Raw genomic sequence first — 50,613 nt, forward strand, 5'->3', positions numbered from 1 at the left:
CCAACCGGGTCTCGTACCTGCTGGACCTCAACGGCGCCAGCCTCACCGTCGACACCATGTGCTCCTCCTCGCTGACCGCGCTGCACCTGGCGGTGAAGGAACTCCGCAGCGGGGACTGCGAGTTGGCCATCGCCGGTGGGATCAACCTCTCGCTGCACCCGAACAAGTTCATCCAGCAGCGCGAGATGCAGCTGACCTCCTCCAGCCTGCGCTGCCGCAGTTTCGGGCTGGGCGGCGACGGCTTCGTCCCGTCCGAGGGCGTCGGCGTGGTGCTGCTGAAGCCGCTGGCCCGGGCACTGGCGGACGGCGACCGGGTGCACGCCGTGGTGCGCGGTACCGGCGTGGTGCACGCCGGCCGGACGAACGGGTACATCGTGCCGAGTCCGGTCGCCCAGGCCGAGGTGGTGCGCCGGGCCCTCGACGACGCGGGGGTCGAGCCGTCCTCGATCGGGTACCTGGAGGCACACGGCGCGGGCACCGCGCTCGGCGACCCGGTGGAGATCAACGGGCTGCAGCGGGTGTTCGGGTCGCCGGACCGGCCCGTCGGCTCCCTGCCGATCGGTTCGGTGAAGTCGGTCGTCGGTCATGTCGAGGCGGCCGCCGGTATCGCCGGGCTGACCAAGGTGGTGCTCCAGCTGAAGCACCACCGGTTCGCTCCCTCGCTGCACGCGGAGGAGCTCAACCCGAACGTCGCCTGGGACGAGGTGCCGTTCCGGGTCCAGCGCGAGGCCGCCGAATGGCCCGCGCCCGAACCGTCCGCCGATGGCCGACGGGCACCCCGCCGGGCCGGGATCAGCTCCTTCGGCGCCGGCGGGACGATCACCCATGTGGTGCTGGAGGAGGCGCCCGAGCCGCCGCAGCCGTCGGTGCAACGACCCGGCCGCCCCGAGCTGGTGGTGCTCTCCGGCCATGACGGCCGTGCACTGCGCGAGCTGGCCGGACGCCTGGTGGACCGGTTGCGTCCGGTCCCCGGGGCAGCGGCGGACCGGTCCGCGCAGCCCGCCGCCGACACCGGCCCCGACACTGGCGGCCTGCTGGCCGAACTCGCCCGGATCGCCGCCGACGGCACCGGCTCCGCAGCGACGGCCGGGGAGCTCGCCGCCCGGCTGGTGCGGACGTTCGGCGGTACCCCGGCAGCGCCCCCGGCCGGGCCGGCGCTCCGCGACCTCGCCTACAGTCTCGCGGTCGGCCGGGAGCCGCTGCGTGAACGCGCCGCGATGGTCGTCCGCGACCACGCCGAACTCCTCGCGCAGCTCGACGCGTTGGCCGAAGGGCGGACGGGCGCGGCGGTGCTCGGCCGGGTGCCGGCGGGTGCGCGCGCCGAGGCTGCCGAGCCACAGGACGCCGCCCGGGAAGACCAGGCCGACCTCGCCGCGCTGGCCCGGCACTGGGTCGAGGGCGGTCGGATCGACTGGCAGCGGCTGTACCGGGACGATATGGACGGGCTGCCCCGGATCGTCTCGCTGCCGACCTACCCCTTCGCGCGGATGCGCTGCTGGGTGCCGGAGACGGCGGGACCGGTGCCAACCGCCTTCTCCGGGGCGGCAGTTGCGCCGCAGCCGACGGTCTCCGCGCCCGAGTCGGAGCGAGAGTCGGTGCCGGTGGTGACCGCAGGGCCGGAGACCCCGCTGCTCCGCCGTACCTGGGTAGAGGCGCCGTCTGCGCCTGCCGGCGTCCCCGCGACCGTCAGCGGGGGACCGGCCGGTGGAGTGGTGCTCTGCCTGTGCCACGAGGCCGGGGAACCGCTCGCCAGGGCGCTGGCCGAGTCCGGGCCGCACCGCGTCCTGGTGGTCCGGGCCGGCGCGGACCGGGGCGACGGGGTGCCGGGCTACCGGGACGGTGCGGAGGCGGCCGCCGTCGCCCGCCGTCTGCTGGAGCAGCACCCCGATCTGTGCGGCTGGATCGACCTGACCGCGCTCCGGCCGCCGGCGGGGGGCACCCCGGACCGGACGGCCGGGCTGCGCGTCGTGCAGACCCTGCTGGCGGGCCGCCCGACGGCAGCCTGGCGCGGGCTTCAGGTCGTCCGGGGCCTACAGGCGCTGCCGGAGCCCGACCCGGTGCCCGCCGACCTCTCGGGAGCCAGGACGGCGGGCTTCCTGCGGGTGCTCGGCGCCGAGTACCCGCGGCTCGACGCGACCGTGCTCGACACCGACCTGACGGACGGGCGGGAGCGCGAACTGGCCGCCGCGGTCTGGGCCGAGTGGCAGCGCCCGGAGCCGCAGGCGGAGGTCGTCCACCGGGCCGGCCGGCGCCTGCTGCCGGTCCTGGCGGAGCTGGCGGCACCGCACCGGCCGCTGCGGCTGCGCCCGGACGCCGCGTACGTGGTCACCGGGGGCACCCGGGGGATCGGCGCCAGGGTGGCCCGCCACCTGGCGGACCGCGGCGCCCGGCGGATCGCGATCACCGGTCTGCGGCCGCTGCCCGACCGGGCCCGCTGGCAGGACGGCACGGTCCTCGAACCGGTGGCCGCCGAGGCCGTCCGCGCCGTCCTGGAGCTGGAGCGCGCGGGCGTCGAAGTCGACTGGCACACCGGCCCGCTGACCGACCGTCCGGCGGTCAGCGCGTTCCTCGACCGGGTACGGGCACGGTTCGGGCCGATCGCCGGGGTGGTGCACTGCGCCGGGGCGGTCGGTGCCGGAAACCCCGCCTTCGCCTACAAGTCGCCCGCCGACATCGCGGCCACCTTCGAGCCGAAGGCGGACGGGGCGCAGGTGCTGGCCGGGCTCTGCGACCGGGACCGGCCGGACTTCTTCGTGCTCTTCTCCTCGGTCTGCGCCGCCGTGCCGCAGCTGGCCACCGGGGTCACCGACTACGCCGCCGCCAACGCCTGCCTCGACTTCGTGGCGGCCGAGCGGCTGAAGTCCGGCCAGGGCTGGTACCGCTCGGTGAACTGGCCGATGTGGCGGGAGAGCGGCTCGGGCAAGGGCGGCCGCAACGTCTGCGAACCGGCCGGCCTCGCCGCCCTCGGCGACGACGAGGCGCTGCGCATCCTGGAGCGCGTCATCGCCCTGCCGTCCGGCGGCACCGTCCTGCCCGCGCCCCCGCTGGCGGGCCCGGTCGACCCTGCCGTGCTGCCGCTCGCCAAGCTGCCCGGCAGGGCGCAGCCGGCGCCGGCCCTCGCGGTACCGGAAGCACCGGAAGCACCGGAAGCACCGGAAGCACCGGAGGCACCGGAGGCACCGGGGGAGCCGAGTGCGGCGTGGTTGGCCGGGGTGTTCTCGGGGGTGTTGGGGATTCCGGTGGGGGAGCTCGATGCGGGGGTGGAGTTCGGGGATCTGGGTGTGGAGTCGGTGATGCTGGGTGAGTTGTTGCTGCGGGTGGAGGAGGGGGTGGGCCGGCGGTTGCCGCCGTCACTGTTGTTGGACTTCCCGACCTTGGACGAGCTGGCCGCGGAGCTGGCCGCCCAGGGCCACCGCGTGCCGCAGGCCCCTGCCCCTGTCCCCGCCACCGGCTCCGGCCCGGCACCCGCCCCGGACCCCGTCGCGGCTCCGCTCGCCGCTCCCGCTCCCACCCCTGCTCCCGGCTCGCCTCCGGGCTCGGCCGACACCCGGATCGCGATCATCGGCATGGCCTGCCGCTTCCCCGGCGCGCCGGACCTGGCCGCGTACTGGGATCTGCTCACCGCCGGCCGGTGCGCCGTGGGCGAGGTGCCCGTCGCCCGCTGGGACCCCGCAGAGTGGTACCGGCCGGTGCACGAGCTCGGCCGGACGGTCAGCAAGTGGGGCGGATTCCTGGACGGCGTCGAGGAGTTCGACCCGGAACCGTTCGGTCTGGGTGACGAGGAGGCCACCCACCTCGATCCCGCGATCCGGCTGTTCCTGGAGACGACCGCGGGCTGCCTCGCGGATGCGGGGTACGGACCGAAGGGCCTCCGGGGCCGCGACGTGGCGGTGTTCGTAGGCGGCCGGATCTCCTCCTACGGCCGCCGGGCCGACTGGCGGGCCGGTGTGCTGCAGTCCGACCAGAACTTCATCGCGGCCCAGGTCGCCCACCGCTTCGACTTCCGTGGGCCCAACCTCCTGGTGGACAGCGCCTGTTCGTCCTCGCTGGTGGCTGTCCAGCTGGCCTGCCGCAGTCTGCTGGCCGGGGACGCCGAGGTCGCGCTGGCCGGCGGCGTCGAGGTGCTGCTGGACGAGCAGCCGTACCTGGAGTTCAGCGCGGCGCGCGCGGTGTCGCCCACCGGCCGGTGCTGGACCTTCGACGAGCGGGCCGACGGCTTCGTCCCCGGCGAGGGGGTCGGCGCGGTGCTGCTGAAGCCGCTCGCCGCCGCGCTCGCCGACGGTGACCGGGTGCACGCGGTGATCGAGGGCGTCGCGGTCAACAACGACGGCCACACCATGGGACTGACGACGCCGAGCCCGCAGGCGCAGGCCGCGGTCGTCCGGCGGGCGCTCGCCGCCGCTGGCCGCAGCGCCGGTGAGGTCGGGCTGGTGGAGGCACACGGCACCGGCACCATGATCGGCGATCCGATGGAGCTGCAGGCGCTCACCGAGGTGTTCCGGGAGAGCACCGACCAGGTCGGCGGCTGCGCGATCGGCAGCGTCAAGTCGAACCTGGGGCATCTGCTCAGTGCGGCCGGGATGGCGGGTCTGATCAAGGTCGCGCTCTGCCTGGAGCACGGCGTGGTGCCGCCCACGCTCTTCTGCGAACGGCCCAATCCGCGTTTCGAGTTCGGAAGTTCGCCGTTCCGCCCGGCGGCCGGGGCCGCCGCGTGGCCCGCGGACGGACGGCGGCGGGTGGCCGGGCTGAGCTCGTTCGGACTCGGCGGCACCAACGCCCACCTGATCGCCACCGACCTGGACACCCGGCTGCGCCCGCCCGGAGTACCGGTGCGCGAGTCGCTGCCCGCCCCGGTGTTCCGCCGCCGCCGGCTCTGGTTGGAGCGAGGCCCGGCGCAATCGGGTGATTCTGCTGTACGGTCAAGTGCCTTTCAAGAAACCGACGTTCAAGTCTCCTCGATCCTCGAACTGGACTTTGTCCCGGGCCTGCCCCTGGCGACACCGGAAGGACCGCGATGAGCACTACCGAACCCGGCCAGTCGGCCACCGAACCCGCAGCGCCCGCTCCGGCCACCCTGACGCAGAGTCAGGTCAGGCTGGCCATCGGCGGCGTGATGGTCGGCATGCTCCTCTCCGCCCTGGACCAGACCGTGGTGGGCACGGCGCTCCCGCGCATCGTCAGCGACCTGGGCGGCCTCGACAAGCTGCCCTGGGTGGTGACGGCCTACCTGCTGACCTCGATGGCGGTCACCCCGCTCTGGGGCAAGCTCTCCGACCTGTATGGCCGCCGGCCGGCCTTCCAGGCCGCCGTGGTCATCTTCCTGCTCGGCTCGGTGCTGTGCGGGGTGGCCCAGAGCCTCGGCCAGCTGGTCGTCTTCCGCGCACTCCAGGGCGTGGGCGGCGGCGGCCTGTTCGTGCTCGCCCTGAGCGTGATCGGCGACGTCGTCCCGCCGCAGGAGCGCGGACGCTACCAGGGCCTGTTCGGCGCCGTGTTCGGGCTGGCGAGCGTCGGCGGACCGCTGGCGGGCGGCTGGTTCACCGACGGCCCCGGCTGGCGCTGGGTGTTCTACGTCAACGTCCCGGTCGGCCTGGCCGCCCTGGTGGTGACCTCGCTCGGGCTGCGCCTGCCGATCGCGCGCCGGAGCCACCGGATCGACTACGCGGGCGCGGGCCTGGTGGTGGCGGCCGTGACCTCCCTGCTGCTCTACCTCAACTGGGCCGGGACACAGTATGGTTGGGGCGCACCCGGCCCGCTCGCGCTGGTCGCCGGGTTCGTCCTGCTCACCGTCGCCTTCGTGCTGGTGGAGCAGCGGGCGGCCGAACCGGTGCTGCCGATGAGCCTGTTCCGCAACGGCGTCTTCAGCATCGGAGCGCTGTTCGGATTCGCCACCGGAGCCGCGATGTTCGGCGGGATCGTCTTCCTCCCGGTCTACCTCCAGGTGGTCCAGGGCATGTCGCCGACGCGCTCCGGACTGGCCATGCTGCCCGCCATGTTCGGGCTCATCGCCACCTCCATGTACTCCGGCCAGATGATCAGCAAGACCGGCAAGTACAAGATCTTCCCGATCTGCGGCGCGGTGGCGCTGGTGGTGGCCATGCCGCTGCTCTCCTCCGTCGGCGTGGACACCCCGTACGGGCTGGTCGCGCTCTACTCGGCGCTGTTCGGTGCGGGTGTCGGCCTGACCATGCAGACCATCGTGACCGCCGTGCAGAACAGCGTGCCGCTGAAGGACATGGGCGCCGCCACCAGTGCGGCCAACTTCGCCCAGCGGCTCGGCGCGGCCGTCGGCACCGCGGTGCTCGGGGCCGTCCTCGCCTCCCGGCTCGCCACCCACCTGGCCGAGCAGGTGCCTGCCGACGCGATGCCGGCCGCCGGCTCGGGGGCCCGGCTGGGCGCGAACGTGGAGGCGGTGCACGCCCTGGCGGAACCGCTCAGGCACCAGGTGCTGACCGCGTTCTCCGACGCGCTCTCCGACGTCTTCCTGACCTGCGTGCCGATGGTGCTGGTGGCCCTGGTGATCTCCTTCTTCCTGCGCGAGAGCACCCCCAGGCCCCAGCCCGCGGCCCCCGCCGCCGACCAGGCCGGAGCCGCAGGCCAGGCCGGGGCGGCCGGCCGGGGCTGAACCGGCGGACTGCTCAAATCTGCACAGACGCCGCAGCGGGGCGCGCCTAACGTCCATGGAGGACGTCAACACGGCGCGCCCCGTTGCCTGTTGCGGCAGATCTGCCGCGTGCCGGGCGCCCGGAGGACCATGACCTCACCCCAGGAAGGGCATCGCCCATGACCGACCAGCCGCGCCCGCACACCGCCACCGGAGCCGCGCCGCTCCCGGCCTCGCACCAGAGCTCGGTGCCGGCGGACAAGCTGCTGCACTCGGGCAACGCCGGGTTCATCATCGCCCGCAGCGCCCAGCTCAAGTACGAGCACCGCGAGGACGGCCGGAAGCTCTTCGCCGACGTCATCGGCTACATGAACCAGGCCGACGTGAACGGCGCCTCGTTCTTCTTCTACGAGGAGGCGTTCGGGGTGCAGGACCGCATCCACTGGCTGATCCACTGGAAGTCGCCGAACGACTACGCGCTCAGCCTGCACATGGTCGACCACGACGAGAAGATGATCGACCTGCTGGAGTCCGACCGGGTGGTGGACGACGACGGCAGCGGCGCCTGGGGGCGCGCCGTGGTCGAGGGCACCGTCGAGGAGCGCATCCTGGTGCCGCAGCACGGCCTGGTGCACGACGAGGGCGGCCACGCCGGGGACACCTGGGTCGACCCGGCCTCGCACCAGACCTCGGTGGCCGACGAGCTGCTGCTCAACTCGGCGAACGCCGGGCTGACCGTGCACCGGACCGGCCAGGCCCGGCACGAATTCCGCAAGGAGGCCCGCTACTACGCCTTCGCCTGGCAGAACTACGTCAACGAGCGGCTCGCCGGCGCGGTGACCTCGTACCTCTACGAGGAGACCTTCGGCGTGATGGACAAGCTGCACTGGCTGATCCACCTGCGCTCGTTCGCCGACTACCAGGCCCTGCTGGACCTCGAACGGCATGATCCGGACTTCCGCCGGCTGTTCGAGAAGGAGTTCATCACCGCCTCCAAGGGCGGTGGCAGTTGGGGCCGCACCTTCCTGGACGGCAGCATCGCGGACACCCTGCTGCTGCCCTACCAGATGCCGACGTCGGCCTGACCGGCGCCCAAGAACTCGACGGCCCAGGAACTCGACGGGAGAGGGGCGCGCCATGGAGGCGTGGGTGTTCACCGGTCAGGGCTCGCAGCGCAAGGGCATGGGGGCGGGACTCCTGGAGCGGTACCCGGAGCACTGCGCCACGGCCGACCGGGTGCTCGGCCGTTCCGTCCGGGAGCTGTGCCTCCAGGACCCGGACGGCCTGCTGGGGCTCACCCGGTACGCCCAGCCCGCGCTGTTCGTGGTCAACGCGCTCGGCTGCCTCGCCGCCCGGGAGGAGGGCGCCGCGCCGGACTTCCTGGCGGGCCATAGCCTCGGCGAGTACGTGGCGCTGTTCGCGGCGGGCTGCTTCGACTTCGAGACCGGTGTGCGACTGGTCGCGCGGCGGGGCGAGTTGATGGGCGAGGCGGGCGGCGGCGGCATGGCGGCCGTCGTCGGTCTGGCCGCCGAGCAGGTCGCCGCGCTGCTGGCCGACGGCGGTCTCACCGAGGTCGACATCGCCAACCACAACTCGGCGACCCAGGTGGTGGTCGCCGGTCCGGCCGAGGCGATCCCGGCGGTGCGGGAGCTGGTCCGCCGGCACGGCACCGGCCGGTGCGTCCCGCTCAACGTCGGCACGGCCTTCCACTCCCGGCACATGGCGGACGCCGCCCGCCGCTTCGCCCGGTTCCTGGTCGGCTTCCGGCTGGCGGACCCGCAGCTGCCGGTGATCTCCAACGTCACCGCCGAGCCGTACCGACCGGGCACGGTGGCCGAGTTGCTCGGCCGGCAGATCGACAGCCCGGTGCGGTGGCGCGAGAGCATGCACGAACTGCTCCGGCAGGGCGTGTCCGAGCTGCGCGAGATCGGACCGGCGCCGGTGCTCACCGCGTTCTGGGAGACGGCCCGCAACGAACCGCGCCTCCCGGCCCGCTCCGCCGCACCCCCGCCGCCCGCCGCTTCGGCACCGCTGCGGTCGCCTGCGGTACCGGACCGGGGGGCGGCGGATCCGGACCCGGGTGCCGCAGCCCTCGGCAGCGCCGAGTTCCGCCGGGACTACGGCCTGCGCTACGCCTACCTGGCCGGCGGGATGTTCCGCGGGGTCGCCTCGACCGCGCTGGTGGTCCGGCTGGCCAGGGCCGGGCTGATGGGCTACTTCGGGGCCGGCGGGCTCGCCGCGCCGGACGTCCGCCGGGGCCTGGGGACCATCCGTGCGGAGCTGGGCGCCGACGGCGCGTTCGGGGTGAACGTGCTGCACAGCATCGACGAACCGGGGCCGGAGGAGCGGCTGGTCGACCTCTGTCTGGAGTACGGCGTGCGGTTCGTGGAGGCCGCCGCCTTCACCGGTGTCACCCCGGCCCTGGTGCGGTTCCGCTTCACGGGCGCGCACCGCGACGCCGACGGCCGTCCGACGGCGGTCCGGCACGTGCTGGCCAAGGTCTCCCGGCCCGAGGTCGCCGCGGAGTTCCTGGCGCCCGCGCCGGAGGCCGTGGTGGCCCGGCTGGTGGCCGCCGGCGGGCTGACCCGCGAGGAGGGCGAGGTCGCCCGGCTGCTGCCGGTCAGCGCGGACCTGTGCGTGGAGGCCGACTCCGGCGGCCACACCGACGGCGGCGTCGCGCTCACCCTGGTCCCGTCGCTCGGCCGGCTGCGCGACGAACTCGCCGCACGGTACGGCTACCCCGAGCGGGTACGGGTCGGCGCGGCCGGCGGCCTCGGCAGCCCGGAGGCGGTGGCGGCGGCCTTCATGCTCGGCGCGGACTTCGTGGTCACCGGCTCGGTCAACCAGTGCACGCCCGAGGCCGACACGTCCGACGCGGTGAAGGACCTGCTCGCCACGCTGGACGTCCAGGACACCGCCTACGCGCCCGCCGGAGACCTCTTCGAACTCGGGGCCAGGGTCCAGGTGGTGCGGAAGGGTACCCTCTTCGCCGCCCGGGCCAACCGCCTCCACCAGCTGTACCGGCAGCACGGCTCGCTCGCGGAGCTGGACGAGGCCACCAGACGGAGCCTGGAGCGCACCTGCTTCCGCCGGCCCCTGGAGCAGGTCTGGAAGGAGACCCGCGAGTACTTCCTCGGCATCGGCCGCACGGACCAGGTGGAGCGGGCCGAGCGCGACCCCAAGCACCTGATGGCGCTGGTGTTCCGTTCCTACTTCGCCCGGAGCAACAGTGCGGCCCGGGCCGGCGATCCGGCCGAGCGGGCCAACTACCAGATCCACAGCGGGCCGGCCATCGGCGCGTTCAACCGCCTCGTCCACGGCACCGAGCTGGCCGACTGGCGGGCCCGGCACGTCGACGCCGTCGCCGAGCTGCTGATGCGCGGCGCCGCACGGACCGTCCGTGAGCGGTTCGCCGCACTCGCGCGGGACTGAGACCGACCGGCACACGGGGGCGCCGTCCCCTGTCCAGTACCTCCACCGACGCACCTTTGAGGGAGAGACCATGACTGCCTCGGGCACTTTCGTCCCGTCCGCCCTGCACCAGGCCGGCCTGCCGGTCGAGAGCGTGCTGCACTCGGCCAGCGCCGGCGTCATCGTCGAGCGGGTCGGCCAGATCGCGCCCGGACGTGCCGACGCCGCCCGGGCGGTGGCCCGCGAGCTGGCCGAGTACATCAACACCAAGCACGGGCAACTGGCCACCGCCTTCGTCTACGAGGAGACCTTCGGCACCAAGGACCGCCTGCACTGGCTGCTGCACTTCCGCTCGCTGACGGACTACGAGGCGCTGCTGCACCTGGGCGGCCCCACCGACCTGCGCAACGGCGTCTTCGGCGGCGCGGTCGCCGAACGCCACGGCGACGCCTGGAACGAGGCGTTCGTACCCGGCAGCGTGCAGGAGACGGTGCTGCTGCCGCACCGGTGGGGGATCTTCGGCACGGCGACCGAGGCGATGGCGCAGGATCCGGCGATGAGCCCGATCAGCGACGGCACTCCGCCGAGGTTCCTGGTGCAGCCGGCCCAGCAGCAGACCTCGACGCCCCCCGAGCGCACGCTGAACACGGCGACGGCCGGTGTGATCATGCGGCGCACGGTGGACTTCAACTACGCCTTCCGCGCCGAGGCCCGGGTCTTCGCGCGGACCATCGCCGAGACCGTCAACCTGAACGCGGACGGGCAGGCCACCGTGCTGCTCTTCGAGGAGCCCTTCGGCCCGATGGACCGGGTGCACTTCCTGATCCACATGAAGTCGCTCGGCTCGCTCTACACGCTGATGGGACTGGACGCCCGGACGGACCCGCAGGCGCCGCGCGCGGGCTACATCCAGGACTGGATCTCGGCGGACAAGGGCGGCGGCTCCTGGGACCGGATCATCGTCCAGGGCAGCACCCGGGACAGCGCGCTGACGCCCCAGCTCTGGCGCTGAGCGACGTCCGCTGAACTGCGTCCGCCGAGTTGCGTCCGCCGAACGGAGTGTGCCGCCGACCGGTCCGGTCGGCGGCACACCCGCAGCGGGGCCGGGATCAGTCGGCCTGCGCCACCTCGACCTCGTGGCCGGCCGCGTCCGGCTCGGCGAACTCCAGCAGCCGTCGGCCCTCCGCCTGCACCGCGGCCAGGTCCGCCGGGCCGAGGCCGCCGAAGGTCTCGACGGCCAGCACCGCGCCGGACCTGCGCTCCTTCCGGATCTTCCACACGCCCGCGACGAAGCCGTCCACCAGCAGCGTGGGCAGCACACGGGCGCCCGGCCGGTAGACCCGGGTGCGGTGCTCGTCGGCGATGACCCGGCTGCGGTCGGCGTGTGCCAGCAGGAGGTTGTCCCACTCGGGCAGGAAGCGCGGCGGCGCGGTGGTGCCGGCGTCCGGCAGCGGGCCGTCCGGCACGTCGAACAGCTCGGTGCCCTGGTCGTCGCGGAACACCCGCAGTTCGGGGCGCAGCCGCTTGAGCACCGGGCCCAGCCCGGTCAGCCCGGACCAGGACTGGACGTCCTTCGCGCTCGCGGGCCCGAACGCCGTCAGGTAGCGCAGCACCAGCCCGTCCGGCTCGGCGGCGGGGGAGGGCTCCTTGCCGAGCCACTCGTCGGCGTTGGCGTACGTCGCGTTCGCGCCCGAGCCCCAGGTGCCGCCGGGCGGTACCTGCACGACCGGCAGATGGGTGCGCAGGGTGATGTAGGCGAGCGCCGAAGCGTCCCGGTCGGGCCGGGACGCCAGCAGCTCGGCGCCCAACTCGCCGTAGCTGCGGGGACGCTCGCCGACCAGTGCGCGTGCCTCGGCGGTCAGCGCGGCGATGTCGAGGCCCTCGGCGCGCTTGCCCATGAAGCCCCGCATGGCCTTGGTCAGCGCCGGCTGGACCGGTGTGCGGAAGTCCAGGAAGTCCCGCGCGGACATCACCTGCAGGGTGGCGCGCAGCATGGTCGCCCGCACCACCTGGCGGCTCTCCATCAGCTCGGTGAGGTGCTCGCGGCGGAAGTCCGCCAGCCGGCTCCACAGGCCCAGGTAGGGCGGGTTGGGGACCTGCGCCTGGAGCGCGACGACCTGTTCGACCGCGTCCAGCACCGGCAGTGCGGCTCGCTCCAGGAGCAGCTGTCTGGCCAGCGTGGCCCGGTTGAGCCGGGCCCGGTCGAGGACCTCTCCCGTCGCCGCTGATCCGCTCATGGCACTCCTTCCTCGGCTGCCGCCCGGCAGCGCCGGACACGGCCGCGGGTGCGGTGCCCGGCCGTGTACCCGGCACCGGCACCGCACCCGCAGACTCGGGCGTCAGGAGAAGACGGTAATACAGAACTGGTGCCCCGCAGGGTCGTTGAGGACCAGCCACTTCTCGCCGCCCGGCTGGAACTCCGGCTTGGTCGCGCCGAGGGCCAGCAGCTCCCGCTCGGCCTCGTCCAGGCTGTCGACCTTGAAGTCCAGGTGGAACTGCTTGGCGGAGTCCGGCCACTGCGGCGCGGTGTGGTCGGTGACCCGCTGGAAGGCGAGCCGCGGCGTGCCGGCCGGGCCGACGTAGGTGAAGTCGTCGCTGCTGAACAGGACGTCCCAGCCGGTCACCTTGCAGTAGAACTCGGCCAGCTCCTTCGGCTCGCGGGCATCCAGCGTGATCGCGGCGAGTTCGCCAATGGGCATGGTGCTTTCCTTCCAGGAGAGGGCTCCGCGTGCGGCGGACCCGTCTGCAGTTCGTGGCAGAACTGCGGCCCCCGCACGCCCCGGCCGGTGCCGGGCAGGGGCACGGCCATCGGCGGAGGGCCGCGCACCCGTCCACGAGCTTAGGCCCAGTCGGCTGCCAGGTGAGCGATATGGCGGAGCGTCACCCGAACGTGAGATCCAATTCGACGTCGGAGTGGCCGTCCGGGCCCGGGTTCTCGCAGACGTACCGGCCGCCGCCCGCGACGCCCGCCAGCTCGCCGGTGCCGGAGCCCGGGACCACGGTCAGCGCGGCCTCGGCCCGCCCGGCCGCCGTCGCGCCCTCGATGCGCAGTACGAAGCTGCCCTTCCGGTCGCCGATCCGGCCCTCCACCCGCTCCAGCCCGGTGAAGCCGCTGGTGCCGTCCGTCCCGATGCTGATCAGGCACTCCAGGGTGCCCCGGCCGTCGACGTCGCCCCGGTAGTGGTTGACCACGCTGCCCCGGAACAGCGCCGGTCCGCCCTCGGCCTCACTGAACGGCTGGGGGGCCCACGCGTCCCAGGTCATCACGCTGGTCGCCGATGTCTCCATGTCTGTTCCTCTCCGCTGCCAAGTCGTGTCCGCCGCCAGGTCGTGTCCGGTGCCAGGTCGTGCTGCGGCCGAGGGCATCCTGTCGCCGCCCGCCGCCCCGGGCTGCTCAATACTGAGCGTTTTCCGAAATGGCGGGCAGTGATTTCCGGAAATGCTCGCACGGATTGGCTGCGGACTTCCCGGGGATTCCGCCGGATGCTATTTTCCGGTCCATGACGGATGAATTGCAGGCCATGCCCGAGGACTGGACCAGGGCACTCGCGGTCGTCGCGCACCCGGACGACATGGAATTCGGCGCGGCCGGGGCGGTCGCCGCCTGGACCGCCGCCGGCAAGTCGGTCTCCTACCTGCTGGCCACCCGTGGTGAGGCGGGTATCGCCGGGATGGAGCCGGAGCGCGCGGCGGCGGTCCGCGAGGACGAGCAGCGGGCGAGCGCGGCGATCGTCGGTGTGGAGCAGGTCGAGTTCCTCGACCACCGCGACGGCGTGGTCGAGGGCGGCCTGGCGCTGCGGCGCGACTTCACCGCCGCGATCCGGCGGCACCGGCCGGAGCTGGTGATCGGGTTCAACCACCACGACCGTTTCGTCAGCGGCCGCTGGAACACCCCCGACCACCGGGAGACCGGGCGGGCCCTGCTGGACGCGGTCGGTGACGCGGGCAACCGCTGGATCTTCCCCGAGCCGGGCCTGGAACCCTGGGGCGGGGTGCGCTACGTGGCGATGTCCAACTCGCCGCACGCCACCCACGCCGTCGACATCACCGCCGCCGTCGACAAGGCGGTCGCCTCGCTGGAGGCGCACGCCGCCTACCTGGCGGCGCTGGTGCCCCCGGTCTCCGACGTCCGGGGCCCGCTGGTCGGGCTCGCCCGCAGTGTCGGGGAGCGCTTCGGCGGCACCCTGGCGATCTCGTTCGAGCTGGTCCCCCGCTGAGCCGCTGACTCGCCGACCTGCTGACCTGCCGGCCCGGGGTCCCGTTCTCCCGGCTCCGGCCCCCCGCGCGGGTGCGGGGGGCCGGAGCCGGGCCGGTCACGGCTTCGCCAGCACCGTCCGGTGCATCCGCCAGACCTGCGGTCGCGGCCGGTCCGGGTCGGGCAGTGCGAGCAGTTCCGCCAGGACCGGCTCCACCACCGTCCGCCAGGTCTCCCCGTCCACGTCCCACAGGTAGGGCGGCAGCCGCCGGGCGAGGCTGTCGTGCAGCTCCCGCGGGCTGGTCGCCCGCTCGTACTCGGGCTCGTACTCCTGCCGGAGCAGCTTGAGCCCGGCGCCGCCGCCGGTCGCCGCCAGCCCGGCGGCCGTGTCCGGGCGCGGCGGTTGGAGGACGGCCAGCCGGTCCAGGGCGGCGGTCAGTTCGTCCGGCCCGGCGCCGGGCATGCCGTGCACCGCGACCAGCCGCCCGCCGGGCCGCAGCACCCGGGCCGCCTCCCGCACCGCGGCGTCCATGTCGCCCACCAGGTGCAGCACATGGACGAAGACGGTGTTCGCGAAGGAGGCGTCCGGGAACGGCAGGTCGCGGGCGTCCGCCTGGTGGACCCGGTCGCCGAGCCGCTCCCTGGCCCGGGCCAGCATCGGCGCGGACACGTCAACCCCCGATACCTCCCAGCCCAGCTCCTGCAGGCCCACCGCGACCACCCCGGTGCCCACCCCGACCTCCAGCACCGGGCCGGGCACCAGGTCGCGGTGGAGCGAGGCGGCCGACTGCCGTCCGCGCTCCAGACCGCCGCGCATCCGGTCGTAGTCGTCGGCCACCCGGTCGAAGGCCATCGATTCGGTCATGCTTCGCTCCCTTGTCCAGTGCTGTCGGAAGTCCGGTGTCGCCCGTCCGGTGGAGTCGGAAGTCCCGCGGTGCCGGGCGGGCCTCATCGCTCCCAGCGGAGCTCCTCGCCGTCAGCGCCGGGACACCCCGGCTCCCGGACGAACCCCCCGATCAGCCGCGCCACCAGGTCGGCGCGGTCGTGGAGGCAGTAGTGGGTGGCGCCGAGCAGCTCGACATGCCGGGCGTGCGGGTAGTGGACCAGTGCGGCCCGCGCCCGCTCGGGCGAGGCGACCTCGTCGTGCTCGGCGGTCACGAAGAGCACCGGCACGTCCACGCCCGCCGCGTCCGGCGCGCTGTCGTACGCCCAGAAGTCCAGCAGCTGGCCGGCGTACCTGATCAGGGAGTCCCGGTCCAGGAACGGCCGCCGGACGGACTCGCGCAGCGCCGGGGACACCGCCGTCAGCGCCTCCCACGGCCCCGGCGGGCCGTCCGTCCCCTCGGCGGCCGACGGACCGAACAGCTGGAGCAGCCGCCCGGCACGGGCCGGGTTGCGGATGACCCCGCGGCAGACCGCGTCGAGATTGCTCTCGTACGGGGTGTCCTGCTCCTGGCCGGGCCCGTCCAGCCGGAAGGACGGGTTCAGGAAGACCAGCGAGGCCACCGCCGCCGGCTCGCGCCGCTGGAAGGCCGTGGCGACCTTGGCGCCCGTGCACCAGCCGACCAGGTGGACGGGCGTGCCCGCCGCCACCCCGGCCAGCCGGAGCGTGCCCGCCAGGTCGTCCAGCTGATCGTCGAGGGTGAACGGACGCGGGACCGGGCCGGTGCCGCGGACGTCCCAGGCCACCACCCGGTGTCCGGCCGCCAGCAGCGCCGTCAGCCGGTCCCAGGGCGTGCGCTCCTGACCCAGCGCGTTGATCAGCACCAGTACCGGCCCGTCGGCCGGCCCGCTGCTGCGCACCACCAGCTCGGCGCCGCCCACCTCGGCCGAGCACACCGACTCGGGCGGTGCCGGCTGCCGGGCAGCGCCGGTCAGCCCGAGGTGGACCGCTCGGAGTAGTCTGCGGTGCGCGCCGGGCGGCGGCTGGGCGGGCAGCGGCTCGACGGAGGATGCGGCGGTGCACGCGGCGGCGAACGCCCGGAAGGGGGTGAGCCGCCGGTGCAGGGCTAATTCCACGGCGTCCAGCTCCCGTTCGCTCCCGGCCGGCTCCAGTCGCAGCCCGTACGCCGCGCCGAGCTCCGGCAGCAGGCCGACGATCCCGACGAGTGGCGCGTCCAGCGCCCGGAACGGGCCGCCGCCGGGCTCCTCGGCCAGGTTCCGGAGCCGCTCGGCGGCCCGGTCCGACGACAGCAGCGGGACGGCCGCGCCGCTCGGTACCACCAGGCGGAAGGCCCGTCCGGACGGATAGCCGGGGCAGCGCTCCTCCAGGTCGGCCTGCCAGGCGTGCAGGGCGTCCAGCAGCAGGTGCGGGCCGCCCGCCGGGATGCCCCGGGCAACCGCCTCGGGAGCCACCGGCACCGGGGTCCGCATCGCCAGCCAGGGCACACCAGCGGCCAGGGCGGCCGCTGCGGCCTCGCGCAGCAGCAGCCGGTCGGCGCCGGGCGGGCCGGTCGAACCGGTCGAACCGGTCGGGCTGGTCGGGCTGGTCGGGCCGGTCGGGCCGGTCGGGCCCACGGTGACCACCCGCAGCGCCCGCGCGCCGAGTGCGGACAGTGCCGCGAACAGCGCCCGGCCCGCCGCCAGGTCGGCAGGCCCCGGTTCACCGGGAGCCACCCACCAGACCTCTGCCGCCCGCAGCTGCGCCAGCGCGGCCGGAAACCCGCCGGGCGCCACGGCTCGTCCCGCCATGGCCGGTTCCGCCGAAGCCGGTACGGTCGGGACGGTCGTCAGCAGGGCGGCCGGGACGGGCGCGGCGGCGGCCAGCGCGCCCGCCAGCACCGCGGAGGCGCCGCCGGTGCCGGCCACGAGCACGGAGTGGGCCATGGTCCTCTCATCCTGGTCGTCCTGGATGCGGCAAGACGCTCCAGGATTGACTGCGGGATGCCGCGCCTCTGCTCACAAGTGAGCATTCCGACCGGCCCGGAGACGTCATTATCGACCCGCCGGTGAAACCCGCCGCGCGCAATCGGGACGACGTCCGGAGCGGCCCCTCGGGAAATCGGGGAAATGATCCGGCGGATCGGCTTTCCGTACTGCGTTCCGTACTGCGTTCCGCACTGCGCGGGGGCCTTGCCGCGCCCGTGGGCACCGCCGAGGCACGAAGGGGGACGGTCGAGATGGCTGTGCAGTGGAATCCGGCCTACGAGCACGCGGTCCGGTCGGCGCTGCGCGGCCTGCCGGACCACGCGCCGCTCGACCCGGACGCGCCGCTGCCGGCGTTCGGACTGGACTCCCTCGGCATGGTGGCCCTGGCCGGCGTCCTGGAGGACGAGTTCGCCATCACTCTCCCCGACGAGGCCATGGTGCCCGCCACCTTCGCCACCGCAGGCAGACTGTGGGGCGTCGTGGCCGGCCTGCGCGACTGACGTTCCGTCGGGGCCGAGCCAATTCGTCGGGGCCGAACCAAGGAGACCCCGATGACCAGCACCACCCTGCTGCACGAGTGGTTCCGAACGGGCCTGCGCCGCAATCCCGACGGACCCGCCCTCGCCGTGGCCGGCGAGCAGATCGCCTACCGCACGCTGGACCTGCGCGCCCGGGCCTGGGCCGCGGCCCTCCTGGCAGCGCCTGCGGGTGCGCCGACCCGGGTCGGCATCCTGGCGGCCAAGAGCCCGGAGGCGTACACCGGTCTGCTCGCCACGCTCTACGCCGGTGCGGCGGCCGTACCGCTCGGGCCGGAGAACCCCGTCGCCCGCAACCTGGCCGTCGCCGAGGCCGCCGGGGTGGACGCCCTGATCGTCGATCCGGCGGGGGCGGCCCAGGTCCGGCCGCTCGCGGAGCTGCTGCCGCTGCGGACCGTCCTGGCCCCGCGCGGACCGGGCGGCGCGATCCCGGACGGCCTGGCCGAGGAGTACCGCGAGCCCACCGGGCGCAGCGTCGCGGACCTCGCCTACATCCTCTTCACCTCCGGGTCGACCGGCAGCCCCAAGGGGGTGCCGATCAGCCACGGGAACGTCGGCGCCTTCCTGCGGGCGGCGCTGCCCAGGTACTCCTTCGGCCCGGCCGACCGTTTCAGTCAGATCTACGAACTCACCTTCGACCTGGCGATGTTCGACCTCTTCATGGCCTGGGCGAGCGGCGCCTGCGTCCACTCGCTCTCCCGCCTCCAGGCCCTCGACCCGGCACGCTGCGTCCGGGCCCACGGGCTGACGGTCTGGCACACCACCCCCAGCCTGGCGCGCGCCCTGCAGAGCCGGGGCCTGCTGGGGGCGGACAGCATGCCAGGACTGCGGCACACCGTCTTCTGCGGCGAGCCGCTGCCCGAGGACACCGCACTCGCCTGGCACCGGGCCGCGCCCCGCAGCACCGTCGACAACATCTACGGGCCCACCGAGCTCACCATCGCCTGCACCGCCCACCGTTGGGAGCCACCCGGGCCGGTCGGGTCCGCCGTCGGGCCCGACGGGGACGCTGCGTCGAGGACGGCGGGCGGCGGGACGGTGCCGATCGGGGTGCCGAACGAGGGTATGGAGTACTTCCTGCTGTCCTCGCCCAGCAGCGCGGACGCCTTCGTCGGCGAGCTGTGCATGACCGGCCCGCAGATGTTCGGCGGCTACCTGGACCCGGCCAACGACAGGGGACGGTTCGTGACGCACGCGGGCCGCCGCTGGTACCGCACCGGCGACCGGGTGCGGCTCGACGACACCGTCGGCCTGATCCACCTGGGCCGGAACGACACCCAGGTGAAGGTCAACGGCTACCGGGTCGAGCCGAGCGAAGTGGCGGCCCAGATACGGGCGCTGACCGGTTCCGACGCCGTGGCCTTCGCGGCCGCCACGCCGGACGGGACCGTCCTGGCCGCGTACGTGCTCGGCGGTCCCGCCCCCGATCTCGTCGCGCTGGCCCGCCGGCTCGCCGAGCGACTGCCCGCCTACATGCTCCCCGGCCACCTGTGGTGGCTGCCCGTCGCACCGCTGAACGGCAACGGGAAGACGGACCTCGCGCTGTTGAAGGCCGAGGCGGTCGACCGGATCGCCGAACTCGCGGGCGGCGGCCCGGACCTCGCCGAGTGAGCCGGACCGTGTCCCGTCGCCGCGGCGGCCGCCCGAGGCTTTACCGCCGCGTGGCCGCTCGCGCGGACCGGCGGTGCGCGCTCAATTCTGAGCAGGCCGGGCCCGCCGCCGTCGCTAGGGTCACCCTTGAGCCCGACTCCCGTGACCGCCGGGGAGGTTGCGGGCAGGAGTCCCGCCGCAGGGTGACCCGGTGCAGGGCGACCCGGTGCCGCGGCCACTCGCCGGACAGCCGAGGGGATGTGCAGCCATGCCCACCAGTGAGATCGAATGTCGACTGACGCTTCGGCACAGCGACTTCATCATGCAGAACCACCGGGTGCACGGTGTCTCGGTGATGCCCGGGGCGGTGTTCCTCGACGTCGTCCTGCGCATCCTCGACGCGCGCGGCCTGGACTGGCGCCGGGCGGTCCTGCGCGACATCCTCTTCTCCGCCCCGATGGCGACTGCGGACGGCCGCGACCTGGAGGTGCGGCTGCGCATCGCCGAGGAACGGGACGGGGTCCGCCGGGTCACCGCGCTGAGCCGGCCCGTCGGAGATCGGCCCGGTGAACATCGGCCCGGCGAAGATCGGCTTGGCGGCGGTCAACCGGCTGACTGGCAGCCGCACTTCACGGCCGACCTGGCCTGGGACGACGCCCCCCTGCCGGCGGATCTGGAGGTGGCGGCGCTCAAGGCGTCCGCGACCAGGGTGCGGGACATGGCGGAGCTGTACGCGCAGGCCCGGGCCGAACGGATCGAGCACGGCGCGCCGATGAAGTGCTTCGGCACCCTCTACCAGGGCGGCGGCCGGCTGCTCGCCGAACTCGACCTGGACCCGCAGAGTGCCCCGGGCGAGGAGCGCTTCCATCTCCACCCCGCCAAACTGGACGCGGCCACCATCGTCGCCTTCGGCCAACTCCAGCCCCCCGGCGACCCGTTCATCCCGGTGCACATCGCCGAGTTCCGCGCACCCCGGCGGGCGACCGGGCGCTGCTACGTCCACATCCCGCAGCCGGAGGTGCTGGCGCCCTCCGGCGACGTCCAGTACAGCGACTGTCTGATCCACGACGAACACGGGCGCTTCGTCGCCGGGTTCAGCAAGCTCAGCTGCAAGCGCATCCGCAGCGCCGGGCTGATCACCCGCCTGCTGGCGGAGCCGGAGCGGGCCCTCGCCACGGCCGTCACAGCCGTGACACCGGTCCCGCCGGCGGCGGTCTCCGGAGCAGTGGCCGGACAGGCCGGAGCTGCGGTCGACGCGCGGCGAGCGGGCGGGGACTCCGTACAACCCGCCACCGCAGGCGAGTTGGCCGAGTACCTGCGCGGCATGGTCGGACGAATACTGGGCCGCCCGGCCGAGTCCGTCCGCACCGGCACCGGTTTCTACGACCTGGGGCTGGACTCGCTCGCGATGCTGACCATGAGCGGCGAGCTGGAGGGACTCGTCGGCACGCGGCTGTACCCCACCCTGCTCTTCGAGTTCAGCGACATCGACGGCCTGGCCCGGCACCTGACCGCGAAGCACACGGTCCGGCTGCCGTCCGCGCAGGCGGCGGCGAGTACGGCCGTTCCGTCGGTGCCGCGCGCGGAGTCCGGCCCGCACGCGGGGTCGGTCGGCATCGGCTGCTACCGGCCGGTGTGGATCGAACAGCCGGTCGCAGCCGGTCCGGACGGTGGTGGTGACGGGCCGTTGGTGGTGCTGTCCGCAGACGTTGCGCTGCCGGCCGCGCTGCGCGCCCGCCTGGCCGGTTCCGGGCGCCGGGTCGTCCACGTCCGTCCGGGCTCCCCGGCTGCCCCGGCAGCGTCGGAGGGGCCGGACGAGATCACCGCCGACCCCACCGACCGGGCGCGGTGCGCCGAACTGGTCGCCCGCCTGGCGGACGCCTCGGCCTTCGTCCTGCTGGACGGCCCGGGCCCGGAGGCCGGCTCGGACACCGCCCCGGACAGCGGCTCGGGGAGTGGCCCGGACAGCGACCCGCTCACCGGCTACACCCGGCTGTGGACGCTCGCCGCAGCCCTCGTCGACAGCCGCCGGGCGACCCCCTGCACGCTGCTGCACGTCCACGCGGTACCGGAGGGCCAGGACAGCCGCCCCGAGCAGGAGGCACTGGCCGCGCTCGCCCGTACCGTCTCGGCGGAGACACCCGTGCTCGACTGCCGCACCACGGCGGTGCTCGGCGGCCCCCCGGCCGACCGCATCGCCGCCGCCGTCCTCGCCGAGCTGGCCGATCCGGCCGCCGAACGGCAGACCCGGCACGAGGCCGGCCGCCGGTCCGTACGCCGTCATGTGCCGGTCCCACTGCCGGTGGCCGGGCCCGGCGCGGGCGGTGGCGCACCGGCCCTGGTCGCCGGCGGCGTCTACCTGGTCACCGGTGGAGCGGGCGGCATCGGCGCCGCCGTCGCCCGGGACCTGGCCGAGCGGTACGGCGCCCGGCTGGTGCTCTGCGGCCGCAGCCCGCTCGGCCCGGAGATCTCCGCGCTGCTCGACGGTCTGCGCCGGGCGGGCGGCGAGGCCCACTACGTGCGCGCCGACGTGGCCACCGCCGCCGGCGCACGGGCCGCCGTGGACGGGGCGCGGGAGATCCACGGCCGCCTCGACGGGATCTTCCACTGCGCCGGTGCGGTGCACGACGCCGTTTTCTTCCGCAAGCAGCCGGATCGGGTCGCGCAGGTGCTGGCCCCCAAGGTGGCCGGCACGCTCCACCTGGACGAGGCCACGGCCGACCAGGAGTTGGGCGTGTTCGTGCTGTTCTCGTCGATCGCCGGCACCCTCGCCAATCCGGGCCAGTGCGACTACGCCTTCGCCAACGCCTTCCAGGACGCCTTCGCGGCCCGCCGCGCCGCCCGCTCCGACCGCACCGGCCGGACGCTCTCGGTGGCCTGGCCCTACTGGGCCGAAGGCGGCATGCGGGCCGGGTCCGCCGAGCCCGCGCGGGCCGACTCCGGACTCGCCGCGCTGTCCACGGCCGACGGGCTCCGGCTGCTGCGGCAGTGCCTGGCCGGTACGGAGCCACGGGTGGTCGCCGTGCACGGCGACCTCGATCTGTTGAGCCGTCAACTCGCGGTGACGGAGCAGTCGGAGGGCCTGCGACTCGCGGCGGTCGAGCGTGCGGAGGGTCGTCAACCCGCAGCGACGGAGCAGGAGGAGAGCCGTCAACCCGCAGAGACGGAGCGTGCGGAGAGGCGCGAGCCCGAGCCCACGGCGGCCCCGATGGACATCGCCGTCATCGGCCTTGCCGGGCGCTACCCGCTCGCCCCCGACCTGGACGCCTTCTGGGCCAACCTCGCCGAGGGCCGCGACTGCATCTCCGAGGTACCGGCCGACCGCTGGGACCACGCGGCCGTCTACCACCCGGAACGCGGCCGGACCGGCCGGACGTACGGCCGGTGGGGCGGTTTCATGGCCGGCGTCGACCGTTTCGACCCAGCCTTCTTCGGGATCTCCCGACGCGACGCCGAACGGATGGACCCGCAGGAGCGGCTCTTCCTCACGACCTGCTGGCAGGCGCTGGAGGACGCCGGGCACCCGCCCACCGCGCTGACCGGGGAGACGGTCGGGGTCTTCGTCGGCGTGATGTGGAACCACTACCAGCTGGTGGACACCGCCGAGGACGGCGTGGCACCGGTCGCGATGCACGCCTCGGTCGCCAACCGGGTGTCGTTCACCTTCGACCTGCACGGCCCGAGCATGGCCGTCGACACCGCCTGCTCCTCCTCGCTGACGGCCCTGCACCTCGCGGTCGAGAGCATCCGGCGCGGCGAGTCGACCCTCGCGCTGGCCGGCGGCGTCAACGCGATCGTCCACCCGCAGAAGTACCTCCAGCTGGCCCAGGGCCAGTGGCTGTCCACCGACGGGCGGTGCCGGGCCTTCGGCGCGGGCGGCACCGGCTACGTGCCCGGCGAGGGGGTCGGCGCGGTACTGCTCAAACCGCTGGCCCGCGCCCTCGCGGACGGAGACCACGTCCACGGCGTCATCAAGGGCAGCGCCCTCGGCCACAGCGGGCGGACCAGCGGGTTCACCGTGCCCAGCCCGGCCGCGCAGGCCGAGGTGATCTCCCGGGCCGTCGAGGGCTCCGGCGTCGCACCGGACACCATCGGCTACATCGAGGCGCACGGCACCGGAACCTCGCTCGGCGACCCGATCGAACTGGAGGGCCTGCGCCGGGCGTTCGCCGACGCCACGGACGCGCCCGGCAGCTGCGCGATCGGCTCGGTGAAGTCCAACATCGGCCACCTGGAGAGCGCCGCCGGGATCGCCGGCCTGACCAAGGTGCTCCTCCAGTTCCGGCACGGCCTACTGGCGCCCAGCCTGCACACTGAGCGGCTCAACCCCGAACTCGACCTCGGCGACGGGCCGTTCCGGGTGCAGACCGCCGTCCAGCCGTGGCCGCGCCCGGCGCACGGGCCGCGCCGGGCCGGCCTCAGCGCCTTCGGCGCGGGCGGCTCCAACGTCCACGTCGTCCTGGAGGCCCACGAACCGAGTGACGACCGCCCCGTAGCGACCGGCCCGCAGCTCTACGTGCTCTCCGCGCGCGACGACCGGGCGCTGCGCGAACGTGCCGCGGCCCTGCTGGCCCACCTGGACCCGGACGGCACCGGCGGGGCAGCCACCGCCGCGCTCGCCGAGCAGCGGCGGCACGCCGCCCGGGGGCGGCTGCACGGCGCCGTCGCCGACCTGCTCGGAGTGCCTGCCGCGGCCCTCGACGGCGGCGAGACCCTGGACGACCTCGGGGTCGACGCAGCCGGGCTGGCCCGGCTCTGCACCCTGTCCGGCGCCCCCGACGACCTGGCGCACCTCGCCCCGGACGGCACGCTCGCGGAGCTGGCCGACGTGTTCGCGGCCTCGGCGGCGCCGACCGACGGCCCCGCCCGTCCGGAGGACCTCGCGCACACCCTCCAGGTCGGCCGGGCACCGATGAAGGAACGCTGGGCGGCGGTCACCGACGGACTGCCCGCGCTGCGCGCGGCGCTCCGGCGGCTGGTGGGCGGCGAACCGCCCGAGGACGGCGAGTACCGGGGCAGCGCCGCCCGGCAGGACGGCCCCGCCGACGACCCGGCGGCCCTGCACCGGGCCGGTGAACTGGACAAGCTGGCGGCCCACTGGGTCGCCGGTGCGGAGGTCGACTGGCACGCCTGCCGGGCGGCCGGGGCCCCGGCCGCCCGGCGGGTGGCGCTGCCCGGCTACCCGTTCCACGAGGAGCGCTACTGGGTGGGCGAGTGGCACCGGTCCGGCCCGGCCGCCGCACCCGAGGCGCCTGCCGGCACCCGCCCCGCTGCCGTGGGCGGCCCGGCCACAGCGACGGCCCCGGCCACCGTCAGCACTCCCGTCGGGACCACTGCCCCCGCCACCGGCCACGACGCCGACGAGACCGCCCTGCCCGGAACGGTCACCGCGACGGACGGCGAGGCGGAACTGCGCGTCCTCGGGCAGGGCGTGGCGATGGTCGTCCTCGGCGGCACGATGTTCACCGACCGGCTGCTCGGCTCACTGCGCGCGGTCTTCGCCGAGATCGAGACCAGGAACGACGTCCGGGCGGTGGTGCTCACCGGCAGCGGCAGCGTGTTCAGCATGGGCGCCACCCCCGAGGCGCTGGAGGCGCTCTCCGTCGGCCGGGGGAGCTTCACCGACGAGTCCTTCCTGTACGAGGGGCTGCTGCGCTGCAGCCGGCCGGTGGTGACGGCCGTCCAGGGCCACGCGTCCGGCGGCGGACTGGCCTTCGGCCTGTACGGCGATCTGGTGGTGATGGCCGAGGAGGGCCTCTACAGCGCCAACTTCGTGAGCTACGGCTTCACACCCGGCATGGGCGCCACGTACATCCTGGAGCAGCGGTTCGGACGGACGACGGCGGCCGAGATGCTGTTCACCGGCTCGGCGTTCACCGGAGAGGAGCTGCGGCGGCGCGGGGCCGCGATGGCCGTCCGCCCGCGTGAGCAGGTGCTGGCCGCCGCACTCGACCTGGCGCGGACCGTCGCCGCCAAGCCCGCCTCCGTGATCGCCACCCTGAAGGCCGAGTTGGCGGGACGGACGCTGGGCGTCCTGCCGGAGGTCATCTCGGGTGAGGTGCGGATGCACGAGGCGGTACTCGGCGAACAGTCGCTGGAGCTGGTCCGCCGGCACTTCGAGAAGGTACGGACGTTCCGCCAGGGCGATCCGGCAACCCCCGCCCCGGTCCAGGGCCCGGCCGTTGCCACGGCTGCTGTCGGCGTACCCGTTCAGGAGGCTGACCCCGTTCCGGAGCCGGAGGCCGTGCCCGCGATCGATCCGGCGGAGGTCCGGTCGGCCGTGGAGAGCTCCCTGGGCGCCGTCCTCTACCTGGACCGGACGGAGATCGACCCCGAACTCACCTTCAGCGAGCTCGGCCTGGACTCGATCGGTGCGGTGGAGATCGTCCGGGATCTGGGTGAACGGTTCGGCGTCCAGCTCGACGCGGTGACCGTCTACGACCACCCCACCATCGGGGCGTTGACCGAGGCCGTCCTGCTGGCGGCCGCCCGTTCGCGCTCGCTGCACGCCGAGGCCCTGCGCCCGCAGGCCCGGCCACGGCCGGAGCCGCAGTCCGGCGGCGGAGAGCAGCGCGGGCCCGCACCGGAGCCGCCGCCACACGCCGACGAGCCCGCGCTGCTCTCCGTGGCCGCGCCGCCCGCCGCTCCGTTCTCCCTCGCCCCGCTGTCCCTGGCCACACCCGCCGCCCGGCCCGCCGCCGCCCAGGCCCTACTCGGCGCGGCCCCCCGCATCACGCTGCGCCCGGTACCCGTCGCGCAGGCCCCCGAGCCCGAGCCCGAGCCCGAGGCGGACGCCGAAGCCGACGCCGCAGGGCCCCGCCGGGTCGGCGACATCGCCGTGATCGGGATGGCGGGCCGCTTCCCGGACGCCCCGGACCTGGACGCCTTCTGGCGGAACCTGCGGTCCGGCCGCAGTAGCATCGCCGAGATCCCGCCCGAGCGCTGGGACGTCGACCGCTGGTACGACGCGGACCGGACTGTGCCCGACCGCACCTACAGCCGCTGGGCGGCCCTGCTGGACGACATCGACCGCTTCGATCCGGCGTTCTTCAACCTCTCGCCGCTGGAGGCGGAGGCCATGGACCCGCAGCAGCGGATCTTCCTCCAGGAGGCATGGAAGGGCCTGGCGGACGCCGGCTACGCGGCCGGGCCCGGCAGCGGGCTTCGCTGCGGAGTGTTCGTCGGCTGCGGCGCCGGCGACTACCAGAAGCTGCTCGACGAAGCCGGGCAGTCGGACACCGGGCACGCCTTCCTCGGTACGTCCCCCTCCATCCTCGCCGCCCGGATCGGTTACTTCCTCGACCTCACCGGCCCGACCATGGCCGTGGACACCGCCTGCTCCTCCTCGCTGACCGCGGTGCAGCTGGCCTGCGAGAGCATCCGGTCGGGCGGCTGCGAGCTGGCGCTGGCCGGCGGCGTGGCGCTGATGGTGACCCCGCAGATGCACATCCGCACCAGCAACACCGGCATGCTCTCGCCGACCGGGCGGAGCGCGCCGTTCGACGCCTCCGCCGACGGGATCGTGCTCGGCGAGGGCGTCGGGGTGGTCGTGCTCAAGAGCCTGGATCGGGCGCTCGCCGACGGCGATCACATCCACGGCGTGATCCGCGCGGTCGGCGTCAACGGCGACGGGAAGACCAACGGCATCACCGCGCCGAGTGCCAACTCCCAGGCCGACCTGCTGCGACGGGTGCACCGGATGGCGGGGGTCTCGCCCGACGAGATCGGCTACGTCGAGGCGCACGGCACCGGCACCGAACTCGGCGACCCGATCGAGGTCAAGGCCCTCCACGAGGTGTTCCGGGCCGGTACCGGCCGGACCGGCTTCTGCGGCCTGGGCTCGGTGAAGGGCAACATCGGCCACACCACGATGGCCGCCGGCATCGCCGGCCTGCTCAAGGTGCTGCTGGCCCTGCGCCACCGCGAGCTGCCGCCCACGGCCGGGTTCGAGACCCCGAACCCGAAGATCGACCTCGCGGAGAGCCCGTTCTACGTGGTGACCCGACCGACCGACTGGCGGCCAGGACCGGGCGGTCGCCGCATCGCCGCCGTCAGCAGCTTCGGCTTCAGCGGCACCAACTGCCATCTGGTCGTGGCCGAGGCGCCGGCCCGACCGGAGCGGCCGAGCGGCCCCCGGGCCGAGCGGGTGGTGGTGCCCGTCTCGGCACGCACCGAGGACGGCCTGGTGCGTCAACTGGCCGACCTTTCCCGGGCATTGGGGCATAGGCCGGACATTCGCGACGTCGCCCTGACGCTGGCGCTCGGCCGCCGCCACCTGCCCGTCCGGGCCGCCGTCGTGGCGGCCGACAGCGCCGAACTGCGTGCGGGCCTGGAGATTCTGCTGGCCGGCGGGCACGGCCCGCACTGCCGGCGCAGCTCGGCGCCGCAGCCGGTGGCGGCCGATGCGGCCGACGCGGACGGAGCGGAGCGGACCGCCGCCGCGTACGTCGCGGGAGCCGTCTGTGACTGGAAGGGCCGCACCGAGGGCAGCGGTGGCCGGCGGATTCCGCTGCCGACCTACCGCTTCGCCGCCGACCGCCACTGGATCGCGCCCGCCGTGTCCCCCGAACCCCCTCCCGCGACGGCGCTGGAGGGCGTCATCCGGCCCGACGGCTGGCCGGTGGCCGAGCACGCCGTCGCGGGTACGCCGGTGCTGCCCGGCACCGCGGCCCTGGAACTGGCCGCCGCAGCCGCCGCCCGCCGGTTCGGCAGCCGACGCCTCCGGCTGTCCGCAGTCCGCTGGCTCCGCCCGTTCGAGGTGTACGGCCCGGTCCGGCCGCTACTGCGCCTGACGGGACCGGACACCGCCTGCACCTTCGCCCTGACTGCCGACGGGCCCGCCGCGCCGCACTGTGCCGAGGGCGCCGTCGCCCCGCTTCCCGCCCCGCTTCCCGCCCCGCTCGCCGACCCGCTCGCCGCCTCGGCGGAGTCTGCGCGGATCGATCCGGAGACGATCGCGGCCGGGCTTGCGCACCGCCGCTCGGCCGACGAGCTGTACGCGGCGTTCTCCGCCGCCGGGATCGGCTACGGGCCGTCGTTCCGCCTGCTCCGCGAGGTGCGCCACGGGCGCGACGAAGCCCTGGGCGAGCTGCTCGCCCCGGACGGCGCCGGCGCCGACGGCTTCCTGCTGCACCCGGCCCTGCTGGACGCCGCACTGCAGACCGCCGCAGTGCTGGCCGACACCCCCGCCGGCGTGCCCGCGCTCCCGTTCGCCCTGGAACGACTCGACCTCCTCGCCCCGCTCACCGGCCCCGGTTGGGCGCACGCCGTCCGGCGCGGACCGCGCACCTTCGACCTCACGGTGACGGACCGTCAGGGAGCGGTGTGTGTAAGGGTGGAGGGATTCGCGGTGCGACCGGCGCCGGACGCGCTGCGGGGCATGCTGTTCGTCCCGCAGTGGCTGGCCGCCGAGCCGCCGCAGCCCCGGAGCGCCGGCACCGGCCGCCGGGCGCTTGTCCTGCACACCGCCGACACCGAGCCGCTCGCGCGGGCGCTCCTGGCGGCCAGGGCGGCCGCCGACCCGGCCGGGGAGGTCCGGACCGTGCGGCTGGACGGCGACGGCACACCGGCCGAACCGCTCGGCCCGGCCCCGGACCTGCTGTACTTCCTCGTCGGCCGCGCCACAGCGGGGCTGCCCGATGCCGCACCCGGGTCGCCCGAGAGCGCAGTTGGGTTGCCCGACACCACGGCTGGGCTGCCCGACGACGCGCCGACCCGGTTCACCCTCGCCCTGCTCCGGGTGCTGCGGCCACTGATCGAGCGGGGCTCCGGTGACGGCCCGGAGATCCGGATCGTCACGGAGGGCTGCCTGGGGGCGGATCCCGGGGACGTCCTCGACCCCTACGGCGCAGCCCTGTTCGGGCTGGCGGGCGCGGTGGCTGCGGAGTATCCGCGCTGGTCGGTCTGCTGCCTGGACGTCGAGCCGGGCGCGGAGCCGGGTCCGACCGCCCGTCGGATCCTCGCCGAGGACGGCACCGAACGCCTGGTCGCCCTGCGCGGCGGACGCCGGCTGCGCCGCGGCTTCCGCGAACTGCGGCTCCCCGAGGGCCGGACGGCCGAGGTGTTCCGCCCCGGCGGCGTGTACGTGATCGCGGGCGGCGCCGGCGGCATCGGTACCGCGCTCACCCGCCACCTCTGCCGGACGGTGGGCGCGAGCGTCGCCTGGCTCGGCCGCAGTCCGGAGACCCCCGAGCTGCGCGCCAGAATCGCCGAAGTGTCCGAACTCGGCGGCCAGGTAAGGTACTTCACCGCAGACCTGGCCCAACCCGACGCGGTCGCCGGTGCGCTGGCCCGGGTCAGGGCCGAACTCGGGCCGGTCAACGGTGCGTTCCACGCCGGCCTCGTCCTGCGCGACCGCTCGCTCGTGAACCTCGACGAGACGGACGTCACCGAGGTGCACCGCGCGAAGGTGGCGGGGGCCCGTGCCTTCCACCGTGCGCTGGCCGGTGAACCGCTCGACTTCCTGGTGTTCTTCTCCTCGGCCGCCAGCTTCGTGGACAGTGCCGGGCAGGCCAACTACGCCTCCGCCAGTACCTGGGAGGACGCCTACGCGCTCTGGCTGCGCGGTCGCGGCGTACCCGCCTCGGTGGTCAACTGGGGCTACTGGGGCGGAATCGGCGCCGTCGCCGACCAGATGCACCGGGAGCGCCTGGCCGCCCTCGGGGTCGGCTCGGTGGAGGAGCCCGAGGGCATCGCCGCTCTGACCCGGCTCCTTGCCGCGGACGTCCCACAGGCGCTGGTGGTCCGGGCCTCGGCAGCCTGGCTGGCGGGCATCGGCGTCGAATCCGCAGCCCCCGTCCCGGCGCGGACCGGCGCCCGACAGACCGAGTCTGCGGCTGAGGCCGTCCTGGGGTCCGAGTCCGAGCCCCTCGCAGTACGGCCCGTCCCGGCCGGCCACGCTCCCGAGGGCCTCGACGGCACCCAGGACAGCCCCGTCCGCCGGGCCCGCCGCGCCTTCGCCGAACTCGACGCGGCCGCCCGCCACTCGGCCGCCGCGCTGGCGGAGGGCTGGGACCTGCTGCACCCGCCCGGCCTGCCGGTCCGGGTCGCCGACCTGCGTGCCGACCTCGGGGTCCTGGACCGGCACCGGCCGCTGTTCGACGCACTGCTGCGCCTGCTCGACCGGGCCGGTGCGGTGCTGCTCGACGGTGACACCGTCACCCTGCGGCCGGACCGTCCCGCTCCTGCGGCCGACCCGGCAGGTCTCACCGATCGGTACCCGGAGATGGCCCCGCACACGGCGCTGCTCTCGGCCTGCACGGCTGCCCTCGGGGACGTCCTGGCCGGTCGCCGCAGGGCGACGGAGGTGCTGTTCCCGGGCGGCTCGATGAGCCTCGTGGAGGGCGTCTACCGAGGCCAGCCGATCGTCGACCACTTCAACGCGCTGCTCGCGGAGCGGACGGCCGAGGCGGTGCGCCGCGCCTGTGCGGACCGTCCGGTGGTCCGGGTGCTGGAGATCGGCGCGGGCACCGGCGGCAGTTCGGCGGCCGTCCTCGCGGCCTGCGCCCGGACCGGCACGACCCTGGAGTACGACTACACCGACGTCTCCCCGGCCTTCCTGGCGCACGGCCGCGAGGCGTTCGGCGCCGACCACCCCTTCGCCCGCTTCCGGCTGCTCGACATCGAACGGGACCCGCTCGGTCAGGGCTTCGCCCCCGGCGGCTACGACGTGGTGCTGGCGACCAACGTGCTGCACGCCACCGAGTCGATCGCCCACACGCTCGGGCACACCCGCGCCCTGCTCCGGCCGGACGGGCTGCTGCTGGTGAACGAGGTCACCCGGGCCTCCGACTTCCTCACGCTCACCTTCGGCCTGACCGGCGGCTGGTGGCGCTTCGCCGATCCGCAGCAGCGGCTCACCGACGCCCCGCTGCTCGGCCCCGCCCAGTGGCGGGCCGCCCTGTCGGCCGCCGGCCTGCGCACCGAGGAGGTCCTGGGCACCCCGGGGAGCGAAGGCGACGACAGCGAGCAGTGCGTGATCCTCGCCCGCCCCCTGACCGGAGCGACGGCCCCGGCCGACCGCCCCGGCGGAGCGGACGTGCGACGGTACGTGCGGCAGGTCTTCGCGGAGGTGCTGAAGCACCGCGAGGCGGACCTGGACGCCGCCGCCACCTTCGAGACCTTCGGAGTGGACTCCCTGGTGAGCCTGCAGATCGTCGGCCGGTTCGAGCGGGACCTGGGCAGCCTGCCCGCCACCCTGCTCTTCGAGCACCTGACGATCGGACAGCTGGCCGACCACCTCTCGGCCGAACACGGCGCACGACTCGCCACGCTGCTCGCTCCGGCCGTTGCCCCCGCAGCCCAGGCTGCTCCCGTCTCTCCTGTCTCCTCTGCCCCTTCTGTCACCCCTGTCACCCACGGCACCCCGGGCGCCGCTCTCGTCCTGGCCGACGCCGCCGACGCCGTGGACCCGCTTGCCGACGCGATCGCGGTCGTCGGCGTCACCGGGCGCTACCCGGGTGCCCGCGACCTCGACGCCTTCTGGCAGAACCTGGCGGCGGGCGTCAGTTCCGTCACCGAGGTGCCCGCCGAACGCTGGGACTGGCGGCCGACCTATGACCCCAGGCGCGGACGCCCCCAGCGCACCAACTCCCGTTGGGGCGGCTTCCTGGAGGAGGTCGACCGGTTCGACCCCGCCTTCTTCGGCATCCTCGCCCGGGACGCGGCCGACATCGACCCGCAGGAGCGCCTCTTCCTGGAGACTGCCTGGAACCTGCTGGAGGAGACCGGCTATCTCGGCGAGCACACGCACGAACAGTCCACCGGCGTGTTCGTCGGAACCATGTACGGGACATACGGCCAACTCGGCGCCACCGCCTGGGAACACGGCCGGCTCGCGGGTGCGCACTCCGCGTACTGGTCGCTGGCCAACCGGGTCTCGTACTTCTTCGACTTCCACGGCCCCAGCTTCGCCGTCGACTCGGCGTGCTCGTCCTCGCTCACGGCGGTGCACCTGGCCTGCGAGAGCCTCCGGCGCGGCGAGTGCCGGATGGCCGTCGCGGGCGGGGTGAACCTCATCCTGCACCCGTCCCACCACGTGGCCCTCAGCGCGATGAACATGCTCTCCGGCGATGGCGCCTGCAAGGTCTTCGACGCCTCGGCGGACGGCATCGTGCCGGGCGAGGGCGTGGGCGCCGTCCTGCTGAAACCGCTCGGCAGGGCGGTCGCCGACGGCGACCGGATCTGGGCGGTGATCCGCGGCGGTGCCATGAACGCCGGTGGGAAGACCGGCGGTTACACCGTTCCCAACCCCAACGCCCAGGCCGCGCTCGTCGCCGACGCGCTGCGCCGCGCGGGGGTCGCGCCGGACACGATCGGCTACGTCGAGGCGCACGGCACCGGAACCGAGCTCGGCGACCCGATCGAGATCGCCGCCCTCGGCCGCGCCCTGCGCGACGGCGCCTCCCCGGGGCGGGAGCGCTGCACGGTCGGCTCGGTGAAGGCCAACATCGGCCACCTGGAAGGCGCGGCGGGCATCGCCGGCCTCACCAAGGTGCTGCTGCAACTGCGGCACGGCAGACTCGCCCCCGCCGTCGGCCTCAGCACCCCCAACCCGAAGATCGACTTCGCCGGGAACGGGCTCGCCCCCGTCCCCGGCCCGGCCGACTGGGTCCCGCTGCGGCGGACCGGAGCCGACGGGCTGCCGGTCACCCTGCTCCGCCGAGCCGGGGTCAGCTCCTTCGGGGCCGGTGGCGCCAACGTCCACCTCGTCGTCGAGGAGTACCTCCCGCAGCCCGATGCGGCAGCCGCAGCCGATGCCGGTGTCGTGAACCGGGGGGAGCAGCTCGTCCTGCTCTCGGCCCGCACCCAGGGCCAACTCGTCGACATGGCAACCCGGTTCGCGGATTTCCTGGAGGACCGCCCCGCCACCGACCCGACCGACCCGACCTACTTGGCCGACCTGGCCAGGACCACCCAGCTCGGCCGCCGGGCGATGGCCGAACGCCTCGCCGTCCGCGTTCCGGCCGGGGACGGCGCCGAGGGGCTGGCCGCCCTGCTGCGCGCCTTCGCGGCCGGATCGCAGGACCCTCGGGTGTACACCGGGAGCGCCAGGCCCGCAGGACAGGCGCAGGCACAGGAACAGGCGTCGGCACGGGACGTCGCCGGACGGGCGGACCACCCCGACCTGGACGCCCTGGCAGCCGCCTGGACGTCGGGCGCCCGGGTCGACTGGCGCCGGCTCTGGCCGGGCGCGCCGCGCCGGGCCGTGCAGCTGCCCACCTACCCCTTCGAGCGCAGGAGCTTTTGGATCGAGACGCCCGCCCCCGAGCCCCGGCCCGCCGCTGTGCCGGAGACCACGGAGACCAGCGTGCCCCCGGCGCGGGTCGCCGAACGGCCGCCGGTCACCGAACGGCCGCCGGTCACCGAACCGCAGCCGACCCCCGAGGCCGAGAAGGCGGCCGAGCCGGAACGGGTCGGCACGTTGCGGCTGCTCCGGCCCGCCTGGCGGCCGCAACCCGCTGACGAATCGTCACTCCAGGGCCGCACCGTCCTGCTGCTGCACGCCGACGACACCCTCGACGGCACCGTTCTCGCCGAGGAACTCGTCCGGCGCGGCGCGAACCGCGTCGTCACCGCCGCACCGGGAGCCGCCTTCGCGGAGAGCGGTCCCGACCGGTACACCCTCGAGTGGCAGGACCACAACCAGTACGAGCGGCTGCTCGCCGTGCTCGCGCGGCAGCGTCGGCTGCCCGATCTGGTCATGCAGACCTGCCCGGACGCGCCGCTCTCCCCGGCCGCGTCCCTGTCCCCGGCGTCCCCGGCCGGGCAGTCGCTGAGCGGCCTGTTCCGGACGCTGACCGCTCTGCTGCGCCGCAACCGCACCAGGCCGCTGCACGCCGTGGTGGTGCACGGACCGGCGGCCGAGCAGCCGCAGCACGCCGCGCTGGGCGCACTGCTCAGGACGCTCGCCCTGGAGCACAGCACCTTCTCGGCCACCAGGGTGGAGCTGGAGTCCACGGAAGGCGACCCGCGCGCCAGGGCGGCACTGCTCGCCGCAGAGGCCGGACGCGGCGCGGGCCGGGGGGTCGCCGAGCTGCGACTGTGCGGAACGGAACGGCTGGTCCGGGAGCTCGACGAGGAGATACCAGAGCCGGTACCCGGGCATGGGTCCGGTCCGCGTCCGGAGCTGCGTCCCGGAGGCTGCTACCTGGTCACCGGCGGCGCCGGCGCGCTCGGCCTGATCTTCGCCGGCTTCCTCGCCGCGCAGGCGCCGGTCAACCTCGTGCTGGTCGGCCGCTCCGCGCTGGACGAGGAGACGGCCGAACGGGTCCGCGCGCTCGGCCGCGACGGCAGCACCGTCTGGTACCGCCGCGCCGACCTCGGCTCGTCCGAGGCCACCCGGGAGTTGATCGACGAGATCCACCGCCGGTACGGAGACCTGCACGGTGTCGTGCACGCGGCCGGGGTCCACCGGGACGCGCGGGCGGTCCGCAAGACCGACTCCGAGATCGCCGAGGTGCTCGCACCCAAGGTGGACGGCACGCTCCACCTGGACCGGGCCACGGCCGGCGACCCGCTCGACTTCTTCGTGCTGTTCTCCTCGGTGACCGCCGAGACCGGGAACCTGGGCCAGGCCGACTACGCGTACGCCAACGCCTTCCTCAACCACTTCGCCGCGACCCGCGAGCGCTGGCGCTCGGCAGGGCTGCGCTTCGGGCGGAGCGTGGCGATCGGCTGGCCGCTGTGGCAGGACGGCGGTATGACGGTGGACCAGGCCACCCTGCGGCTGTTCGCCCGACGCTGGTCGATGGTCCCGATGCGGACCGAGACCGGACTCGCGGTCTTCCACCGGGCACTCACGGGAACGGAGACGGTGGTCACGGCCGTCGAGGGGCTCCCGGTCGGGGAGCCGTCCGCAGCCGCACCGCCTTCGGCCTCCGCATCGGTCCCCGTACCGGAGGCGGCGCCCGTACCGACGGACGACCGGCTGGCCGAGGCCGTCGAGCTCGAACTGTGCGGTATGGCAGCCGAATTCCTGCTGGTGGACATCGACGAGATCGACACCCGGATCGAGCTGCTGGAGCTGGGCTTCGACTCGATCTCGCTCACCGAGCTCGTCGAGCGCATCAACGAACGCTACGGGCTGGAGCTGCTTCCCACCGTCCTCTTCGAGGCGCCGAGCCTGCACGACGCGGCCCGCTACCTGGTGAGCCGCCACCCCGCAGCGGTTGCCGCGGCCCTGGGCGGCCGGTCCGAGGCACCCACGGCGGCCGTCGAAGCACCGACGTCCGTCGAGCCGCCAGCCGTCCTGGCCACCCTCGCGTCCCCGAACTCCCCGGCCTCCGAGGGTCGCCGGATCGCGGTCGTCGGCATGGCCGGCGTCTTCCCCAAGTCGCCGGACCTGGAGGTCTTCTGGACCAATCTCCGGGACGCCGTCGACCTCACCGGGCCCGTCCCGGCCGACCGTGCCGAGCTGCTGGCCGATCCGGGTACCCGCGAGGTCCGTGGCGGATTCCTGGCGGACGTGGCCGACTTCGACGCCGCGTTCTTCGGCATCTCGCCGCGCGAGGCCGAGCTGATGGACCCACAGCACCGGCTGTTCCTCCAGGTGGTGTGGCGGGCACTGGAGGATGCCGGGCAGCGGCCCTCCGACCTGGCCGGCAGCGCGACGGGCGTGTTCGCGGGCATCGCGACCGGCGACTACGGCGAGCTGATGGCCCGGCACGGACTCGACGTCCAGGCGCACATGGCGACCGGGATCGCGCGCTCGGTGCTGTGCAACCGGATCTCGCACCAACTGGACCTGCACGGGCCGAGCGAGACCGTCGACACGGCGTGCTCGAGCTCGCTGGTCGCCGTGCACCGGGCGATCCGCGCGCTGTCGGACGGCGAGTGCGAGCTCGCCGTCGCGGGCGGCGTGGGCCTGGCGCTGAGCCCCGGGCTGTTCACCTCGTTCAGCCGGGCCGGGATGCTCAGCCCCGGCGGCCGGTGCCGGACCTTCGACAAGGACGCCGACGGCTACGCGCGCGGCGAGGGTGTCGGCGCGCTGGTGCTCAAACGGCTCGACCGGGCCGAGGCGGACGGCGACCACATCCATGCCGTGCTGCGCGGCAGTGCCGTGAACCACGGCGGCAAGGCGCCGTCGCTGACCGCCCCCAATCCGGAGGCCCAGGCCCAAGTGATCGTCCAGGCCCACCGGGACGCCGGGGTGCACCCGGCCACCGTCGGCTACCTGGAGGCCCACGGCACCGGGACGAGGCTCGGCGACCCGGTCGAGATCGAGGGCGTTCGGCAGGCCCTCGCCAGGCTCGCCGAGGAGTTCGGCACCCGGTTGTCCGAACTGCCGGACATCACGATCGGCTCGGTGAAGACCAACCTCGGGCACGCGGAGGCCGCAGCGGGTATGGCGGGCCTGCTGAAGGTCCTACTCGCGCTCCGGCACCGCACCCGGCCGGCCCACCTGCACCTCGCCGAGCCCAACCCGTACCTGCGGCTGGACGACGGCCCGCTGCGGATCAACACCGAGACCGAGCCGTGGGAGCCCCGGAAGGACGAGGACGGCCGGGACACCTGGCGGGCCGGGGTCAGCTCGTTCGGGTTCGGCGGGGTCAACGCCCATGTGGTGGTGGAGTCCTACCGGACGCCGGACGACACAGGGTCGGACCACCGAGCGCTGGAGAACCGAGCGCTGGACGGCCGGGAACCTGCGCGATCCGGGGCCGAGCCGCAGGTGCTGCCGCTGTCCGCGCGTGACCCGGGCTCGCTGCTCCGCTCCGCCGATCGGCTCGCCGCGTACCTGGAGGCCGGGTCCGACACCGACCTGCGCCGGGTCGCCTGGACCCTGCAGAGCGGCCGGGAGGAGCTCACCGAGCGGCTGGCCCTGGTCGCCGCCGACGTGCGGCAGGCGGCGGCGCTGCTGCGGGCTGCGGCCGCCGGTGCGACCGGCCTCGACGGCGCCCACCGGGGCACCGTCCGCAGGGCAGCGGGCCGGGCCCCGGCACCCGCGCCGGGAAACAAGCCCGGCGACCTGGCCCGAGCCTGGGCCGGGGGCACCGAGGTGGACTGGGCCGCGCAGCACCCGGACGGGCCCCCTCGGCGGCTGCCGCTGCCCGGAGTGGTGTTCACACCGACCCGCCACTGGTTCACCCTGCCCGACAGCCCACCCGTGCCCGACGCCTCGCACGTGCCCGATGCCCCGCCCGTGTCCGCTGCCCGAGTGATGACGGAGCCCGAGGTGCCCCAGCAGACCCGACCGGCCGACGAGCCGGTTCCCGCCCCGGCCCCCGCCGGTCCCTCCGGCGGCCCGACCACGCGCCGCCGCCGTCCCACGGTCCGGCTCGCCGCTCTGCCCGCGCCAGGCACACCGGCCGTCCGTACAGCCGAGGTTCCGGCGCCCGCGCCCGCGTCCGCGCCCAAGCTCGCCAACTCCGAACCCGGGTCCCGCGTACCCGAAGCTGCGCCCGAGGCTGAGTCCGCGCCGCCCGGACAGGTGGCCGTGCCCGCAGCGCCGCCGCAGGGCGACCCGGTTGCGGTCATCCGGGCCGCCGTTGCCGATCTGCTGGGACTGACGACTGATCAGGTGGAACCCGACCGGCCCTTCACCGAGCTCGGACTCGACTCGATCTTCCGGATGGACCTCGCCACCGCACTCGGCGCCGCCTACGGGGTCGAACTGAAGGCGGCCGACCTGTACGAGCACGACTCCGCCACCGCGCTGGCCGGCCACCTCGCCGGAACCCCGGCCGGACCGGCCCGGACCGCGCAGGCCACCCCCGGGACACCGCCGGCACAGCCGACCGAGCCGGACAGCGACTCGCCCGATAGCCCCGACGACGGCCCCGAGCAGGCGCTCGCCGCCGTCCTCACCGAGGTGACCGGCCGGGCGCTCGACCGGTCCCTGACCTTCGCCGACAACGGCTTCACCTCCTTCGACATGCTGCGCTCCGTCAGTGCCCTGGAGAACCGATTCGGCGCGCTGCGCAAGACACTGCTCTTCGACCGTCCCACGCTCGCCGAGCTGGCAGCCGAACTGACCGCCGTCCACGGAGCCGAGGCCGTCCGGGCCGTCCGCGAACCGTCCGCTGATACGCCGCAGGACGACGCGCCGGTGGTCCCGGGACCAACCACTGCGCCCGCCGCCGTGCCCCTCGGCTCACCCGTGCACGGCCGCGACGGCGGGCCGACCGTGGTCCGCAAGGCCGGTCCGGGCGGTGATCCCGCGTTGCGCCGCCTGTTGGCGGAGCTGGAGCAGACGCACGGCCGGGAGAGCGGCCTGGCCGGCCGGGACATCGCGCCGTACGCCTTCCTCGGTGCGGAGCGCCGGGGCTACCTGAACTTCTCGCAGCGCGGCCGGGCGCTGCTCGCCTGGAGCTACGTCGGGCCCGACGACCACTTCGAGCAGCTTGCCGAGGAGTGGTTCGAGTACGCCCGGCGGACGGGAGGCCAGGCCAACCTGCTCTCGCTGGTCCGACTGGAGAGGGTGGCCGGGGTCGCGGTGCACGCGACACCGTTCGGAGCGGTGCAGCGGCTGGCGGACCTCGGCTCCTTCACCCTCTCCGGCGGCCGGATGAGCAGGCTGCGCTACATGGTCCAGCGGTTCGAGAAGGCCGGGGACGCGCGGACGGCGGAGTACAGGTCCGGCAGCGACCCCGCGACGGACGCCCGGATCGCCTCGCTGGTCGACAGCTGGGCGGACGGCAAGCAGATGGTCAACCCGTACGTGCGGACCGTGCGGGCGGAGATCACCTCCGGGCGGCTGCCCGAGCGCCACCGGGTCTTTCTGACCCACCTGGGCGAGACGCTGGCCAACGCGATCGTGGTGACCAGGATTCCGTCCGAGCCGGGCTACCTGCTCGACGTGGAGTTCTATCCGAGGGACATGCCGCTGGGCGGCCTGGAGTTCGCCATCGTGCGGATCATCCAGCAGCTCGTCGCCGAGGGGGCCACGGTCTTCAGCTTCGGGGCGAGCTTCGGCGGCAAGGTCTGCGACTCGCCCAACGCCTCGCCCGCCGCCGAGAAGGCGCTGGCCGAGCTCCGCTCGGCGGGGATCTTCGGCCGCGGGAACCTCCAGTTCAAGAACAAGTTCCGCCCGGACAACCTGCCGATCTACCTCTGCACCCCGGCCGAGGGGGAGTCCACCGACGTGGCGGACGTGATCCTCATGATCGCCTCGCCGGAGCTGCTCGCGCCCGACCTGCCTGACACCGACCTGCCGGACACCACCCTGCCCCTGCCGGACGCCGACGGGCGAGAGAACGCCGCAGCCCCGGCGGCGCGGACGCCGCGACCGGCCCCGGACGACAGTCAAGTACCGCTCCGCGCAGCACAGTTGGCAGCGAACGGGCACAATCCGGTGCGCCTGGACCACACCGAGGTGGAGCTCGACCTGCTGACCGACTCGTGGGCCGAGCGCTCCGACGCGCAGGTGCTCGCGCGGATGGCGGACCTGCGTGGGCGGTCTGCCCTTCGTACCGTGCCGGACACCAGTCCGGCCGCCGTGCCGTGGCTGCCGTTCGAGCAGAGCTGGCTCACCTCCTCCGGGCGCTCGGCCGAGGCCCTGCTGTGCCGGTCCTGGCCCGGACGGCGCGGCACCGTCCTGCACAACTCGCTCTTCCCGACCTGGCTGTTCAACCTCGCCGAGTACGGCTTCGCGCCCGCCCCGCCGCTGCCCTCGGCCGGTGACACCGGCGCCCCCTGCGCGGGCGACGTCGACCTCGCGGCACTGGAAGGTGCCCTGTCCGGGAGCTCGGCGGCGGTCTCCTTCGTCTGCCTCGAACCGGCGGCCAACTCCGGTGGCGGCCGTCCGATGTCGCTGAGCAACCTCCGGGGCGCGGCCGAACTGTGCCGGCGGTACGGCGTGCCGCTGGTGCTGGACGCGACCCGACTGGTCGACAACGCCGTCCTCCTCGCGGCACACGGGACCGGTACGACCGGGGCCGAGCACACCTCGACCGCCTCGACCACCTCAGACACCTCAGACACCTCAGACACCTCAGACACCTCGGACGTCCCGGAGGTCTGGGACATCGTCCGCGAGATGCTCGGCCTTGCCGACGCCGTCACCGTCAGTCTCTCCAAGGACTTCGGCCTCGACCAGGGCGGCCTCGTGGCCACCCGGCTGCCCGAGGTCGCCGCCCGGCTGGCCGAGCGCGTCTCGGTGCGCGGTCCGGAGCTCAACCTGGCGGCCCGGCGCGCGGTCGCCCTGGCACTGGCGGACACCGCGGGGGTCGCCGCCCTGGTCCGGGAGCGGACGGCGAACGCCGCGCTGCTGCGCACCCGGCTGGAGGAGGCGGGCGTGCCCCTGGTGCCGGGACCGTCCGCCCACGGTGTGGTGCTGGACGTGGCCCGGGTGCCGCGCTTCGACGGGTTCCGCCACCCCGTGGCGGCCTGTCTCGCCTGGATCTACCGGCACACCGGGATCCGTGGCGGCCCGCAGCTGGCGGGCGGCGCCGACCGGATGCGCTGCTGCATCCGGCTGGCCGTGCCGGTGGGTATGGCGCGCCACCGGGTGGCGGAGGCGGCCGACCGGCTCGTCGCGCTCTTCGACGGGCCCGTCCCGCCGGCCGACCTGGTGTCCGTCACCGGGCCGGACGGTGCGAGCGCGGCGGCACTCGACGCGGCACTCGCCGAGTACCAGCCGGCCGAGGCGGTGCCCGAGGACGTCCGGGAGCTCCTGGACGAGGGGTACCTGCCGCCCGACGAGAACTTCGCCCTGCTCCGCGAGCACGCGCCGGGCACCGAGCGCCGGCTGGTCCACGCAGCCGGCGGCCGGGTCGAGGTCTTCCTGCGCGGCAGCGGGCCGACCGTGCTGCTGATGCACCCGTTCAACATCGGCGCCGGGATGTTCGCGCACCAGTTCGCCGCCCTGGCGGACCGGCACCGCGTGGTCGTCGTCCACCACCCCGGGGTCGGTGCCACCGACGCGGCGGAGGACCTCACGCTGCCCGGCCTGGCCCGCCTCTACCGGGGCGTGCTGGCCGAACTCGGGCTGCTGGAGCGGCCGGTGCACGTGGTGGGCGCGTCGTTCGGCGGGCTGCTCGCGCAGAACTTCGCCCTGGCCAACCCGGCCGACACCGCCTCGCTGACCCTGATCTGCAGCTCCTTCAAGTACGCCAACCGCACGGGGGAGGTCAACCGGCTCGAACGGATCGTCGCCGAGGACTTCGACCGGATCACGGCCGGCGGCGCCGACCGGGTGGCCGCCCGGCGGGACGAGCTGACCGCGCACCTGCTCCGCTGCGAGAGCATGGACCCGTACCTGGGCCTGCGCTATCTCGACCTGTTCGCCGCCGAGCCCGACCTGCTCGGCCGCCTGCCGGAGATCGGCGCGCCGACGCTGATCCTGCAAGGCCGGCACGACTGCGTGGTGCCGCTGAAGACGGCCCACCTGCTGCACGGCCTGATCCCGGACGCCCGGTTCGAGGAGATCGCCGACGCGGGCCACTTCCCGAGCGTGACCAGCCCCGAGGCCGTGAACCGGGCCCTGTCGGACTTCCTCGGCCGGATCGGCACCGGCGGCGAGCCCGCGCGGTGAACGGAACCACACACGAACCACGAACCACGAACCACGAACCACGAACCACGAACCACCGACACGACGAGGAGGAGGCCCGGATGAGGCCGATCGGCATCGAAGCACTCGACGTCCACCCGGGGCTGCTGCAGATCGCGGCGTCCGACGTCTTCGCCGGCCGGGGCCTGGACGCCGGGCGGTTCGGGAACCTGACCATGAGCCGGCGTTCCGTCGCCCTGCCGTTCGAGGACCCGGTCACCAACGCGGTGAACGCCGCCGCCCCGCTGCTCGACCGGCTCGGGCCCGACGTCCGGGACCGCATCGAACTCCTCGTCACCACCAGCGAATCCGGCATCGACTACAGCAAGTCGATCGCCTCCTACGTCCACCGGTACCTCGGTCTCGGCCGCAACTGCCGGCTGGTCGAGATGAAGCAGGCCTGCTACTCGGCCACCGCCGCTCTCCAACTCGCGCTCGCCCAGACGGCCTCCGGTTTCTCCGAGGGGGCCAAGGCACTGGTCGTCGCGACCGACGTCTCGCTGGCCGACGCACGGGCCGAGTACGCCGAACCGGCCACCGGTACGGGCGCGGTGGCGATGCTCGTCGGGGACGAGCCGCGGGTGCTGACGGTCGACCAGGGGGCCTTCGGCACCTACAGCTTCGAGACCCTGGACTCGGCCCGGCCCGCCCCCGACCTGGACATCGCCGACGTCGACCGCTCGCTGCTCGCCTACCTGGAGTGCCTCGGCGGGAGCTTCGCCGACTACTGCTCCCGCGTCGAGGGGGCCGACTTCGTCCGGACCTTCGACCACCTGGCGATGCACACCCCCTTCGCGGGCATGGTGAAGGCCGGCCACCGCCGCATGATGCGCGAACTCGGCGCCGCCGCAGGCCCGGAGGTGGAGGCCGACTTCGCCCGGCGGGTAGCGCCGTCCCTGGTGTACCCGGGCGAGGTCGGCAACCTCTTCTCCGGCTCGCTCTACCTCGCCCTGGCCGCGCTGATCGACCAGGTGCGGCCCGCCGACCCGGCCCGGGTCGGCCTGTTCTCGTACGGCTCCGGCTGCTCCTCGGAGTTCTTCAGCGGAGTGATCGGCGCGGACTCCACCGCCGCCCTGGCCGAGACCCGGATCGCCGAGCGCATCGCCGGCCGGGGCCGCCTGGACTTCGCGGAGTACGACGCCCTGCTCGACGAGACCCGCGGCTGTCTGCGCCCCGACCGCCACCGCCGGGTCGACCACGAACCCCACCTGGCCCTGCTGGACCGCGTCGTGGACCGCCCGAAGATCCTCGCCTTGGCGGCGATCGAGGACTACCACCGCCGCTACGAATGGATCTGACGAACCATCGGATCAGATATGTGTCGCCGAACACCGCCGGCCGGCCCCGGACCGGCCCGAGAGGAGTACCCGTGAGCGACCTCACCCGCACCCAGGTCTTCGACACCCTGCGGCGCAACGCCCTGGACGTGGTGCCCGAACTCGACCCGGCCGCCTTCGCCGCCGAACGCACCCTCTCGGAACTCGGCTGCAACAGCATCGACCGGGCCGAGATCGTGACCCTCACCATGGAGGAGCTCGGCATCGTGGTACCCGTGCACGAGTTCCAGCAGGGGTACGACATCGCGACCCTGGTGGACGTCATGCTGAAGCACGCGTGAACGGCCGGCCACCGGCCCCGGCCGGGATCACCGGCCTCGGCATCGTCTGCTCGGTGGCCCAGGACGTCGACGGCTTCGCGGCCGCCCTGGCGGCGGGCGCAAGCGGGCTGCGCCCGACCGGTACGGCGGACGGGCCCGCCCTCACCGCCGACGTCGACGGCTTCTCGCTGGAGCGCGCCCTCGCCGCCCGCCGTCTCCCGGCGCACCTCCTGGGCACGGCGGCCCGGGCGGCCGGGCGGTCCCCGTGGCCGCTGCGGGCCGCCGCGGCCGCGGCCCTCGAAGCCTGGGAGGCGGCGGGCCTGCACGAGGCCCCGGCCGACCCGGACCGGATCGGGCTGGTCGTCGCGGGCAACAACCTGACCGAGCAGCACACCGAGCAGCAGCGCCCCCGCTACCAGCGGGACCCCGCCTACCTGCCCGCCCGGTACGCGCTGCACCACCAGGACACCGACCACGTCGGCACCCTCAGCCACATCCTCGGCATCACCGGCGAGGGGTGCACCGTCGGCGGCGCCTCCGCCAGCGGCAACCTCGGCGTCATCACCGGCGCCCGGCTGGTCGAGGCCGGCGCGGTGGACGTCTGCCTGGTGGTGGGCGCCCTCGTCGAGCTCTCCCTGCTGCAGACCCGGGGCTATCTGACGCTCGGCGCTATGGCCGCCGCCGGACCGCCCGGCACCCCGCCGCCCGGCGCACCGTTCGACGCGGACCACCGCGGCTTCAGCCCCGGCCAGGCCGCGGCCGTGGTCGTACTGGAATCCGCCGCCTCCGCGCGGACCAGGGGCCGGGCGGCGAGCGCGGTGCTGCGCGGCCACGGGAGCGCGCTGGACGGAAACCAGCTTGCCGACCCCTCGGCCGCCGGCGAGGCCCGCGCGATGCGGACGGCCCTGCGGCGCGCGGGCCTCGCCGCCCGCGAGATCGGCTACGTCAACACGCACGGCACCGCCTCGCCGCTCGGCGACCGGACCGAGCTCGCGGCGCTGCGGCTGGCCCTCGGTGACGAGGCGGGCACACCCTGGATCAACTCCACCAAGGCCGTCACCGGCCACTGCCTGGCGTCGGCGGGCGTGGTGGAGGCGGTGGCAACCGTCCTCCAGCTGGAGCGCGGCTTCGTGCACCCCACCCCCGGGCTGCGCCGCCCGATCGACCCGGGGTACCGCTTCGCGGGCACCGCCGCCGAGGACGCCCGGCCCGGGTTCGCGCTGTCGAACGGCTTCGGCTTCGGCGGCTTCAACACCAGCCTGCTGCTGGCCCGTCCGGACGCCTGAGCCGGCCGGCGGGAGGCCCGGGCGCGTGCGGTCCGGTCCGTCCGGGGCGTGTGTGCTGCCCATACGGCAGGCGCCAGTGCTCAGTTGTGAACAGACGCGGCGGCCCGGCCCGGCTAGCGTGCGCCGCATCGGCAGCAGCTCCTCCGCAGATCGTCGACGGAAGGCGGGACCCATGGCAGACGAGACCCAGGCGGCGGCTCACCAGGAGGCTCACCGGGAGGCTCAGGCGGTTCAGGCTGCCGACCGCGAGCCCACCTTCCCCCGCGAGCGGACCTGCCCGTTCGCGCCGCCCGCCGAGTACGCCCGCTGGCAGGCCGAGCAGCCGGTCGCCGAGGTCGTCCTGCCCAGCGGGCAGGACGCCTGGCTGCTGACCCGGCACCAGGACGTCCGCGCGATGCTCGACGACCCCCGGTTCAGCGCGGACAGCGCCCACCCGGGCTTCCCCCGGATGTACCGGCAGGCCGTCCCGCAGGTGCTCAAGGGCACCTTCCTGCGGATGGACGGCGCCGACCACCTCCGCTACCGCCGCATGCTCGGCAAGGAGTTCACCGCCAAGGGCGCCAAGGAGATGCGCCCGCTGGTCGAGCGCACCGTCGACGGCCTGCTGGACCGGATGGCCGAGCAGGGCTCGCCCGCCGACCTGGTCACGGCACTGGCCTACCCCGTCCCCTCGACCACCATCTGCGGGGTCCTGGGCGTCCCGTACGAGGACCGGGCCCGCTTCGAGGACAGCACCCGGGTGATGATCAGCGGGCGCAGCACCCCGGAGGAGGTCGTGCGTGCCAAGGAGGAGATCCTCGGCTATCTGACGGGCCTGGTGGCCGCCAAGGAGCGCGAGCCCGGGGACGACCTCATCAGCAGGCTGCTGGAGGAGCAGGTGGCCACCGGGGAACTGGACCGGGACGAGGTGCCGGTGCTCGCCTGGCTGCTGCTCGCCGCCGGGCACGACACCACCGCCAGCATGATCGGGCTCGGCGCGCTGCTGCTCATGGAGCATGCCGACCAACTCGCGGCGCTCCGCAGCGATCCCGGGCTCGTCGCGGGCGCCGTCGAGGAACTGCTGCGCCACCAGACCATCATGCAGATCGGGATGAACCGGGTCGCCCTGGAGGACGTCCGGATCGGCGACCGCACGGTGCGGGCGGGGGAGGGCGTGGTCGCCCAGCTGATGGCCGCCAACCGGGACCCGGAGGTCTTCGCCGACCCTGACCGCTTCGACATCACCCGCTCCGCCCGCGGGCACGTCGCCTTCGGCTACGGGCCGCACCAGTGCCTGGGGCAGATGCTCGCCCGGGTCGAGCTCCAGGTGACGCTGGCCCGGCTGTTCGAGCGGTTCCCGAAGCTGCGCACCGTCCGTCCGGTGGCCGAAATCCCGTTCCGGCACCACATGTTCGGCCTCTACGGGGTCACGGAGCTGATGGTCGAATGGTGATCGGCGTCCGGGTCGACGCGGAGCGCTGCTGCGGCTCGGGGAACTGCGCGTTCACGCTGCCGGAGGTGTTCGACCAGGACCCCTCCGACGGGCGGGTGGTGCTGCTGCAGAACCGGCCGCACTCCGGGGTCCTCGACCTCGTGCGGGAGGCGGCCGATCTCTGCCCGTCCGGGGCGATCGAACTGACGGAGTGACGGCCGCGGCCGTCGGCCGCGGTGCACCGTCCGGCGCGGGCGCTACTCCGACTCGACGTACTCGGCCAGACCGCGCTCGTCCACCCAGAGGTGGGCCCCCGAGCCCCGCTGCACCAGGCCGGCGTCGGTGAACCGCTTGAGGAAGTAGCCGATCCGGGAGCGGGTCGTCCCGACCATGCCGGAGAGCTCGTCCTGGGTGATCCGTTCCTTGATCACCAGCGTCTCGGGGGGCCTGCGCTCGCCGAACTTGCGGCCGAGCGTCAGCAGCAGGGCGGCCAGGCGCTTCTCGCTGTCCATGGTCACCAGGTTGGCGATGGTCTGCTGCTGCTCGGAGAGCCGCGCGGTGAGGTGGGTCATGAACGCCTCGCGGATGCCGTGGTCCTGGCAGCCCGTCACCCAGATGGTGGGGATGCGGATCAGCGTGGTCCGGCGCATCGCGGTGGCGGTCTCGGCGCGGGCGCCGGAGAGAAGGCAGAGTTCGCCGAAAACATCGTTCTGCCCGTAGATCGAGAGAACGCACCGCTTGCCCTCGCGGGAATGCGTGACGGTCTTCACCTGGCCGCTCTCGACCACGTAGAGATGACTGTCTTCCTCGCCGCAGTTGTAAATATGGCTGTTTTTGGGGAAGGTGAGCCTGGTGGCACTCGCCTGGCCGGCGAGCGCGGCGGTGTGCAATCGTATGCCAAAACAGTTGCCGCTGTTCTCGGAGTTCATGTTTCCCCCCGGTTCTTCATGCAGGTCTTGCACGGTTTCACAGTGGTGTCCGGGCACGTCCAGGCAGGTCGGGCGGGGCGTGAGGGTGCAGATCGGGGAGGCCCGGGATGTGTGCTGTGCCAACCTGCAACGCCCTCAGGGACTACGCGAGACCACCCCCCTGTCCAAAGGTCGTCGGCGCGGCCGCGATCGCGGCACGCACGCGAAATCTCACTGCCGTGGCATTGCGGGTGCCCACGTCGCGGAATTCACGGCGCATCGACGGGGCAATAGCGAGGCGCTTGTCAGGGTCATGAAATGATCACCCCCTCCGCGATGCGGAAAGCGTACCAATGGAAATCGCGAAGTGAAAGTATGATCGACATACCGATCATTGATCTCTTTGATTGCCGCGAATATGGCCGAAATGATTCGCTCGCTCGTGACTCCCCGGTGACGACCGGCACGGTCGTAGCCATGGCGGAACCGGTCGCGACGGCACTGCGACCCCGGTCGTCCCACACTGTGGGACGACCGGAACCAGGTGCGGAGCAGACGCCGTCGCCGCACGTCAGGACGGTCGGACGGTGACCGGTACCGGTCGGTGACGCCTCGACGGGACGGGCGCGCAGAAGCCGGCCCACCTTCGTGATCGCGCCCCCGGCGGCCTGCTGCCGGAGCCGGGCGGTGGCTGATTGCCTGCGGTTGGGGCCGCTGAGCGCTGTGGCGCAACTGGAGTCGGCCAGGGTTTATCGGGCGTGAACATCCCCGGGTCGCCGAGTGGGCAGTTCGGTGTCCTCCTCCGACGGGTCGACAGATCTCCGCCGACCGTACGACCGCGCGACCGTGCGGCTCGGGACGGGTGTGCGCGAAGCCGGGAGTCTCCTCCGGCCGACCCGTCCGGGACCGTACGGGCGGCGGGTAGGCTGCCGACGATCGTCGATTCGACAGCCGACCGGGAGAGGACGGGGAACCCGTGGCGGCAGGAGCAACGGTGCGGCCGTCCGGTGGCGGCGGGAGCGGCCTGTGGGACGCCGCCTCGCTGAGCCTGCGGTTGGCGGCCATGACGGAACAGGACCCCGAGCTCAAGCGGTTCGGCGCCGACTACCACGGATATCGGCTGCGGCCTCCGCTGGCGGACCGGACGATCCGTTCCTTCGAGCGGGAGTCCGGGGTGCGGCTGCCCGAGTCCTACCGCCGTTTCCTCGCGGAAGTGGCGGACGGGGGAGCCGGTCCGTACTACGGCGTGCTCGGTCTCACCGAGCAGTTGGACGACGAGGACGCGGTCCACGACCTTCGGGAGGAGTGCCTGGCGCCCGGGTTCCTGGCCACGCCCTTTCCGTACACCCGGGCAATTCCGGGCCCCGGCAAGGGGAGTAGGGCCCGCTACGAGCTGAGCGGGACTCTGGTCATCGCAGAAGCCGGATGCGGAATGTTCGCCCGGCTCGTCGTCACCGGGAAGAGCGCCGGGCAGGTCTGGTTCGACGACCCCGACTGGGGCGGCCTGGCTCCGGGGCCGGACTTCCGCACCTGGTACACGGACTGGCTGGAGTCGACGGGCTGACCTCGTGATCGACGGGACGGGTCCTCGGAACCCGAGCACAGCCACCCGGCGGGTCCCTGTCAGCGCCTGCTGCAAGACAGTCCGGGAACCGGTGGCTCCGACCCGCGGTCGGCCGGGCCCGTAGGTCTCCGGCAGCACCGCGATCCCACCGTGCGCGCCACGGCGATCCCGTACCTGCCCTGGTGGCAGGGGGTCGGGCGGGCGACCCGCTGCCTCGGCCGTCCGGTCGTCCCCGGCTGCACCCGCGCCCTCCGTGCCGCACGCTCGACCCATGACCGAGGAACCCCCGCTCACCCCCGCCGCCCGCGACCTCGCCGACTGCTACGCCCGCCTGCTCGACCTGGTCGAGCGCTGCACCCGGGCCGTCCGGGACGGCGACTGGGTGTACCTCAACGACGAGGCGGGCGAGCTCAGCGTCGTGTCGGACGAGGTGTCGGCAGCCGCTGCGGCCCTCACCCGGGACGAGACCGCCACGAATCCGGCCGTGGTCCTGGCGCTGATCGACCGGAGCCGGGAACGGAACACCGACTGATCACCCGCGCCCCCGCGCCCCCAGGCTTCGGCCATCGGCGAAGTAGCTTATCCCGCAGCGTAGTCAGTCGACGGTCCACGAACCCGCCGTGCTCCTCGTCCGGGCAGATCACCGCTCTCCGGTAGCGGCGTTCACATATTTCCCAACGCGGCACGGTGCAGGGCCGTTCCCGTATTCCGTGTGACTCTTCGCGCGTCGTCCGAGCCTTCTCAGTGCGCCGATCGGGACCCCATACTCCGAGGTCGGCAGCGGCAAGCGCGCCAAGAACCGTAAGGAACACCTCGATCATGACCTCTGAGACGGTAACCGCAGCGGCTGCGGGCACCTGGAAGCTCGGCGACCTGGAAGTCAACCGCCTCGGCTTCGGCACGATGCGCCTGACGGGCAACGGGGTGCGGGGGAACTCCGACGGTGCCCCGATCGACCGCAGCCGCGCGATCGCGATCCTGCGCCGCGCGGTCGAACTCGGCGTGAACCACATCGACACCGCCTCGTTCTACTTCTCACCGCTGCGTTCCGCCAACGAGCTGATCAACAGTGCGCTGGCGCCGTACCCCGACGACCTGGTCATCGTCACCAAGGTCGGACCGGGACGCGACCCGTCGGGAGAGTGGCAGGGCATGGCCCGCCCCGAGCAACTGCGCGGCCAGGTCGAGGAGAACCTGCGGCAGCTCGGGCGCGACCACCTCGACGTCGTCAATCTGCGCAGGAACGGCGTGGACTCGATCGCCGACCACTTCGGTGCCCTGGCCGACCTCCGCGACGCCGGGCTCATCCGCCACCTGGGCATCTCCAGCGTCAGGCCCGAGCATCTGGCCGAGGCCCAGGCCATCGCGCCGGTGGTCTGCGTCCAGAACTACTACGGCCTCGACCGCCGAGCCTCGGATGCCGACGGCCTGGTGGACGGCTGCGGTGAACAGGGCATCGCCTTCGTACCGTACTTCGCGATCTCCGGGAACCGGCTCGAAGCGAGCGCGGCCGACACGCACGACGACGAGGTGCTCGCCATCGCACGTGCACACGGCGCGACTCCGGCGCAGGTCCGCCTGGCCTGGACGCTGCACCGTGGACCGCACGTGCTGGCCATCCCGGGCACCAGCAACCCCGACCACCTGGTCGAGAACATCACTGCCGGTGAACTGCGGCTCTCGCCGGACGAATTGGCGCGCCTCCAGCTCCTCGGTTCGGAGCAAAGCGTGAACTGACATATTGTCCGGCTCCCCGGGGCAGCCCGCATTTGCTTCAGATCGCTGCCACCTGCCGACAATCGCAGAGAGGGCACCGCGTGGTCCGCGGTGCCCTCTGCGCGACTGGTGGGATCAGGCGCGCACGGTGAGCCAAGCGCCGAGGCCGCTGCACCCGGTCGCGTTGTACGTGGTGCTCCGGTAGCCGGCCGGAATGGGCGAGTAGGGGCAGGTCCAGATGCCGTTGCGCACCAGCTGGTGGTACCAGGAGCCGATGCCGCTGCAGCCGCTGGTGTTGTGGTTGGTGATGACGTATCCGGAGACGATCGGCGAGCCCGAGCAGGTCCAGATGCCGTCGCGGGCGCGCTGGTGGTACCAGGAGCCGATGCCGCTGCAGCCGCTGGTGTTGTGGTTGGTGATGACGTATCCGGAGACGAT

General features: G+C 74.0%; 24 protein-coding genes (1 of these 24 cut by a window edge). 17 read left to right on the forward strand and 7 right to left on the reverse strand.

What is annotated here, in order from left to right; all coding sequences use genetic code 11:
* From UK12_RS05780 to UK12_RS05800, 5 genes are all read left to right on the forward strand, one after another.
* Window positions 1-5,018, forward strand: partial view of an SDR family NAD(P)-dependent oxidoreductase gene (locus tag UK12_RS05780; protein ID WP_156178558.1) — the 3' portion only. 1,318 nt of this gene lie to the left of the window's left edge; the window shows 5,018 of its 6,336 coding nt (coding positions 1,319-6,336); the start codon falls outside the window, past its left edge; it ends in the stop codon at window positions 5,016-5,018.
* Window positions 5,015-6,622: an MDR family MFS transporter gene (locus UK12_RS05785; protein WP_197084597.1), complete on the forward strand. Its 1,608-nt coding sequence runs from the start codon at window positions 5,015-5,017 to the stop codon at window positions 6,620-6,622. The genes UK12_RS05780 and UK12_RS05785 overlap by 4 nt, the downstream gene beginning before the upstream one ends.
* Window positions 6,623-6,780: 158 nt before the next feature.
* A complete protein-coding gene (locus tag UK12_RS05790; protein WP_045300252.1) occupies window positions 6,781-7,686 on the forward strand; it encodes a DUF6039 family protein in 906 nt (301 codons plus the stop codon).
* A gap of 64 nt (window positions 7,687-7,750) precedes the next feature.
* The gene (fabD, locus tag UK12_RS05795) at window positions 7,751-10,033 is read left to right on the forward strand and encodes an ACP S-malonyltransferase (protein WP_231591056.1); all 2,283 of its coding nucleotides are present in this window, start codon (window positions 7,751-7,753) and stop codon (window positions 10,031-10,033) included.
* Between the two features lie 70 nt (window positions 10,034-10,103).
* Window positions 10,104-11,024: a DUF6039 family protein gene (locus UK12_RS05800; RefSeq protein WP_045300257.1), complete on the forward strand. Its 921-nt coding sequence runs from the start codon at window positions 10,104-10,106 to the stop codon at window positions 11,022-11,024.
* Window positions 11,025-11,121: 97 nt separating this feature from the next.
* Here UK12_RS05800 and UK12_RS05805 read toward each other — a convergent pair whose 3' ends face one another.
* The 3 genes from UK12_RS05805 to UK12_RS05815 form a co-directional block, all read right to left on the reverse strand.
* Window positions 11,122-12,249 carry a winged helix DNA-binding domain-containing protein gene (locus UK12_RS05805; protein ID WP_045300259.1) on the reverse strand — a complete coding sequence of 376 codons (1,128 nt, stop codon included), beginning with the start codon at window positions 12,247-12,249 and terminating at the stop codon, window positions 11,122-11,124.
* Between the two features lie 102 nt (window positions 12,250-12,351).
* On the reverse strand, window positions 12,352-12,711 hold the full coding sequence (locus tag UK12_RS05810; protein WP_045300261.1) for a VOC family protein: 360 nt from the start codon (window positions 12,709-12,711) through the stop codon (window positions 12,352-12,354).
* 181 nt (window positions 12,712-12,892) lie between these two features.
* A complete protein-coding gene (locus tag UK12_RS05815; RefSeq protein WP_045300263.1) occupies window positions 12,893-13,300 on the reverse strand; it encodes a DUF3224 domain-containing protein in 408 nt (135 codons plus the stop codon).
* A gap of 212 nt (window positions 13,301-13,512) precedes the next feature.
* Here UK12_RS05815 and UK12_RS05820 point away from each other — a divergent pair, with 212 nt between their 5' ends.
* On the forward strand, window positions 13,513-14,229 hold the full coding sequence (locus UK12_RS05820) for a PIG-L deacetylase family protein (RefSeq protein WP_045300265.1): 717 nt from the start codon (window positions 13,513-13,515) through the stop codon (window positions 14,227-14,229).
* 96 nt (window positions 14,230-14,325) lie between these two features.
* On the opposite strand, the gene UK12_RS05825 is transcribed toward UK12_RS05820, so the two are convergent.
* Window positions 14,326-15,072, reverse strand: coding sequence for a class I SAM-dependent methyltransferase (locus tag UK12_RS05825; RefSeq protein WP_045300267.1), 747 nt, complete (start codon window positions 15,070-15,072; stop codon window positions 14,326-14,328).
* A gap of 83 nt (window positions 15,073-15,155) precedes the next feature.
* Entirely contained in the window at window positions 15,156-17,033 is a 1,878-nt protein-coding gene (locus UK12_RS05830; protein ID WP_052681606.1) for an alpha/beta fold hydrolase, read from the reverse strand.
* Window positions 17,034-17,326: 293 nt separating this feature from the next.
* Between UK12_RS05830 and UK12_RS05840 the strand changes: the two genes are divergently transcribed.
* The 8 genes from UK12_RS05840 (at window position 17,327) to UK12_RS05875 (ending at window position 46,202) form a co-directional block, all read left to right on the forward strand.
* Entirely contained in the window at window positions 17,327-17,575 is a 249-nt protein-coding gene (locus UK12_RS05840; protein ID WP_045300272.1) for an acyl carrier protein, read from the forward strand.
* 51 nt (window positions 17,576-17,626) lie between these two features.
* On the forward strand, window positions 17,627-19,222 hold the full coding sequence (locus tag UK12_RS05845) for an AMP-binding protein (RefSeq protein ID WP_045300274.1): 1,596 nt from the start codon (window positions 17,627-17,629) through the stop codon (window positions 19,220-19,222).
* Window positions 19,223-19,469: 247 nt separating this feature from the next.
* Window positions 19,470-41,675: an SDR family NAD(P)-dependent oxidoreductase gene (locus UK12_RS39440; RefSeq protein ID WP_045300276.1), complete on the forward strand. Its 22,206-nt coding sequence runs from the start codon at window positions 19,470-19,472 to the stop codon at window positions 41,673-41,675.
* 80 nt (window positions 41,676-41,755) lie between these two features.
* On the forward strand, window positions 41,756-42,991 hold the full coding sequence (locus UK12_RS05855; RefSeq protein ID WP_045300278.1) for a hydroxymethylglutaryl-CoA synthase family protein: 1,236 nt from the start codon (window positions 41,756-41,758) through the stop codon (window positions 42,989-42,991).
* Window positions 42,992-43,062: 71 nt separating this feature from the next.
* Window positions 43,063-43,311, forward strand: coding sequence for a phosphopantetheine-binding protein (locus UK12_RS05860; RefSeq protein ID WP_045300280.1), 249 nt, complete (start codon window positions 43,063-43,065; stop codon window positions 43,309-43,311).
* Window positions 43,308-44,576 carry a beta-ketoacyl synthase N-terminal-like domain-containing protein gene (locus UK12_RS05865; protein ID WP_197084598.1) on the forward strand — a complete coding sequence of 423 codons (1,269 nt, stop codon included), beginning with the start codon at window positions 43,308-43,310 and terminating at the stop codon, window positions 44,574-44,576. Before UK12_RS05860 ends, UK12_RS05865 begins: the two co-directional genes overlap by 4 nt.
* 172 nt (window positions 44,577-44,748) lie before the next feature.
* A complete protein-coding gene (locus UK12_RS05870) occupies window positions 44,749-46,008 on the forward strand; it encodes a cytochrome P450 (protein WP_045300282.1) in 1,260 nt (419 codons plus the stop codon).
* Window positions 46,002-46,202 (forward strand): ferredoxin, encoded by a 201-nt coding sequence (locus tag UK12_RS05875; RefSeq protein ID WP_331386635.1) that lies wholly within the window; start codon window positions 46,002-46,004, stop codon window positions 46,200-46,202. Before UK12_RS05870 ends, UK12_RS05875 begins: the two co-directional genes overlap by 7 nt.
* Before the next feature lie 42 nt (window positions 46,203-46,244).
* Here UK12_RS05875 and UK12_RS05880 read toward each other — a convergent pair whose 3' ends face one another.
* Window positions 46,245-46,916 (reverse strand): Crp/Fnr family transcriptional regulator, encoded by a 672-nt coding sequence (locus tag UK12_RS05880; protein ID WP_082119341.1) that lies wholly within the window; start codon window positions 46,914-46,916, stop codon window positions 46,245-46,247.
* A gap of 955 nt (window positions 46,917-47,871) precedes the next feature.
* Here UK12_RS05880 and UK12_RS05885 point away from each other — a divergent pair.
* From UK12_RS05885 to UK12_RS05895, 3 genes are all read left to right on the forward strand, one after another.
* Window positions 47,872-48,459, forward strand: coding sequence for an SMI1/KNR4 family protein (locus UK12_RS05885; RefSeq protein WP_197084599.1), 588 nt, complete (start codon window positions 47,872-47,874; stop codon window positions 48,457-48,459).
* Between the two features lie 271 nt (window positions 48,460-48,730).
* Entirely contained in the window at window positions 48,731-48,991 is a 261-nt protein-coding gene (locus UK12_RS05890) for a hypothetical protein (protein ID WP_045300284.1), read from the forward strand.
* Window positions 48,992-49,278: 287 nt separating this feature from the next.
* Entirely contained in the window at window positions 49,279-50,196 is a 918-nt protein-coding gene (locus UK12_RS05895; RefSeq protein WP_045300286.1) for an oxidoreductase, read from the forward strand.
* Between the two features lie 114 nt (window positions 50,197-50,310).
* On the opposite strand, the gene UK12_RS40950 is transcribed toward UK12_RS05895, so the two are convergent.
* On the reverse strand, window positions 50,311-50,613 hold a 303-nt coding region (locus UK12_RS40950), incomplete at its 5' end, for a hypothetical protein (RefSeq protein WP_045300289.1).

This window comes from Saccharothrix sp. ST-888 (assembly GCF_000955975.1).
GTDB lineage: Bacteria > Actinomycetota > Actinomycetes > Streptomycetales > Streptomycetaceae > Kitasatospora.

What these genes read in the sequence shown, in the direction of transcription:
- UK12_RS05785 (WP_197084597.1), top strand. Translation starts at nt 5,015, where the DNA reads ATGAGCACTACCGAACCCGGCCAGTCGGCCACCGAACCCGCAGCGCCC.
- UK12_RS05790 (WP_045300252.1), top strand. Translation starts at nt 6,781, where the DNA reads ATGACCGACCAGCCGCGCCCGCACACCGCCACCGGAGCCGCGCCGCTC.
- UK12_RS05800 (WP_045300257.1), top strand. Translation starts at nt 10,104, where the DNA reads ATGACTGCCTCGGGCACTTTCGTCCCGTCCGCCCTGCACCAGGCCGGC.
- UK12_RS05805 (WP_045300259.1), bottom strand. Translation starts at nt 12,249, where the DNA reads ATGAGCGGATCAGCGGCGACGGGAGAGGTCCTCGACCGGGCCCGGCTC.
- UK12_RS05810 (WP_045300261.1), bottom strand. Translation starts at nt 12,711, where the DNA reads ATGCCCATTGGCGAACTCGCCGCGATCACGCTGGATGCCCGCGAGCCG.
- UK12_RS05815 (WP_045300263.1), bottom strand. Translation starts at nt 13,300, where the DNA reads ATGGAGACATCGGCGACCAGCGTGATGACCTGGGACGCGTGGGCCCCC.
- UK12_RS05820 (WP_045300265.1), top strand. Translation starts at nt 13,513, where the DNA reads ATGACGGATGAATTGCAGGCCATGCCCGAGGACTGGACCAGGGCACTC.
- UK12_RS05825 (WP_045300267.1), bottom strand. Translation starts at nt 15,072, where the DNA reads ATGACCGAATCGATGGCCTTCGACCGGGTGGCCGACGACTACGACCGG.
- UK12_RS05830 (WP_052681606.1), bottom strand. Translation starts at nt 17,033, where the DNA reads ATGGCCCACTCCGTGCTCGTGGCCGGCACCGGCGGCGCCTCCGCGGTG.
- UK12_RS05840 (WP_045300272.1), top strand. Translation starts at nt 17,327, where the DNA reads ATGGCTGTGCAGTGGAATCCGGCCTACGAGCACGCGGTCCGGTCGGCG.
- UK12_RS05845 (WP_045300274.1), top strand. Translation starts at nt 17,627, where the DNA reads ATGACCAGCACCACCCTGCTGCACGAGTGGTTCCGAACGGGCCTGCGC.
- UK12_RS39440 (WP_045300276.1), top strand. Translation starts at nt 19,470, where the DNA reads ATGCCCACCAGTGAGATCGAATGTCGACTGACGCTTCGGCACAGCGAC.
- UK12_RS05855 (WP_045300278.1), top strand. Translation starts at nt 41,756, where the DNA reads ATGAGGCCGATCGGCATCGAAGCACTCGACGTCCACCCGGGGCTGCTG.
- UK12_RS05870 (WP_045300282.1), top strand. Translation starts at nt 44,749, where the DNA reads ATGGCAGACGAGACCCAGGCGGCGGCTCACCAGGAGGCTCACCGGGAG.
- UK12_RS05875 (WP_331386635.1), top strand. Translation starts at nt 46,002, where the DNA reads ATGGTGATCGGCGTCCGGGTCGACGCGGAGCGCTGCTGCGGCTCGGGG.
- UK12_RS05880 (WP_082119341.1), bottom strand. Translation starts at nt 46,916, where the DNA reads ATGAACTCCGAGAACAGCGGCAACTGTTTTGGCATACGATTGCACACC.
- UK12_RS05890 (WP_045300284.1), top strand. Translation starts at nt 48,731, where the DNA reads ATGACCGAGGAACCCCCGCTCACCCCCGCCGCCCGCGACCTCGCCGAC.
- UK12_RS05895 (WP_045300286.1), top strand. Translation starts at nt 49,279, where the DNA reads ATGACCTCTGAGACGGTAACCGCAGCGGCTGCGGGCACCTGGAAGCTC.